This is a genomic window from Ancrocorticia populi, assembly GCF_003123745.1.
Taxonomy (GTDB): Bacteria; Actinomycetota; Actinomycetes; order Actinomycetales; family Actinomycetaceae; genus Ancrocorticia; species Ancrocorticia populi.
The window spans coordinates 285,724-343,394 of record NZ_QETB01000001.1; the positions used below are offsets into that span (position 1 = coordinate 285,724).

A 57,671-nucleotide genomic window follows, 5' to 3' on the forward strand; every position below is an offset into this window, starting at 1 on the left:
ACGCTACCGTTGTCCTTTCTGGGCCACACCGAGACTAAGGGCATCGCGATTGGCTATCTGAAGAGGTACGGAACGGTGATCTTGCAAGGATTCGTGATCTTCTTGATCATCGCAATCTACAACTTCTTCAACGTGGCCTCAGTGGATTTGTCTGGCGTGACGGGGGACAACATCATCCCGACGATCACAGGCAACATCGGACAGTTGCTCATCGCCCCACTGTTCTTCCTGTTCCTGCTGTTCAGTTCCTCGCGAATGGCGAAAGCACTGGTAGGTGAAGGGTAAAGTAATCCCCCTGAATGGCCTGTGAGGGCTGTTCAGGGGGATTACTCTGTCTGGGTTAGGCAGTAGCCTCACTAAGCTGGGCGGCGGCCTCTGAGAGGCGTGTTTCTGGCTCCCAGTGGATATCGGTTCCTTCTAAGAGAGCTGTCTCCAACGCGTCGGGATCGTAGATGTAGTTGCCGGACAGGTCGGGGGCTTTGAGCTTCTTGGAGTGGAAGGGGCGAACACCACGTAACACGTAGAGGGCCTCACTGCCGGGCAGGCTGGCGATCTCGTCGGGAGTCATCAAGTCACGTCCAAGGGTTCTGTTCTGTTTCGACATGGAGGCGTTACGGCCCTTGGATTCGCTGGTATCAAACGAAGTAATGGTCTGTTTACCCAGGAGTTTGGAGACATACTCGGTGGTGGACTTTTCTGAGCCGCCCAGGAATAGGAAACTGTCACAGTTGCCGACGATGGTCTCCCAGTCGTCTTTATAGAGGGCTTTGCCTTGGGCGAAGTTCTGCATAACGACGGAAACGGAGATCCCACGAGAGCGCATGACGGCGATTTTGCGCTCGAAGGAGGGCATTTTGCCGATGTTGGCGAACTCGTCCATGAAGCACTGGACCGGGATGTCTAGCTGGTGGGATTCGTTGTGGTCAGCGATGTAGATGTTGGTTTCAAAGAGCTGCTCGTAGAAGATTGCCACGATGAAGTTGAATGCGGCGTGGGTGTCAGGAATGACCAGGAACAAGGCGGTTTTCTCACTGCCGATGGTATCGAGAGCTACCGTATCTTCGGAAAGTAGGGTGCGCATTTGCGACATGTGCAAGGGCGCCATCCGCACGCCAAGGGAAATGATCACCGACTTCTTCGTTTCACCGGCACCTTGGGTGTAGGTGTTGTATTGGGCGGCCGCGAACCGCAGACCGTCGAGCGCGGACACGGCGGCCTGTCCCCAGCCTTCGGGTTCGGCATCGTGTTCAGCGATCAGCTCGTTCACGGATTCGAAAATCAAGTCAACCTCGGAGCGTTGCGACTCATCCTCCTCGCTGGCCTGCATCTTGCCGACAAGATCGACGACGTCGATCAAAGTACCGGACGGACCGCGCGTGAAGTACACGTAGGCGGTCAGCGCACCAAGGAGTGCCCTCTCGGCTTTCTCGAAAAAGTCCGCACTACCACCTTGCGGCTGGCGCCCGGAGGTGTTGGCCATGAAGTTCTGCACAAGGATCTGGACATCAACTTCGGCCTGATCCGGGTTGAAGTAATGGAGCGGGTTGAACCGGTCAGAACGGGCGAAGTCCACAACGTTGAGCGATTTGATCCGGTATCCCTGCTCAGTCAGGTAATCCCCGGTTTGGGAAAGCAGTTCTCCCTTCGGGTCAGTGACGGCAAAGCTCGTGTTGGCTTGAGTGAGGTTGGGAAGGACGAAGTAGCGGGATTTGCCCGACCCAGAGCCGCCGATGACCAGCGCGTTGAGATTGCGCTGGGTTTTACGCGAATCGAGGCTGAGAGCTTCCGTCTGGGTGAAAGTGAGCGTGTTGCGTGGATCTTTGTCCCGGAACGGTTTCATATCTTTGGTGGTGGCCCAGCGAGCTGACCCATGTTCTTCACCGGGCCGGGTGGGACGCTTTCCTAAGCTGTTGAAGGCCCAAATTAGCCCGATGAGCACCACGACGGCCAGACCGATCAAGAGATCGGTCTGATTGGTAGAGATATGAGTAGGGTTCTCGCTCAGGTCGAGCCAGAACCGGTCCAACATGCTGGAGAGATCATGGCCTGCGTCCATGTCCGTGCGCACTTGCCACGCGATCTTGTTTCCAGCCCAGAATCCGGCGCCTGCCAGCAGCCCGGTAAAGACGAGGCCGGCCTTTTGTCGCGTTGTTGTCATGATGTCCTCCGTGTCAGTCGTGCACTGATCAACTCGGTTAACCGAACGGTCAAATCGTGTCGATCCTGCGGCTTTCTGTTAGTCGTTTCCGGTTTAGTGTCCGTCTCTTGATCTTTTGGCTCGGATTGGTGGGTCACCTCGGTTAAGAGGTGGAGTTGGGCGTCGCCTGCGGCCACGAGAAGGCCCGGTTCGGCCAGGAGATGCACCGGGGCGTGTGGTAAACCCATGAGGTCAAAAAACCGCAGATTCCCCGCGGGCTCTAGTCGCGTAATCATCGCATCAGCAACCAATCGGGGAAATGGTTGATCGCGGTGTGGGTCAGGTCCACCCACACGGTTGTTTCCTCAAGCCCGTCTGTCTCAATGGTTTTCTCACGCAATTGCCCGAGAGCCAGAAGATGCTGGCCCCGTTTAATGTTGGAATCGGCGAGAAAGTCCGCGAGATCTCCCGTTGCTTTAACCGAGAGGAGGCCACCGGATTCCAGCGTTATCTCGGCCATGAACGCAGTGGGGGTGATCAGAGGGTCTGTCTCAAAGCGTCCTGCGAGTGCGATCGGAGTACTGCTCATCGGCTCTGACTCCGGGTCCGGCTCGGCTTCGGTGCGGCCGGTTTTGGCACGGAAGCCTTCTCGAAGGCTTTCGCTTTGATCGTGGTCATCACATCTGCCTGACTCTGCGGCTTTAAGGACTGCTTCTTATCCTGAGCGCCGATCGCGGCAAGAATGGTTGTTCCGTGAGGAGCGGCTACATGACTGGCTTCGTCGGCGCCAATCTTCTCGATCCTGCCGGTCTGGACACTGGGCGTCGCAACTTCTGGGGCTTCGGAACTTTTGACCGCAACGCGCCACTCGTTGCGGTGGGTCTGGACCCCGCCAGGAAGCGTTACCGGAACTGAACCAAGTTGTTCCAGTTCGATCCGATCACCAGGTGTGGCTCCGGCTTGTTCAATGGCCCGCTCCAGATCGACACCCCAGACAGTTTTTGTCTCACCGAGTGCATTTTCAGTGGTCACAAAATAGCTGGGACTGGCCCCTTCCTCATGCTCGTAAGGCGCCCGTCCGTGATCGACAAGTAGATCACCGGCAGGTAACTCTGGAGCTTCCTTCTGGTTGCGGTTGTCGGGGGTTGCTTGTTGTGTTTCATCTTCCGGCTTGATCTTGGCTTCAGCCTGGGTGAGGGCATGTCGAACAGTGTCCACGTCGGCGCCTTTGAAATGGACGTAGTACAGGGCGTCGGCGCCTTTCTCAACCGAGAAATCAACTCCCCGTCGTTTCAGGTCATGCTGAACCGACCTCAAAAGTTCGGTTGAGACCTGTTGGGCATGAAGGTCACCTCCGGCGCGGCGTTGCAGATTCTTGATCGTCATCTTGCCGTGCTCGCGCCTGCCTGCTGTCGTCGGGAGTTTCTTGAGACCGGCCGCGCTCAGACGCATGAGGAGCTTCAAGCCTGCGGCGGTGAGTCGGGCGACTTTCCCGGTGACCTCCATCCCTGCTTTGCTCGAGGACATGATGACCTGCTCGGTCAGTTGTTCTCCACCTGTAATACTCATCGTGTTCTCCTCTCGTGGAGTGTGCGTTCTTTGGTGATCTTGTTGTAGGCGGCTTGGAGGTTGCGGACGTGCCGGGCCTGCCGGGCCAATTCGTCTGATTTGCCCGGTCTGCCTGAATCGAGAGCTTGTTGATGGCCCACTTGAAGGCGCTGTAATTGCCCGGCCTCGTGATCGATCCGTGCCGCTAACGCGTCCACAAATGGTTGCTGGGCATCGGTATCCAAGGCGTGATAGTCGGCCATGAGATTGATGATGGTGCCTTCATCGCGCAGTGCCTCCACTTCCTTGTCGATGTGCTTGAAGTAGCGTTCCTGGGCGGCAGTTTTTCCGCGCCGCGTCGCATCGGTACGGACGGTCATGTCCCGCAAAACATCGGGGCGGGAATAGAACTGGTAAAGCTGTTGCGGCTCATACTGGCCAGCAAGGTTGCCTTTACCATCGAGCATCGTGACCGTCATGGTCTCTGGCAAAAAGACGCGCCACGTGGCGCCATGATCCGTGAGGTAATCACGTGGAATCGTGATCGTGTGGCCGCGTTTCCACGGAACCTTGACGCGTGCCCGCTCGGTATCGAGAAGTGACACGCCTTGCTTTTGGACGACGAGTTCTGTGACGGCTTGACGTCCGAGCCGGGCTTGCAGCGCCGCTTCGGTGAAGGAGGGGCCGAGGGTTTTCCCCCGGATGGACTTGCCCATGGTCTGGGGATTGAGGAACAGGACATTGTTTCCTTTCACGAAGGTGTCGATGCCCACGGCCTTGAGTGAGTCAGTCATGGCCTTCCACGAGAACGAGCCAGCTACCGCCTTGTCGATCTCGTTCATCAACATCTGCTTGGTTGAGCGACCGTCAGCCCCGGCATACAGCTCACCAAGAGACTGGCGCTTCCTTGACGGATTCTCAATGACGGATAGACCGTGCTTGCGGCACAGTTCGTCCGAGATTTCGCGGTACTCCCATACGCGACGTTTCTGGGATCGGTAACGTTTCCATGTGGTGCGATTGACGGAGGAAAAAATAATGTGGTTGTGGATGTGGTCGCGGTCCTCATGGGTGGCGATGACGTAGTCATATTCGCCTCCCGTGATGCGTTCAACGAACTCGACTCCGATGTCATGGGCAACAAACGGTTGAACTTCACCGGGTGCAAACGACTGGATAACGTGATAGGCCAGGACCTCACCTGGCCGACCATTATTGCGATGACTTTCAGCAGCATCAAGGTTGATCTGCATGTCCTCAGCAACGTTCTTGGGGTCCCACGGTGTGGCCGAGCAGTTCGTGGAAATCTGCATTCCGTTGCGGGTCTTGCCCCAATCGGAGATGTAGGCGATGGCTTTATTCAGGGTCTGTCGAATGACGTTGATCTTGATAATGGCCATCGTGGCTCCCAGAGTCGTCGCGAACGAGTTCCCGAACTTCTGTCAGAAGGCGGCGCACCGCCACCACCTGCTGATAGGTGGCCATGTGGTCAGTATTCGCCTGCTTGGCGATCTGATTCACGTTGTTCCCGATCCGGTCGATGCTGCTACGGAGGTCCGACATATTGGTTGTCGGCTCCATGATGGTGATCTGACCGTTGAGCAAAAGTTCGCGGGCGTAACGAGAAAAACTCGTCAGCCCGTATGCACGCATTCGGCGCGCGACCTGCTCCCACTCCACAGCGGAGAACCAGAGATGCTTCTGGATAGTCCGCTTCCTCCTCGCAGGTTTCCGTGTCTCCACGGGACCTCCTAAAGGGGTTTGGGTCCTCCCATACTACAGCAAACTGGTCACCCGGCGGCAGAGCCGGTGTGTACAAGTTTGCTACGCTTGCTCTCCTCCCCACCTATGGTGGTAAGCCCCCGGAAGAGGGGCGGAATTTGAAGATAATTGCGGCGCACTACCGGGCGCCCAACCAATAATTTGCCACACGCTCACGTGTGGCAAAAAACGGAGCCGTCAAGCGGCTCCGTGTGCGCAGAGCGCACGGCAGGGAGAACATAAGCGCGAACTTTCTGGAAAAAATACGGCGACTCTAACCACACAATCTATGAACAAAAAGGAATCAAAAGGATGTAGAATTCGGTACGAGAATCGTCACCATTTATTGGTGAAAGGCACTAAGTATGAGTGCAAAACGTAAGCAACGTATCTCTGACGTAGCACTTGCTGAGGAACGCGAAAGGCTTGAACTCAAGGCGCGAGGGCTGGATGAAATTGCCGGACTCTTGACGAAGGTCGATGCGGTGATAGACGAGATTTTGACAGCACGCGACCGGCTGGAAGCGGCTGGAATGTCACGTATGGAGATAGTTCGCAAACTCGACGCGGTCAACATTAACCGAAGGATTCTGCGGCTTAAACGAGAAGAGTGGGCCGCAGAAGTCGGTACCCAATCAGATAAGGAAGATTCCCTCAGTGAAGGAAAATACAATCAGGAACTATCTTCAGAAGAAGAACATGATGGCTTAGATAATGAGTCAGCATATGAATAAAAGTGTGGGGAATTTGCCGTTGGCAAATTCCCCACACTGATCTAAATACTCAAAGATTGTTGGTGAGTTGAGCGTCGTGGATCGTCACGCATGTTCAACTCTCGGTTGACCTGGCGCAGTTCACTTTTGAGCGAAGATAGTGCGTCTTTCTGTGGGAACGTTGAGTCGGGACGGAGCCGAATGGCGTCACGCTCTTCGACATTGTCGGCGCGTTTATCGTAGAGCTTCTGTGCCCGCACAGGAAGGCGATTCACAAGGTTTTCCAATTTACGAACTGTCCCAATATCGGCATGGGCCAGCTCATCAACTGAGAGAACAACAGTTTGATTCCACTCGGATCTATCCGTGCGTATATCCACGCGATACGCATAATCAACCATCTGTTTGGGAAGGAAAGCAACGGCATGTTTGTTGCCCTTGCGCCCCGGTAAGATCGCACAAGTCACCTCAACTCCGTTGATCCGGTAAGGCAGATCTAGGACGTGACCGTAGAACACTTGGGGCGCCGCCCAGCGCGGAATAGCATCAGGCTGATTCAGAGCTTTCGCTGCCGACTGGAGCATTTCAGCGGCGCCTTTGCGATCTTGTGCCGGTACCTGATTGATCGTGAAGGAGAAAGATTCGCCCCCGTCCCATGGCGCCATAACGCGGTTCACGACTTTTTCAAACTTGTCGGTTTCGCGCACTTGCTGGTCCAACTGGAGCTGGCGGCCCTCCAGATAACGTTCATTCGATAGGAAAGCTGCTTCCTGACGAGACATACGTCCAACCTGGTTGGTCAGCTCAACTTTGCGGAGCATGAGCGGGTCCCCGGTTGAGATTGCTTTGACCTCGGCATAGTCGAGTTCCTGATCAGAAATATCTTCTACCTCGCGGCCTTTGAGCTTGCCGCGCATCACTTGGTTAATGAAGCGGGATTTACGTTCAAGGGTCTGCCACATGTAAGCATCGAGGCTCTTTTCGGTCACGTATCTGAACATCGAGACCTCATGATTCTGGTTGCCTTGACGGATAATCCTTCCATCACGCTGGGTCACATCGGCTGGCCGCCACGGTGCATCGAGGTGATGCAAAGCTGTCGCGCGGGTCTGCATATTTGCCCCGGTCCCCATTTTCCCGGTCGATCCGACCAAGACGGCGATCGCGCCGGTGCGCGCCTTGACGAACATCTGAGTCTTTTCGACCGTGTTCTTAGCGTCATGGATGAACGCGATTTTCTCGGCCGGCACGCCCCGCTCCACGAGCTGGGCTTTCAGTTCGTCATAGACGTTCCAGTCTTTGTCTGTGCCTGGTGTGCCTTGATCACAGAACACAATTTGGAGAGAACCGGGCTGATCTTCGGTCTGCCCGTCCTCGTCAACATAGCGGTCATTCTTGGTTTCCCCATAAATCTGGGCGATCTTCCGGGCCGCTGCATCAACCTTGGTCTCGACAATATCTTCCACGTCCACGCCATCGAGGGCTGACTGGCGTTTCTCAGAGAACAATCTCGGGTCCATGGAGAACGTCTTAGAATCATTGGTCAGACTCAGCCAGTTATCCTCCCTCTGACTCACGGCCCGCAGGGTGATCAGATTGGCGCGATCATCCAGCCGGTCAAGAAACTGTTGCATAGGCGCCCCGTAGTCCACTTCGATCACATCGGAGCGACGTTCACCATCAGGACGTTGCCTAATCGTTGGAACCTGAAGGTCAAGGTCCTCAGCGAGCTTCACGTCCGCAAAGGTCTGCCACATCATTAGCAGCTCGGGAACGTTCTGGAACCGTGCGAAACGCTGTACCTCTGCGAGTTTGCCGGTGGGTTTGACCTCCACAGCGGAATCCTTGACCGCGAACTGGTGTGCCCACGCATCGAAAACATCCACGCCTGCATCTTCTAACAGGTCAGGGCGAAGATAGTGCGTCATCGTCCACATCTCACCCATCGAATTTGCGATAGGGGTAGCTGTGGCCAACGTTAAGCACCGTTCATTTTGTTCTCGAAGCCAGTCAATCTTCATATCCAGATCGGTGGCCCGTCCTGAACCCCGCGAGGTTAGATCGGCGGCCGTCGATGACCCGATCGCCAGATTCTTGAAATGATGAGCCTCATCAACGACCAGATAGTCCACGCCCAGTTGCTCAAACGTCAGTGCGTTCTCGTCCTGCCGCTCCCGGAGCTTGTCAAGCTTCTTATTTAGTGCCTCTTCGCGCTTACTACGCTTTCCTTCAAGCTGGCGGACGGACATAGAGTCCACAATCTCTTGGTCTTGCAGGAAATCTAAGGCTCGATCAAATTGTTCTAGCTCACGGTTCTGATAGGTCTCGGCGGTCTCAATCGAGACCGGTATCTTCTCGAACGCGGACTGCGAGGTAATGATGCAATCCCAGTCCGACGTGGTGGCCTGAGCGTAGAACTCGGCCCGTTTCTCTGCGGTCGTGATGTCGCTGGAGTCAATCGCCAAAATGTTGGCTGCCGGGTAGGCTTGCAGCCACTCATTCTCGAACTGGCCCACCAGATGATTCGGGACAACTGCCAGAGGCTTATTGACCAGTCCTAGCCGCTTTTGCTCCATCACACCGCACACCATTTCAAGGGTTTTCCCGGCGCCTACCTCGTGAAAGAGCCCGGTTGTTGGCTCGGCGATCATCCGAGCGATTGCCGCCCTCTGGTGGTCATACAGCTTGAAAGACGATGCAAGTCCTGGCAAGCGGAGCCGCTCGCCAGCGGCCACATAATCCCGGCCCACAAGGCCGTTAAAGCGCTCCTGGTACACCTTCGAGAGACGCGCGGCCCGGGAAGGGTCAGACCAGACCCACATCTGAAACTGGTTCTGAATCTCGGCTGCTTTTGCTTGGGCGGCCTCACTGGCTACCTTATCGACGACCTTGTTGCCATCAATATCCTCAATCCACACGAGCGGTGGCTGGCCTTTGAGCATTTTCCGGAAAATATCGCTGGCCCTCATCGACTCAGTTCCCCACGTCGATAACTGCCATGCTCCGAAACTCGGCGCACCGTTGAGCGTGACACTCCAATCGACCGGGCCAGACTGCTGAACCCGGATACGTGAGTCATGGAGCAGGTGATTAATGAAAGATTCGTAATCACTGGCAGGAATCCAGTTAGCGCCTACCTCAGCGGAAATATCGGCGATGGGAATATCGTCAGGGATAACGGTGCGCAACGCATCGGCACTGCCAGCCAATTCGGGGCGTTCATCCAGTACGGCTTCCACCCCTGCCAGCTTCTTGCGCACATTGCCGGAAAGGTATTCCTCGGCCGGTACCAGCGTTCCGTCAAGGTCGGTAAAGGCGAGCCGCTGGCTCATGAGCATCGCGGGAATATCATCATCGGTGCCCAGCAGATAGGCAATATATGCGTTATCAATTTGGCCGCGATGCTCCAAACAAATTGCTAAAGCGTCCTCCAGATTCTCCGCCCCGGCAGGCACATATTTAGCATAAATCTGGCGCGAGGTGAGAATATCAGCGGGCTTGGCCCGCCCGGTCTCATCGTCGTAGCGTTCAATTCCTGTCACGAACGCCGCCCGTGGATCCGATCGGAGAAGCTTGACCGCAGGTGGATATGTGACGCGGATCGTCTCAGTCTCGCTCACCTGGCCAGTCTCTTTATCCGTTGTTCGCGTCACCCGCGCGGTCTTCGTATTGCGGTTAATTGGTCCATAGGAATCCACGTAAGCCTGATACGCGTCACGGGTGGAGTCCCGTAGGGATTCCAGCCCTGGCGAATCCGTTTTCTCTGCGGACTCGGTAGCGATCAGAACCTTGGCTGAATCCATCAGCTCCAGCAGAGTGTGGACTTCCTGGACATGGGACTTCGCCACTTTCGCGCTCTCCCACGCCCCGGTTGCAGTCAGGCGCTCGGCTCCATCCTCGGTAGCTCGTAGCGAGCCGACTGGCTGTTCTAGATCAGCCAACTGAACCGGCTCTATTTCAGGAGTCTGTGGGGCATAGGGCAGATGGGTACTAGACCGTACGATGTTGCCAAGGGTGTCGTGCAGGCGGGTTGCAAGCTCCTGTCCTGCTGGCCCGGCTACCTGCAACGTGGTACTGCCATACATTCCGTGATCGACCGACATATCACCCAATACCCGTTTAGGGTAGGTCTGGAAAATAGTGTTAATCCGATGATCGATCTCGACGCCATCGCGATCCAGTAGTGGGGTTGGTGTGGAAAACTCCCAGTCAAAACGCTGCGGGTTTTCACCCTCAGCGCGTTTACGGAACACGAGCACATCGGTGACAACTTCGGTGCCTGCCGCCGCACGGTGGGCACTGGTTGGCAATCTCATTGCTGCCACCAGATCAGCCCGATCGTACATATCTCGCCGTGCGGCAGGATTTTGAGCATCCATGGTCCAAGACGACGTCACCAGAGCGACGTAGCCGCCCGGTTTAACGAGATCAAGAGACTTAATAATGAAATGGTTATGGAGCGAATGATTGCCGGGATTGTGCGCCGGATCGTACAGGCGAACATCATCAAAGGGCACATTGCCCACGGCCACATCGAACAAGGCAGGCAGTTGAGTCTTTTCAAAGCCCTCAACCCTGATCTCATCATCAGGATTAAGGTGCTGGGCGATCGCGCCGGTCGTGGGGTCTAACTCCACCCCGGTCATGGCCACACCGTCAGGGGCCTGTGAAATAAACGAGCCAGAACCACAGCCAGGCTCAAGCCCGGTTCCTGCCGTTACCCCAGCCTCTTTCAAAACACTCCAGATGGCCTCGGAATAAGCCGGGGCCGTGTAGTGAGCGTTCAGCACACTTCGCCGAGCGGCCGCGAACTCACTCTCAGTCATCAACTCCCGCAGGTCAGTGCGCATCTGGGCATAAGTAGCCTTACGCTCATCAAACACGTCGTCGAGACCGCCCCAGCCGGACCAGCCTGCCAGCACCTCGCGTTGAGCTGCCGTCGCTTGTCCACCGTTGATCTCCCGGAGCACCTGTAGCGCTGCCAGATTGCGATCTGCTCGCGACCGGACACCTGTCCTCTCTGGCAGGCGAGTTAGTGTGCGAGTCGGTACTCGCTGTTGAGAGTCTCGATCTCGTTGTTCAAACTGAACCGGTTCGTCTGTTCCTGATGCTCCTGGCACCACTGAATCATCCACTGCGGTGCTGGAAGTTCGCCCACCGGCCACTCCTGTGGCATCGCGTCGATCAGGTCCATCATCGTCTGATCCAGCCAATCGGGATCCTGTGTGGCTACCGTCCACGCCAGGTGCGCCAACGGCGCCTCGTGTGTGGTCGGCTCCACCGTCAACTCCTGAAGCGTCACGTCCGCTTTCGCGAGCTGATAATCCAGACGTCGCGGCCACAGATCGTCCGCCCCCGTGTGAAGCCGGGCCATCCGATTGAGGATTATTGTCGTTGCTGCCTCTTGTAGAAGCTCGGTGATCCTCAACGTCATGTGCCTCCCCTCCCACTGAAGGGCCGGAACCACCAGACTCGGATCGGCTTGCCACGCGTTCAGTGTTTCCTCGTCCACTGGAAGCTCGGGAAGCCACTCCTCCCACTCCAGCGGCAGACGCTCCCACTGCGGGCTGATCCCCCTGCCCCCGGGCAGATACCTGTCCATCGAGGCCGGGAACAGGTGCGTCCACTGCTGAAACACCGTCGTCAGGAGTGGGAATGCTTGCGGGTGAGCCGCTGTGAACGTCATCCAAAACTCGAAGGCGTTCTCCGCCGCGTCGTTCTGAATCATCTCGTTCAGATCGGCGAGCGCCGTTTCTCGAATCAACGTCTGCGCTTTCACGTCGTCCTGAACCTGATCGACCATCTGATTCGCTGGCGCTGCTGGCGAAGCTGGCGGTGCCAGCAACTCCGTCACGGCCCGCGTTGCCTCCGCGCGGTCCTGACCTTTCGCTGGGTCGATCCATGCGCTCGGATTCATTGCCGCTGCGGCTTTGCGGGCTAAATTCGACTCGGTCATTATCATCCTTCTTTCCTGCCATATCGGCAAACAAAGCATCGAAGTCAAAGGCTAATTGGCCTTGTGCCTGCTTGGCCCGATCCTTCTTATTGATAGCATACCCACGATCTGGCGATATATCCATATGGATACGTTCGTTATTTGCTGCGGTTTCCATTTTTGCGATTCTCGGACTTGCTTCTCGCGCCCGTTCAGTTTCGCGAGCTTGATCGTGGGCAACTCGGATTGGATTGACCCATGACGGATCCACATGTTCACGCGTGGCTTGGCTCAGCGCATCGAGGGAGGCTTCCTCAGACTCGTAGGCATGTTCGGCGCCAATTCGAGCAGCTTGTGCGAAATCAGCTTCCGTGGGTGGAAGTGCTGGGCTAGATTCCTGAGCCAGCGCCGCTGCGGCCTCTTTGATCTTGTCAGGCCGAAAACCAGACCACATATCCGAGTACAGTTCGCCGTCAATCTTGATAACTGGGGCTTGTTGGAAGCCCCAGTCTTTGACCTGTTGTAAGGCGTCAGGGTGGGATTCTAGGCTCACCTCAGTGTAGTCGGCATTCTGCTTTGCCAGGGCACGCTTCGTCGCCATGCATTGGGGGCACGCAGATTTGGTGTAGACGGTGATCATGGGCTGGTCCTTCCAGATTGAGAGCGGCAGGCACAACACTGTGTGCCTGCCGCCGTCAAGGACCTGCGTGCTTCACGGAACTGTCAGCACGCGAGGAACGAACTAGCGTCCATCGTCAGGGGAGTTTCTCGCCAAATACTCCGTCAGCGCACTCACCAACACGTTTGTGAACGTGACATCGGAACGAACCGAAAAGATGCGCGCCTCGCGATACAAATCGACTGGACAATTAAAGTGTACGTCCCGCGTAGGACTCTGACCATCATTCATACCACCATAATTCCAGACAAATGGAGAAATAACCATATGGAGGTCATTGCTAGTGGTGCTGGCCGTGCCGGGTGTGCCAGCGCTGCTGGCAACTCTCAAATGTGTCGGAGCCAACCTATAGCCTGAGAGCGAGAGGAGGAAAACCAAATGAAGAGCATCCTCTACGGCATCTGGATCGTGCTTTGGACACTCATCCAGATCATCGCCGTCATCATCTGGTGGGCACTGCGCGTCCTCTTCACCATCGTGATCGGCCTTCTACAGCTCACGCTCACAATTATGACGTTCGGAATGATCAACTGGGCAAGGAACGGGTGAAAGTGCAATGTCAAAGCTGGGCGGTGGCAATCTCTCTAGATGGTCAGTGATTTGTATCGTGAGGTGTGCGACCGTTCCGAGCTGTTTGGATCAACGATCTCCGGGTTATGGAGTTTACCAAGCAACCTTTTATTAGTGCTCCTTGCCAAAGCTATTTCAATACTCAATTTTGAAGAATCAGAGTTTCTGCGTGCTCCGCGGAACACAGCTGACAAGGTGTACGCGCCTGCCTGGTAGATCAGTCCATCTAACCCAAACACTATAATTGATCACCAAACAGCACCAAAAAACTTCTCCACAGGTGTGCTTAACGCCAGCAGGTTTCATAGCAAAGAGTCATAGTAAGTGACATGGAACTGCCTCATCCCCTGTTGAAGCCAGTCCCAGATCTCTGGAAAGCACCCATCGAGAGCTGGGAACTCCAGCTCCGCGCGTCCGGATACACCGCCCGGACTATTGAAACCCGATTGCGGCATATACGTCGAATCGCCCGCGGCCTCCGGGTCCCTGATCCGCGAGCAGTATCCTCAGACCAGCTCCTGACTTGGTGTGGGACACAGCAATGGATGGCAGAAACGCGGCATGCCCATTACACATCTCTACGTCTCTTCTTCAAACACCTGTATGGAGACGACGACAATCCAGCCAAAATACTCCCGACAGTTCGTCGAACTGGCGGTATACCTCACCCAACTCCAGAAGACGTTCTTATTCAAGCCCTCAACACCGCAGATGATCGAACTGAGCTCATTCTTCTCTTGGCGGGGCAGTGTGGTCTCCGGGCCTTCGAGATCGCAAAGGTCCATCGGAATGATCTCACCTACGACCTTCTCGGGATGTGCCTGACGGTAAGAGGCAAGGGCGGCAAAGAACGATCAATCCCAGTGGAAGATCTCTGGCTCGGCAACAGGATTCTTGCCGTTTCAAGCACGAATGGTGGATTCTTGTTTCCCGGCAGTATTGACGGTCATCTCTCGCCTCGATGGGTCTCTGTTGTCGCTTCACAAGTCCTCCCGTCACCATGGACCTTGCACACGCTCAGGCACAGGTTCGCGACACGTTCGTTCAGCAACGGCGGTAAGGACATCATCGCGGTCCAAGAAATGCTCGGCCACGCGAGCCTTGCAACGACTAGGAGGTACACAATGACCGACGACGAAGCCCACAGAACGGCGGTACGCGGTGCGCTCGTCCAAGTATAAGTGCTCATGTGTGCAATGTTAGGCGCCCTCAAATCCCCCGTTTCATCGCTTCGTCACCTAAATAGACTAGGAGAAAACAATGGTGTCTTTCGGAAACGCTTTCGGCCCAGACGAGAGTTATAGAACTTGTTCAGAATGCCAAGGTGATTGCCCTCCCGAGCCCCTTGAGGTTGACCACTACTTGTGCGTTATCTTCATTTGCCCGTTCCACGGCGCACAGACACTCGGCGATCCATTTTTCAGGTTTCGTTAAGGAGAAGTCGCTGCTCCCGCTCAAACGCCAGGTTGATTCTTAAACCGAGAATACTACAGTAGGTGTCGACGCTCGGCCATCACCACCACCCATCAATTCGTAACCACGGACCGCAACATATAATTAAGGGGCGGTGCCAGAACGAAATGGCGAAGAGCGACACTGTGCTGGTAAAGTTCTCAGGGGAGCTGTTTGTCTGACACTTTGTCAGTCGACGACTCCCTCTTTTACGCTTGAGGAGGAAGATGTCACGGTTGTCGGACCTACTCCGCGTTGTTGAAGAACTCGATCCTGAACTGCGTCACGATCTTGAAGAAGAGATTAAGCCTCTCCAACAACGGCTCCCATTTGGACTCAACTTTGAGAGGCACGCACCGGAAGCTGTCGAGCTCGCAGGCCATCCAATTCGGCGTGGCAGTAAGGTCCGGGTGTTACCTTCCCGCCGAACAAACCAGGAAAAGGATCAACGTGTTTGGCTTGTGAGAGACATCCATGATCAAACAGCCGACATCGCGATTCCGAACAGCGAACAGGATCACACGCTCCAAGTTGCTCTCAGCGACTTGGTTTTGGTTGCCGAGTTTCGTGACCGGATTTATCCGGGCCTCAGACCAGATGGTGTCATAGAAAATGGGGACAAAAAGCCGTTCCACACTGTGATTAACGGGGAGAATTTTCACGTCCTCGAACAGCTCACTTTCACGCATGAACATGCCGTAGATGTTATCTTCATTGATCCGCCATATAACTCGCGTGATCGCGACTGGAAATATAACAACGACTATGTTGATAGCGACGATCTTTACAGACACTCAAAATGGCTTGCGTTTATGGAGCGACGCTTAAAGCTTGCGCGCCGTCTACTCAAGACTGAAGACTCAGCGCTAATCGTGACTATAGACGAGAAAGAGCAGCTTCGGCTCGGATTGCTGCTTGAGCAGACATTCCCAGAAGCCAATATCCAGATGGTCACCACAATGACCAACAAAAAGGGCTCAACACGCAATGGAGCCTTTTGTCGGCGCGACGAGTATCTCTTTGTTCTCACTTTCGGTGACGCATGCGTGCGCGCGAGCGGTGACGATATGATCTCCCCGAATAATAGAGGTAAACCGAAGACGATCTGGAATAGCCTATTGAGGCGAGGCGCTGATGGATCAAGTCGGCAAGAGAGCCCTAACCTCTTCTTTCCCTTATGGATCGACCACGCAGCGGGCAAAGTAGTACAGATTGGAGATCCAATACCACTTGGCACTGATCGGAAGGCGGTTCCGCCTCCTGACCCAAGTTTAAGACCAGCATGGCCAATTCGGAGCAATGGCAGCGAAGGCCGATGGCAAGTTAGCGCAGTAAAACTGCGTGACATGCTAAACAACGGGACAGTGCGATTGGGGCGATTCAACTCGAAGACGTCTTCCTACGCTGTCAACTACCTGAAGCGGCAACAACTGGACGATCTTAGAGCTGGCGTCTTGGTTCGAACAGGTACCGACGAACAAGGTGCTGGCCAGTTCGAATACCCTCTCGGCGCGCAAGTGAGTTCCGAGCCAGGAACGATATGGGTAAGAGACTCGCACGATGCTTCAACGTATGGCACGAATCTCCTTTCAAAGTTTCTACCTCGGCGACGCTTTCCTTTCCCAAAGTCCTTATATGCAGTTGAAGATACTCTAAGGTTCTTCGTGAAGGACAAACCAAACGCACTAATACTTGACTTCTTCGCTGGTTCTGGCACCACTGCCCATGCGGTGATGCGATTGAACAAACAAGATGGCGGACGTCGGCAGTGTATCCTCGTCACCAATAATGAAGTTTCAGCAGCAGAGCAGACACAACTCCAGCAATCCGGTTTTCGTCCAGGTGACCGCGAGTGGGACCAATGGGGTATCTGCGACTACGTGACCAAGCCACGCATCCGAGCTGCTATCACGGGCCGCACACCTGAGGGCAGCAAGGTCGAAGGAAGTTACAAGTTTGTCGATGAGTTCCCCATGGAGGACGGCTTCGAAGAGAATGCCGCGTTCTTCACTCTCACATACGAATCACCATGGATGATAGGTAACGACAAGGCCTTCGCGTCAATCGCTCCGATGCTTTGGTTGCGTGCCGGAGCGATCGGCGAACGCATCGACTCACTAACTGAGGGCTTCGCTGTAACCGAGTCATATGGGGTTCTCCGAGATCTCGACATGAGCGCCGACTTTATTTCTAAGCTGCGCGAACAGGAGAACCTCCAAGTCGCGTTCATTGTTACCGATGACGAGGGCCGTTACCAGCAAGTCTCGGATGAAATCCCAGAGATAGAGACAGTTCGGTTATATGAGGAATATTTGCGCAATTGCGAGATTACGGGTGATTTCGAATGAGGTTCACTCTTAAGGATTATCAGGCAGATGCGGTGGGGGATATTCTTCGCGAGTTGACCTCCGCCCGCGATTTTTACAAAAGCGCCAGTGAACGTGTCTCCTCCGTAGCCCTTACGGCAACAACAGGTGCTGGGAAGACTGTTATGGCTGCCGCGGTAATAGAGTCTCTGTTCTGGGGTAGTGAGGATTTTGATACAGTTCCTGATCCAGGGGCAGTGGTACTTTGGTTCAGCGACGATCCAGCTCTAAATCAACAAACGCGACACCGACTTGACCAAGCATCAGACCGGCTGCGTAATCGGCTCGTAACAGTAGAACATCCCTTTCGCTACCGAAAACTACAGCCGGGCAAAGTATATTTCTTAAACACTTCGAAACTGTCAAAAAACAGTTTGCTAGTCCGAGGACACAGCAGCGAAGACACCCTGCCTGGCATCGATGCACACCCGGATACGACTCCGTTCACCTTCTGGGACACCCTCCGTAACACGATCGATGATAAGGCTCTCACTCTATATATGGTGCTTGATGAGGCTCACCGTGGCATGGGTAAGCGGCCTACTGATACGCCTACCATAGTTAGGCGCCTTATTAACGGACATCAGGGTGTTCCCCCTGTTCCAGTTGTCTGGGGAATCTCTGCGACAGTACAACGTTTTGAAGCCGCTATGAGCGAAGCAGACGTCCAATCAAATCGTGTACATCTTGCAACAGTGCAAGTCGATCCAGTTCGTATCCAAGAGTCAGGACTATTGAAGGACGACATCGTTCTCGATTTTCCCACCGAGACTGGTGATTTTAACACTGTACTGCTCCGTCGAGGTGTTCGTAAGGTAAAGGTTATGTCCGAAGCCTGGGAAGACTACGCGGAAGCACAGAATGATGAGCCAATCAGACCATTGATGGTTCTACAAGTGCCGAACAAGCCTTCGCCGACAGAGATCGCTTCGGCAATCGACGTAATTCGTGACGAATGGCCCGGACTTGATTCAAACGCGTTCGCGCACGTATTCGGCGACCACTCCCCACAGTCCTTCGGACCTTATAGAGTGCCATATATCTCCCCTGAGCGCGTTCAAGACGCCACATATATCCGCATCCTTCTCGCAAAGGATGCGATTAGCACCGGGTGGGATTGCCCCCGAGCCGAAGTTATGGTTTCCTTCCGCCCTGCTAAAGACGAAACGCACATCACCCAATTGCTCGGTCGTATGATTCGCAGTCCATTGGCGCGCCGTATCGAAGGCAATAGCTTACTCAATAGCGTCGAGTGCATCCTTCCGAAGTTCAGCAAAAATACGGCAAGTCTCGTACTCGAGAAGATTATGGGGAGTGATCAGCTCACAGTAGGTGCAACCGATCAACGCATATTGGTTGATCCCCAGCTCATGGTCACGAATCCAGCGGTCCCTCAAACAGTCTGGGACTTGTACCAATCTCTGCCATCCGAATCGTTGCCTAGAAAGCATGCTAATCCGATCAAGAGAACAACCTCGCTGGCTCATGCTCTTGCAGCAGACCGACTGCTACCCGACGCTGGGAAACTCGCACACGCAAAGCTTCATGGCGTGCTCAATGGCCTTTCTGCACAATATGCACGGGAAAGGGATACCGCTGAGCATGATGTCCTCACCGTTGCAGGCGGGACAGTTAGGGGCCACGCCCGTCACGGATTGCGCCAAGATGAATTTTGGAGTGAACAAGCTGATGACCGAGCTATTCAGGACGCTTACCGCAATGGTGCTCGGGTAATCACCCCTGATGTCGCTCGAACATACGTCGAGTACCTTGCGGCTGATGCCAACGACGAGCAGGCCTATCGCGACGCCCACATTCGGGTAGCTGCCCTAGCCCGACTACCTCAGACACGTCCTGCGCTCGATTTAGAGGCTGACCGTATTGCAGAGCAATGGTTAACAGAGTACCGCGTAGCAATTAAGGATCTTTCGGAGGCTCGACAGAGTCTGTATGCAGAGATCACCTCTATGAGTACCGAACCACAGCGAATTCCTCTAGCTCTTCCAAAAAACCGGCAGGAGGAGGTAACCCGCATGCTGGGTACATCTGAGGAAGCTCTTGAGCAGCGAATGATGCACTTGCTCGCTGATAAGCAAGGTCTGTTCCCGGTTGGAAAGCTCAACCCCGACGAACTCGAAGTTCTAGACACTGAAATGGCACGGGCTGAAGCACTCGCTTGGTACCGTAATCCGACTGCAGGCCGCGACTCACTCAGCATCGCCTTCCAAGACCGGCATGGAGATTGGCGAACGCTGAGGCCAGATTTTCTGTTCTTCAGTGGCACTCAGGCTGAGGCACGTGCGACTATCGTCGATCCGCACGGATATTGGCTACCCGACGCTTCATGGAAGCTACATGGCATGGCCCGCTTCGCAGAGGCCTATGGTGACAGTTTTCATCGAATCGAAGCTGTATCGCGAATTAATGGAACGCTTCGTGTTATCGATTTCAAGATACCTCACACCCGCGAAGGGATATTGAATGAATCTGACGCTGCGTATATGTACGACCGTTTCTCGACTACATACTGATTAAGTCGTATAGAACACGGCATTGGTAATCAAGACTTGGAATCCGTAAGGAGCCAGCGAGAGTATTTGCGCAAAGCTTCTAGCGAGCATTAAAGATAGCTCAAATCGATGCTAGCCTGACGTCAACGACTGTCCTATTGTCTGAACGGCGCTTGTTATGCTCGAATCAGGCAATACACAGGCGCAGGGCATACGGTAAACCGAATACCGAATGTTGAGCGCTCTTTCGGAAGGAGCTGGTGGTGCACGATGGCTAGTATTTCAACCTCAGAGCTCTCACGCGAACGAGCAGCACTCATCAGTCTTATTACCAGTGGGGATAAGCTACGCTGGGCCGAGTTCCGTGATCAGCTTAGTGGCGGAGAAACATTGCCCTCTGAGCTTTTAGAGAGCCAACGTAATTTCGACCCAACGATGTTTGAGCAAGGTTATGATCGAATCGAAGAGTGGCAGGCGCGTTCTAACGGTGCGTCCTTTTACTGTTACCTCGATGACGGATATCCAGATCAGCTCCGTACGGTCTGGGACTTCCCTCCTTTTGTCTTCATTAAAGGCGATGAAGATCCTTTGAAGTCAGGCAATGAGGATCTTGGGATATGCATCGTGGGGTCTAGACGGCCAAGCGCTGAGTCTGTTGCACTCACACGACAGATAACAAGTCAGTTGGTTTCGGAAGGAATTACTGCGATAGCTGGTCTTGCTGAGGGCATTGATCAAGAGGTTCACCGCACCGCGCTGAAACACGATGCACGAACAGTTGGGGTAATTGGGACGGGAATCGACCGTTACTATCCGGCCTCATCTCGTGGCATTCAAGAGCGAATGGAACAGGGCGACGGAATGGTATTGTCGCAGTTCGTCCCTGGCTCGCCACCAACGCGATACTCGTTTCCTATGCGAAACGCTACAATGTCAGCGTATGGGCAAGCTTCAATTATCGTCGAGGCGTCAGAGAAGTCTGGTACTCGGCACCAAGCTCGGCAGGCAGTGCGCCACGGCAGACCGCTTATTCTGCTCGAACAGGTTGCCAGAGGAACGACTTGGGGGCACGAGCTTACGGCGGAAGGAGCTTTAATCGATGCATATATCGCAAGAGACGCGGAAGAAGCGGTAGAGCTCGCATTTGGCGTATTTGATCGACGCACTGTTCCAGGAGTGATGGAGATCAAGAGGTGACGGCGATTAGCGCAGCGGATGTTCCGGCCTTAAAGTTGATTGCGCAGGTCTTCAACAACGCTTGCCGTGAACAAGGAATCACGTCCAACCAAAATAGCCTGTTCTCTGCAGAATATTCGTTGTGTGTCCTTTGTGGCGCGCCCACAGCTGGATACAAGTATTGCTTTAGCTGCAATAACTTTATGAGGGGCGACTACGGGACCCTCGGGCCTGACATTTGCGCACCACTGTTTTACGCAATTGAGGGCAGACAATCAGGTACAGATATATATACCTACAAGAAACCACTTGGAGGCGTGAATCGTGCACTTGAGCGAATGCAGGCTGTGACCTACTTATTCGTCAAGTACCATTTGAAGTGCCTATCGTCGGCGGTCAACTCCATGGTGACCCATGTAGTTGCAGTTCCATCTGGTAGGGGACGAGCCAACCATCCACTCAGCACTGAGCTGCTGCCGTACTTTGGAGAGAGTCTGATCCAGGTCGAAGCGCATCGGACGGTTCCGGCTCGGACTAAAGGTAGACAGTCTGTAATAGCGCCTAGCATCTTCGAGCTGCCCCAGTTCAGGAGCACTGATCATGTTGTGGTTCTTGAAGACACATGGGTTGCAGGTGCAAGTGCTTTATCACTAGCAGTTGCGGTCCGACAGCATGGCGCGGGAGTCGTTACTATTGTGCCTCTGGCTAGACTTCTCGAACCAAATTATGACCGCACCCGCTGGTGGCTGGAGCGTAACGATCCACTACCGCCCTACAATCCAGAATTTTGTCCAGTGACTCGGACATCAGAGTGTCCATAGGATAGCCGCACTTGAGTAGATCGTGTAAGTGGCGAGGATTTCACCCAGGTTGAGATCGAGAACCACATTGGGGCTCTCTCATGCTCTCTGATATGCGCACGCGCCCTCATACATGTCTGGGCTTTCAGTCTGTGGTGAAGGTTTTGGTCATGTCCTTGACAGTACCGTTTGAAACTGACCACCCTTGGTACTCATGACGAATAGTTGCAACTGGACTCATCATACAAACTGTTTCGGGACCTGACTAGCAGGTGGCCAGCCGGGAAGAATCCTCTACCTGAGCATTATGGATCGGTTTCGCCCACTCCTTCGCTCCCTAGTGGCACGCCGTGACACGCCGTGCCAAAACCCCTGCGCGAAAGTCGCAGTGCGACATAAGTCGACTGCTACGTTTAGCGCATGAACATCGGATACGCGCGGGTATCGACCAATGATCAAGACGAAACTGGGCAGATCGCAATGCTCAGGGCCGCTGGCTGTCAAAGAATCTATGTGGACCATGCGTCAGGCAAAGATCTAGTGCGCCCTGAGTGGGTGGCATGCAGGCAAAGCCTCCAGTCAGGAGACTGCCTCGTAGTGGTGCGGCTTGATCTGTGAATTTGTTCGCTACATGGCGTGGATTCTTGAACGCTGTGTGGCGTCTCGGAGTGCCTCCTCGTGAGACACGGCTCCGGTACGACGGTCAGCAGTCACGACGGAGCGTGCGTCGGGCAGGATCATGTGTTCGGTGTCGAGCTGCTCGTCCTCACGGGCAGAGCACGGCTGCGGCTACATAATCGCGGCGACTGCCAACACCACGGTGGCCAGCAGGGGGAGCGCCCCCTGCTTCAGGGCTGCGCCGCGTTTGTCTCGAGACGTCAGCCAGAGCACCGCGGCGGCGCCTGACATGCTCACGGTGCCGGCCAGGACCAGTGCCAGTCCGGCTCCGTCGGAGGCACCTGCCGTGAGAAGCACCACGCCGAAGATGACCTCGATGGCCAGGAACAAATTGTAGAAGCCCTGGTTGAATGCCATTTCTCTGGTGTTGTCAGCTTCCTTGGCTGTGAGGCCGAAGACGGCGCGGGTCCGTTCACTCGTCCAGGCCATGGATTCGAGGTAGAAGATGAGCACGTGAAGTAGAGCGGCTGTGATTGCCAGGATCGAACCTGTGATGAGCATTGCTGGTCGGCCTCTGTTTTCTTTGCCTGTGGTCTGGGTTTGGTGTCGACCGGTCAGAACCGGAGTAGGACCTTGCCGGTACGCCCGGAGGACTTGCTGGCGAGCATCGCTTCGCTGAAGTCGGAGACGTCGAAGACGCGGGCGACCGGAAGGGTGACACTACCGTCCGAGATCCGTGAGATCAGTTCGGCGAAGAGTCCGGACTTCTTCTCGGGCTCCATCTCCTGGCTGATCTTGCTGCCCCAGAATCCCCGGACGGTGATGTCTTTGAAGATCACCGGGCCGGAGGGGACCGTCATCGTCGGGCCACCCATCGCGCCGAAGCACACTAGGGTGGCGCCTTTGCCGAGCACCGAGACGAGATCTGCGGTCGACGTGCCGCCGACCGAGTCCAGACCTGTCGAGATGGGTGCGCCACCAGTGAGGTCGAGGAGCGTGTCACGCCAGGTCGGGTCCTCGGTCGACAGGACATCGGTGATGCCCTCTGACGCCAGTTGGGCGATAGCCTCGTCGCGTCGGACCAGGCCGATGACGTGGATGCCACGTGCCTTGGCGAGCTGGGCAAGGATTCTGCCGACGGCGCCGTTGGCGGAGTTCTGGATCAGCCAGTCACCCTCGTTCAGGTCTAGGAAGTCCAGCAGGCTGATGGCGCTGAAGGGCATCGATACCAGCTGTGATGCACTGTCGTCGGTCAACTGGTCGGGAACCGGGATCGCCCCTGCGGCATCGATCAGCGCGTATTCTGACCAGGTTCCGAAGGAGGTTCCGCTGACCACCCGCTGCCCGGCGACGAGGCCGGAGATGCCGGGGCCGAGAGCATCAACGGTGCCTAGGACTTCCGTGCCGGCGTGTGCGGGGAGATCGGGCACGAAGCCGTAGGTTCCCCGGATCGTCCAGATATCGTGGTTGTGGATGGGTGACAGGGTCACCCGGATCCTGACTTGCCCCTCCGAGGGCTCGGGTATGTTTTCCTCGGTGAGGTGTAGGACATCCTCGGGTTCTCCGAAGCTGTCGTGAATGAGGCTGCGCATTGGTGTCTCTTCGTGTGTGGTTGGGGGATACTGGTCCGGTTGGTGGCCGCGGGAGTGGTCAGTCGTCGACGACGGAGACCGTCGCCTGAATGTTCCCGCGGGTGGCGTTGGAGTAGGGGCAGACCTGGTGGGCGGCATCGGCGAGGGCCTGAGCCTCCTCGGTCGGCATGTCGGGAATCATGACTTCGAGGTGCACGCTGAGCTCGAATCCGCCGTTGCCGTTGGAACCGATGCCGACCCGGGCGCCCACCGTGCTGTCGGCCACGGAGACCTTCTTTGTTCGGGCGACCGTCTGGAGAGCGGAATGGAAACAGGCCGCGTAACCGGCAGCGAAGAGGAGCTCGGGGTTGGCGCCGTCGCCGCTGCCTCCCATTTCGGTGGGGATGGCGAGATCCAGGTCCAGGCGTCCGTCGGATGTTGCGACGTGTCCGTTGCGGCCGGCGCCTGTGGCTAGTGCCTCTGCGGTGTAGAGCGGGGGCATGTCAGTCCTTTCGGGTGGGGGTGTGTGATGTGGAGGCGGGGCCTTGATGGCCGATTTGCCGCAGGCTCCGGATGAGCCCGCTGGCGGTGGCGTCATCGGTGACTCCCATCGCGGCTGCGACGTCCCGGGGGATCCGGGACAGTGGTTCCCGCAGCTGCTCACCGGCTTCTGTGAGCCTGATGTTGACCACCCGCTCGTCTTCCGGGGTGCGATGCCGGCTGATGTAGCCGGCCTGCTCCAGTCGCTTCACCAGCGGGGAGAGGGTGCCAGAGTCAAGCTCCATCTCCTCACCGAGTTTGCGGACGGTCTGCGGCCCCTGGTTCCAGAGGACGTAGAGCACCAGGTACTGGGGGTACGTCAGGTTCCAGGGGTCGAGAAACTCCCGGTAGGTGCGTATGGTCTTGCGGCTTGCGGAATAGAGGGCGAAGCACAGCATGCGGTCGGTGGCTCCCATGTCGACAACTATTGCACACATTTCAATTGTGCACAATCGTTATTGTGGCAGCAGGGCCCTCGCAGTGCCATCCCCAACTTTGCAACAGCACCACGGCGTGGATTCTTGGCCGCTGCGCGCCATCATCGCCAACCGGTTGGTGGCGTCAGGGCTTTGAGCTCTTCAGTTTCCGCAGCCATTCCTGTAGGAGGTGTGTCTCGGTAGGGCCCAGGACCGCCGGATTGGAAGCGGCGAGCTCGGGGACCGCCGAGATCGTGCCGGAGCCGGCAACGCCGTCCGGCCCGCCGGTCTGGTCATAGAAGCACTCGACGAACTCTAAGGTAGCCGCTTTGAAACTGCCGCTCCGCGGTGTGCTCATCGTCCATCGCGTTGCAGGGAATGCCGTTGGTCATCAATCAAGCCCCGGGCATGTCATCATGAGGCCATGAACAGCGCGCATATGCTTCTGATCGGAGGGAGCTCCGGTGTAGGAAAATCTACCGTCGCCTTCGCCCTCCATGCCCTACTGTCAGCACACGGCGTCCATCACGCCGTCATCGAGGGCGATGTGCTCGATCTCGCGTACCCGGTACCGTGGGAGCAGTAGATGGCAGAGCGAAACCTCAGGGCCATGTGGAACAACTACGCCGCCGACGGGTATCGCCGACTGATCTACACCAACACAGTCAGTGTTCTGGAAGTAGACAAGCTAGCTCGGGCACTGGGGGAAGATGCCGAAGTAACCATCCGTGTTGCTGCAAGCATCAGACAAGACAACGGAAGAGAGGCTAGGGCGCCGCGAGCAAGGCGACAGCCTGAGCGAACATGTCGACAGGAGCGCCCGGGCGGCCCGTTTCCTCGACGCCCGATCTCCAATTGCCGTTCACCGGATCACCACCGACACCCTAGAGCCCGACGACATTGCCGAGGAGATCATCAAGATCCTTGGATGGCGACCCCTATACATCTTCCTTCATGGGATAAATATATAAACGGTGTATGTTCCTGACTCGAAGTGAAGTCGCCTCGTAAAACTAAAGGTTTACAAGACACGCACAACGAGCATCTCAAAATCCGCGGCTCCTGCGGAAACCAACACGAAAAATGTCTTACCAACCTGTCTCACCGAAAAGTGTCCCGCCTTCTTCCATGCTGGGATTTAGTGAGGCATGATGGTGGGTATGAGACTGTTGGGCTACACCCGGGTATCCACCGTCGGTCAGGATCCGACACTTCAACACGACGCCTTGGTCACCGCCGGGGTCCAGAACCGTGATGTCTTCAGCGATGTCACCTCCGGGGCGAAGAATGCGATCGAGCGTCCCGGAATGAAGAAACTTCTCGCCTATGCCCAACCCGGTGACACGGTGGTGGTGTGGCGCATCGACCGGCTGGGCCGATCCCTGCTCGACGTACTCAACACGGTGAACCTGCTGCGCGAACGAGAGGTGAAGATTAAGTCGGTCTCTGACGGCATCGACCCGGAGACGTCCTCGGGTCGGCTGATGCTCGGGATGCTGGGGACTCTGGCTGAGTACGAACGAGAACTGATCACCGAACGCGTCAACGCCGGCATCGCCGCAGCGAAAGCCCAGGGCACCCGCTTCGGCCGACCACCTGTGGATCCAGAGGTGGTCGACCGCAAGCTCGCTATCGTCGCCGAGGAGAGAGCCAAAGGCCGTAGTGCCGAAGACGCCGCGAGCATGGTCGGCTGGTCGAGGGCAACACTGTACCGGCATCTGCAGGGTGCTAAACGACGACAGTCAGCACTGCCCGCCTGATGCGGGCACAATGACCAGGTCGTGAGGTGATGGTGATGGACGAGATGCAGCGCTGGGAGATCCTTCGCCTGCACATCGAAGACGGCATCACCCTGACCGACCTGGCACGGTCCACCGGCATCAGCACCCGCACTCTATCCCGGTGGGCTGCCCGCTACCGGGCCGACGGAATCCACGGTCTGCGCACCACCACACGATCCGATGCCGGGGCACATCGCATATCCGCGGAACTGGTCGCCTACATAGAACACCTCGGGCTCACCAGGCCACGGCCATCGATGGCCGCCCTGCACCGCCTGGTGAACTCCCGAGCACAGCAACTATCGGTGAAACCACCCAGCTACGCCACGGTGCGTGGCATCATCCAAGCGCTTGACCCGGCGAGGGTGACCATCGCCGGGTCCGGCAGGCTTTCACCGGGACCTGTGGGGAAAAGTCGTCTATCGCCACATATTTAGCGACCGTGTCACGAGAAACACCGAGCCGGCGAGCGATCTCGCGTCCACTAGTTCCATCACGGTCTAACGACCTGATATCTTCAATAAGAGGCATGGGTACCGTCATAACTTTCCGTTCCTTTCAGGGCATCGACTACGAAACGACAAGCCCGAAAGAAACATATAACAAGGGAGCAAAACGACGGGCCCATGCCTCCCACACACGAAGAACACACAAGCCAGCCACCCACCACAACAAGTGGCAGGATTTCTAACTGCAACACGGCCTAAAACCAGCCAGCAACACGGCCTAAAAACCCCCTCACAACGGCCTGCCCCAACACTGCCAGATACACTCCAGCGGGGCGAATGATGTTCCAGATCGTTGGAGCCTTTGGAGAGTATGAGCGCTCTTTGATCCGTGACCGCACCCGAGAAGGGCTCGTCGCTGCTCAGTCACGTGGCGCGCGCATAGGAAGGCCGCCTGCCCTTAGCCAGGAGCAGGCGGCCACCGTGAGGCAATTGAGGAATGAGGGCCGGACAATTGCTTCTATTGCCCGTGTTTTCGGGGTTTCCCGGCGGACAATTCAGCGCGAGTTATCGTCGTATTAGTTGTTACTTCTCGGGCACCGGCTGGACGCTAGCGGTTTGGGTCCCGTTGTTATCGGAGAGGATTTGAACTACTCGGGCTTGGGTCGTATCACCACTTTTTTTGCTGATCGTGACTGTCTTTCCTTCCTCGAGGTTGGAGCCTTTGATTCCCCACGTGCCGTCGTCGAGCCTGCGGAAGCTGATAGTGCCATCATCCCCGAATTCAGTGCCGTCGTGGACGTAGGTGGCTGTGGCGAGATTCTCGTCTAGGTCAGTGATGTCGTCCACGACAACCTCCCGCGTTGAACCGTCCTTCTTTGTAACGGTGACGGATTCGCCGGGTGTGAGGTCTAGTCCTTGGATTCCGAAGGTGCCGTCATCAAGTTTCTTGAAGATAGCGAGACCAGGAACGAAATCAACATCTGGCGCCCACTCGTAGAGTGCGGTCTGGATGCCGTGTGAGTCGTCCACTATGTCTTTGACAATGACTTCTCGGTCAGCTCCACTCTTTGTGGAGACCGTGACCACTTCACCTTCGGTGAGGCCGACGCCTTGGATTCCGAAGGTGCCGTCGTCGATCTTCTTAAAGACGATGAGTCCCTCGTCCATATTGGCTGGTTGTTCCTTGTTCATCGTGCGATTCCTTTCTTGTGGGCCGTGTTCTGGATTGGGAGGTACTGACTATCAAGGGTCTGTGTATGGAGTTTCTGGAGGTTCAGATGGGCATTGTCGAGGGCTTTGATTTCCTCCCGAATCTCTGTCTTTTCACCTGGTGTAAAGGGACTGTCCTCGGCTTCAAGTTCATGAGTAAGAGTGGCTTTCTTCATTTCCACAGCGTCTGAGATAAGCCAAAGATCAGAGGAATTCAGTGGCTCAAATGTCATGACGTGTGCAAGCGTTTCTGTTGCTTCCTCAGCATCTTGCGCTCGCTCAGTTGCTTCATCACCTGTCGAAAGGCGCGCAAAATCTCGTTGTTCTTCGACAAACTCAGTCAGGGGGTTCGCGATAGGGTTATAGATCTTTGGCCTGCGAGAGGAGACCCGTTCCGGCTCCTTCTCGCGCAGTGCCGTGACAAGTTGGGTTTCTGCTTCTGCCAGTGCGTCGTTCATTTGGATCAGGGCTTTGCCCACTTTTAGATCCTTCGAATCATAGGCGTCCTGATAGAGGTGCTCACCCTTGGATTGGACTGCGACCGCGATAACGGAGACCATGTCCTCTGTGAGTGGTTCACCATTTCGAATGAGGCCGACAGCGGCATTTGCTGCCTGTATGGCCTGGTCTGCGGTGGCTACGATATCAAGGGCGTAAGGTCTGGCGGCCTTCCCCTCTTCGCGTGCCCGTTGAATCTCGCGGTACGAGTCAGATGCGTTGATTCTGCGGAGTTCGCTGTAGTCGGTGAGCGCCTCACAGACGAGACGCTCACCGTTTGCGCTGAGTCCAGGAACGCCGGACTCTTGGTTGTCCTGAATCCTGTCAACGCGATGGTCAGGATGTTTATAGAGATAGGTGAGGCTGAATTCAGAGCCTGCACTGCGGACAGCTTCGAGATCGCGCAGTGCCGCATCGAAGGTGGCTGATGTGGGGCTGAAATCATTCGGTGCCCTCCATCGCGTCGCTCGTTGAAGTTCTTCACTCCAAGCTTCGAGACTAAAACCGATCTCACGGACTTGTTCAGGGGATAGCTGGGACTGCTGATTCACCGAGTCAGTCAAGTCATTTTTTAGCTTGGCAATTTCGGGAACCCGTTCTGGCTCATTGATTGCGATTGCCACTGTCTGGGTCCGCTCGAGTGCCCGCTGGATAGTCTGATGTTGTTCTTCAGTTAAAGCCATAATCTTCTTCGCTCGTTTCAGCTAGCCCAAGGGCCCTGTTGGGATGATTCCGGGGTCTAGTGGTGGTCTCGGCTGGCCGTCGTTGGTTCGTTGTTCGCTTTCTTCCACGGCTTTCTCAAGTTGGTGGGCTGCCCACTTTGACAATGTGTTTAGGCCGCTTCCATTGGCGGCATCTGCGAGATAGGCGGCGCGGATGCGCCCGAGAAGTTCCTGGTCGAGCCGGATAGTGAATTTCTTCTGGTTGCCAGCGTTGCTGGCCGGGCGTGCGGTGCTGGCGCTGCCAGCAACTATGGGATCGTTGACGTCTGCCTTTTTGAGTGCAGGTGTGCTCATGGTGCCAACGTCAAGATTTGATGGCCTTTTTGGCTTTGGTTGTGATTTCACTAGTTCTTTCCTTCGAGGACGCGTGCAACGGACGTAAGGGCCTGATAGAGGTCACTTGTGGCACTACTCGCTGGGATAGGTGCATGGTTCGTTCGTGCGACGGAGACAATTTCTCGGTCTGGAATCGCATGGTCGAGAACGAAGGAACCGTAGATTTCGTGGAGCGCATCGACCCACGCTTTGCGGTCGGTACGGTCAGGGCGGTGGGCATTGATTGCAATCCCTGCAACCACAAGAGTTGGGTTGTAAGCATCCCGCACGGCACTGATGGTGTCCCAAATACCTGCAACGCCATCGGCGGCCTCAGAGCGCGGCGCGGTGACAATGAGGGCTTGGTCGGCCGCGACGAGAGCGTTTGTTGTGAGCATACCCAGTGAGGGTGGGCAGTCGATGAGAATGTGGTCGTAGGATTTTCTGACTGGAGCTAGGGAGCGGCGGAGGCGTGCTTCCCGGCCTATTGTGATGTCGGTTTCCCGGCTGGCGAGGGCCCGCTCGGCGGGCAAGATGTCGAGAGTGTTGTTGCCTCGCCACTCTTGGGTGGCGGGAACGATCGCTTCCTGGGCGGCGCCGGTTCCGCCGTTCGCGACGTCTGCCAGGACGTCGTTGAGGGTGAAGCTGGTTGGGGAGAGTTCTAGGCCGAAGATGCTTGTTGCATTGGCCTGTGGATCCGCATCGACGACGAGGACAGATGAGTTCTCTACTGTGGCGAGGACATGAGCGAGGTTGGTGGTTAGCGCGGTCTTGCCGACGCCACCTTTCTGATTCACGATTGCTGAAATCACTGGTGTACCTTTCGGTTAGTGGCCTGCGTGCTGGGTAAGGATCTGTTCGAGTTCACCGGAGATCATGATCTGATCGTTTATCCCGATGGGTGGGGCGAGCACGTCGCGTCCATCGACGTATTCCCTCGTCAGGGACGTGGTGACTTGCTGAAGAGTGACCGCTACCAGGGACGTTTCATATGTCCGCGTGGGATCCTTTTCGAGGTGGCGCAAGACTATTGCTAGAGCCTGGACTAGTTCGAATTCGTCTGTGAATGTGATCATCATTCAGTCCTCTCGTTGTGGTATGTCAGTAGTTCAAGAGCATCGGACTGCTGTGGCTCCGAAACTTGTGTGTAAATTGCAGTACTTTGGATAGATTCATGACGCATGAGGGTTTGAACAACACGGATGTCTGCGCCGTTGCCGAGTAGTTGAGTCCCGAAGGAATGTCGAAGCTGGTGAGCTTGAATCGTCACTCCTGCGCGGCTGAATGCTTCCCTGATATTCTGGCTAACTGACTTACCGCTGATATGCCCGCCCTTCGGTGAAGGGAACCAATAACCTCGACTAGGCAAATGCATCTCGTTAATGGCATCGCGTAGTTCGGAGTGGAGCGGGATGGCTTTGAGTTGTCCACCCTTGCTCTCGACAGTGAGTACTCCTGCCGCCGGATCGTAGTTGCTTCCGGTGATACTGGCGATTTCGGACACTCGGAGCCCTGCAACAACTGCAAGTTGAATCTGTAATCGGGTGGAAGGCCTGAGTTTCTGGGCTAGTGTGTTTTTGATGTGGATCTCGGCGATTGGCCGCGGATTATATTTAGGCCGTTTTGGGGGAATTAGCTCGAGCAAGGGATTCTCTACGCGTTGCTTTGTGACTTCGAGCCAGCGGAAGAAGGCACGCAGATGAGTGAAATAGGTCCATCGGGTGCCTGCCGTAGGTTTTGATGCTAGCCACTGTTCGATCTGGCGCGGACCAAGTAAATCCGCGTCTACATCGGAGTAAGAACTCACGGAAACAACGGCACGAATCCGTTCCTCGATTGTTCGGGCGCTAAGGGATTGACTGCGCATGGTCAACTCCCAGTCCGCGAGAAGAACAGTCAGACGGTGAGATACTGAAGGTTTTTCTGTAAACATGTATCAACTGTGATCCAACTCCCATTTTAGGTCCGAATAATCTCGCTTATTAAGACATTCCTTGCTGGGTATGAGGGTTGTAGCTGCGGGCGTTGACGTAGTTGCTGGCAAGGCTTGCGGCCAGATTTGGATGGCGCTATAGATGAGCCTCGATATAAGCCAGATGAACTCGTAATGAATAGGTCGAGAGTTCGATTCTCTCAGGTGGCTCAGAAAAGGGCTCCCTACCAACAAAAAGGTGGGGAGCCCTTGATTTTTGCAGGTGCTCCGGAATCAACGCTGTTGCGGCTCCGGTAAGTTCTCCGAAAACTGTTATGGAGCCGGGCGCCGCAGGGCAGTTCGTCTCCGATTAGCCAGCAGGAACCGGTTGCACTGCCACCAGGGAAGTAGTTCCACAAGCAACACTATGTGCGTTGCAGCACAGATTCTACTGGAGTAGAGTTTGTGGGAACGAGAGATTGGCAAGGCGGTCCAAGCCGTCGTTCCGAGCGAACATAGCTCGTATGCCGTACCTAGAGGATCTGGACAGAGCGCACAACAACGGCGAGTGGGTGCTGCCAGAGAAGGGGAGTGAGTGGCATTAGTTTTGCGCGCTACGTGTGGCAGCGGGGCCCAGCGCACCAGCTGAATATCGATACGTGGGAGTTCGCATTCTCGCCTAAGGATGATACGTCGGAGGACGGCTCGCCCTCACTAGAAGCTACCCGCCAGGTACGGTGGCACACGGTTCGGGACTTCCCGGATATGGTCCAGTGGGAATGTTATCTGGCCGGGGTTGGCGCTCCCGGACAGCCTGTTCCGGGGCATCCCTATGTGGGAACCAACTCCAAAGGCTATCGCTGGACGGCTGACGTGACCTGGTGGATGCGCACATTCATTCCAGCCGATGTACTTCATCAAACAGCTAGGTTCGCACAGCTCGTGTTTGACGGTGTTGATCACGACGTGTGGGTATGGATTGACGGACAGTTGGTGCAGGACCATCACGGCATGTTCGGCGGCCCTGTCGTGGACTGCACGGAGTGGTTGTCCAACGAACCTCCGCCGGAATCTCATCAGGGCAGCCACGAGGTTCTTCTGGCTCTAAATCCTGTTGGCTCCGGGCAAGGTAAGGAGATTCGTCCGGGAACAAAAGGGCGCTTGATCAAACCGGAAACTTTCTGCCGCTGGATCAACAACCCTGATCTTATGACGGCCGGGATTTGGCAGCCCGTTCGTCTGGTCCAGACCGGTCATCATCGCCTGGAACGTCCTCGCGTTGTTACGAGGCTGCTAGATGACGGCTCAGCGTTGGTGGAAGTGGAGGTTGAGGTTCTTCGCGCCTCAGTTCAGCCTGACCTCAATTGGGTCCAGCGGCACGGCGGGATTCCACCAAATTGGGACAACCGGTTTTTTGAGCCGCAGACTCCGCGGCTGGCGGAGGGTATCCCGGATCCAGCTGCGCCCGCGAGCCATGGACCGCTCAACGTGTTCGTTACCATTACTGGCCCAGCCGGAGAGCAGGTTGCGACGGTAACTACGGCCGTTGATCCAACACCGGGACGTGTGTGGGCAAGGGTTTCTCTTGTGATCCCTGAGCCAGAGCTGTGGTGGCCAAATGGAATGGGGCCGGACGGCTCTAACCCCGCTTTATACACGGTTTCGATTGACCTTGAGGCGATCGACCACCTAGAGGTTCGAACAGGTCTGCGTCAGATTGAATGGGAGCAGACCTCGGGCCCGCGAACAGCGGATCACTGGTTCAATTGGAAGCTACGTGTCAACGGGAGGAGCGCGGCTGGCCCTGTTCGCGGTATGAACTGGATGCCCTCAGATCTCCTGCGTCAGGACCGAACGCGTACCCGCCACTTCCTCACGCTCATGCGTGATGCTGGGGTTCAGCTGGTACGAGTGTGGGGTGGTGGGCTGCTGGAGACTGAGGATTTCTACGACGCCTGCGATGAGCTGGGCCTTCTGGTATGGCAGGATTTCCCGATTAACACCATGTATGACTGTTCGGGGATTCCGCTGGACGTCTGGGAGCAGCAGGTGACGTGGACCGCCGAGCGGCTGCGCAACCGAGCAAGCTTAGCAATATGGTGTGGTGGCAACGAGTTCGATCCCTACGCCCCGGAAAATGCCGCGGCTATCGGAATCTTGGAGCGGACGCTGCACGATCTCGATGGAACTCGCCCCTTCGTGCGATCTTGTAGCGATCCGGGGGACGTCCATCCCTATCTCGAATGTGATACGACTTGGTATCTCCCTATGTATCGCGAGGCTCCGGCGCTCTCGGAGTGGGGCGGCCACACACTGCCCACCGCCGCATCCTGTGCGGAGATCCTTCCCAAAGAAGAACGCGAGCGCCCCTTGACCTCCCTCCTCAGTCAAGAACCGGACGCCTTTGCTCACACCCATCCAGTGCTGCGTCATCACTGGTCAGAGTTTAAGCCTGATCGGATTCCCCGAATGCTCGGACGTGCGCGTATCTATGACGATCTGAGTTCACCGTTGACCTCGTTTGAGCAGGGGATCGAGGCCAACGGGCTCGGCGCCGCTGAGCTCTACCAGACAGTCATCAGTGATTTCTCCGCGGGCGACACATTCTGCCAACTTCTCATGCCGTGGGTATACAACCGCCCTTGGCCCAGCGTGGGCATGCAGGTTGTTGATCACTCAGGCCGCCCAACGCTCGGCTACTTCGCGATCCGCCGTGCGTATTGTAGCGATGCAATCGTGTTGCGTCCTGAAACTGAGGCTCTAGCCCCGGGAGAACCATTGAGGTTCAGCGTAGGTCTCGCCGCGCAGAGCACGCAACGCACTCTCGAGGTCCTCGTTTATAACGACCGGCTGAGAGAAGTGGAGCGACTCCGGCTCGATATAGCTCCTGGCCCTAAAGGCTTCGAAAGCGTGGTGACGGAGTTGCCGAGCGGTGCGGCGGATTCCGCGATCATCGTTGCAACCGATGTAGCGGACCCCGCCGTGCAGCATGTGCGAATCATCCGAGTTGCACGCACTTTGGCGGATTCCGCCGTGCTAACCGAATATAGGGCAAAGCCTCGCCCTACGAGCCATTTCATGGAAGGTTCCTTGCGCCGAGCCATAGAGGATCATTGTGCTCGGGTGGTATGGATAGCAGAGAGCGATGGGGTCAGCGAGCCACTCGGGAGACGAGTCACGCTCACTTGTGAGAACACGAGCGATGTTCCAGCTGTGTTCGTGCAGATCGAGAGCCGTGACTCAAGATGGATGGTGCTTCCGTCCGATAGCGGTTTCTGGATCCCGCCTCACCGAAAGAGGACGCTCAAGGTTCATGTGAGGCCAACCGCCGAGGTATCAACTATCGCGACAGATCGCCCAAACCCAGGCGCTGGCCCTACCGCAGCGATAACAGTGAGCGGATGGAACGCGTGAAAACCGCGCTGGTAACTGGAGGCGGAAGCGGTATCGGTTTGGCGACCACTGAGGCCCTCGAGCACGCCGGATATCGGGTACTCACTGTTGCCAGGCGCCCGGCCGCACGTGGTCAGGACCATTTTCGGGCGGATCTGGGGGAACCTGAAGCTGTCTGCGCGATCGGGGCGTGGGCGACAGAGCGGCTTGGAGAAGGGCACGAAACCACCGGGCAGCCACCAGAGCTTGATCTCTTGGTCAATAATGCTGCAAGTTCGCACAAATGCGAACTTGCTGACGTGACCCTCGATATGTTCGATCGCCTCACCGCCGTCAATATGCGTGCACCGCTATTCCTCATCCAACAGTTCTCCCCGTTGCTAGCGGGGAGCGGATCCGTTGTCACTGTCTCTTCGATTCGAGGTCAGCGCGGGTTTGCTGGCGATGTTGTGTATCAGATGGCTAAGGGAGCCCTAGAGGCCATGACCCGCGCACTCGCCGTCGAACTGGCGGATCAGGGAATTCGAGTGAATGCTGTGGCACCCGGTGCCACAGCAACTCCGATGAATCGAGAGGTTCAACGGGAACACCTCCTCGTCGGCACACATTTGGTCCGTGATAATTGTGTGTAAGAGCTTTCACATGTTCTGGCTTTGTGAGTGTAGCGGCGAAGCTTCTCGCGCTGCTTCAAGGTTCTAAAAGCTCTCAATCGGGAAACTATTTTCTGGTACTTATCCGCACGATGCCGTGTTAATGCCTCTATACTGATGCAGAAATATAACAATTTGGTAACAGTTGGATTAGGTCAATAGTCCTGTGAGTCACTATCCGATATGTTCACAGTGTCAGTGTTTATCTTGATGTCGAGATAATGCCAACCACCTGCGGCTAACCCGATTCAAGATATCTCAACCGGTCTCTGATCAATCGTCAGCAAAGGAAACCGAATGAGTACCCCAACCATCCATCCAAGTAGTTCAAAAGCAGAGGGCGAATCGGCACAGCCGGTTCCGAAGAATCGCCTTCACAAGAGAGTGTTCGGCATCATTATCGGAATAGTGCTGGCCGTAGCCGTATATTTCCTTATGCCAAATGAGCTCCCCGATTCGCTCGCGTCAATGACAGGTGACGACGGTGAGCCGATGTTCACCGCCAACGGCCTCAAAATAACCGCGGCAACCGCGATCCTCATGGGAGCTTGGTGGATCACCGAAGCAATTCCCTTGGCGGCAACGGCGCTCGTTCCGCTTGTGGTTTTCCCGCTGTCGCAAACCCAAGAATTCTCTGATACTGCCTCGCCATACGCCTCCGGAACCATCTTCCTCTTCATGGGAGGCTTCTTCTTGGCGCTTGCCATCCAGCGATGGAACCTTCATCGGCGGATCGCCCTAGTCACGGTCAAACTTGTTGGAACGCAACCCAAGCGAATCGTCCTCGGCTTTATGATTGCCACGGGATTCCTGACGATGTGGGTGTCCAACACTGCAACGGCCGTGATGATGCTTCCGATTGGCCTCTCCGTTCTCAAGCTGGTCAGTGATCAGAACGAGGGTATGAACCTGCTCAAGTCCAATTTTGGCAAATCGTTGATGCTCGGTATCGCATACTCGTCCTCGATGGCGTCAGTCTCCACGCTGATCGGTACCCCGCCAAACACGCTGCTGCGAGCCTATCTCGCGGATAACCACGACATCATCTTGGGCTTTGGCCAGTGGATGCTGTTTGCGGCACCAATGGCGTGGATATTCCTCTTCATTGGTTGGTGGCTTCTGGTCAACGTTATTTTCAAGCCCGAGATTGATGAGATCCCGGGTGGTAAGGAGCTAATCAATAACGAGCTAGACGAGATGGGTCCGATGTCTCGCGGTGAGAAGATGGTGGGTATCGTCTTCATCCTCGCCGCACTTTCGTGGGTGTTCTTACCAACTATCTTCCCCGATTCCGGGATCTCGGACGAGCTTATCGCCATGTGCATCGGCCTCGTCCTGTTCCTTCTCCCGGTTCATCCGACGAAGGGTGTCGCCCTACTCGATTGGAAGACAGCCAAAGATATCCCGTGGGACGTCCTCCTTCTGTTCGGAGGTGGCCTCTCGCTCTCGGCGGCGTTCACAAACAATGGTCTTAGCCAGTGGATTGGTGAGCTTTCCTCCGGGATCGGTGGCTTGCCAGTAGTGCTTATTGTTCTCGTTGTGGCCGCCATTATCCTCGGCCTGACGGAGATGACCTCGAACACGGCAACCGCTGCGGCCTTCCTACCCATCATGGGCGGCGTGGCCGGCGGAATCGGCGTGGACGTTACGCTACTCGTAATCCCCGTGGCGCTCGTGGCAACATTCGCCTTCATGTTGCCGGTGGCAACGCCTCCAAACGCCATCGCGTTCGGCTCGGGCTACCTAAAGATTGGCGATATGGTCAAGGCTGGCATAGTCCTCAATATCATTGGGCTGGTACTTATCACGATCAACGTGATGGTCATGGGCCCACTGGTCTTGGGCATAGCAATATAAGCCGTAAACAACAAGAAGCAGGTGCCCGCGCTAGAAATGGCGCGGGCACCTCTCTGTGGAAGTCGTGAGAGCATGGTAAGACTGCCCGAACCCTGTTCGCACGATTGCTGGTGAGTAGTAGCCTGTGATCGTGAATACCACATACGCAGTTTCGATGGGTAATTGTGGACAGCTCGTAGTTCCACAGGATCTACGGCTCAGTCAAGATTGGAAGCAGGGAGCCAACCTCCTCTTGGTTGAGATGGAGAACGAGGTGATTCTTGTGAGTCAGGAACAGGCACTCAGAGTATTGAGGGACCAACTCAAGGGGAGCAGCCTCGCTGAAGAGCTGGCAAGTGATCATCGTGCCGATGCCGAGAGGGAAGCACGTTCCTGACGGAACAAGAACCTTTAGCGGTATTAGTATTTCTGTGGACCGGGCGTGGAGACAATCGGAGCGCATCTAGGGGCTGCAGTCGCATAGGCGCCACCTATTCCGCGGCACGCAGGACGGCCAGCGTGGCGGACGTTGGTGCTAGCGCCCGGGAGGCCGCCACCGCCACGCACGTGGTGATCAAAGTGGCTAACGCAATAACTCCCACTTCAATCCATGGCCCTTCGCTCAATACCTGAGAGTTATCCACTTGGAAAATGTGCGCCCCTGCCAACAGGGAGCCAAACGTGATGGCCAAACCGGCAACCACGGCAGTCAGTGCGTGAACAACGCCCTCGCATATGTCTATGCCCGTGAGTTGGCGTTCCTGAGCGCCGGCCGCAACTAGCAGGACGCCGTCGCGCCGCCGCTGCCCGGCGCTCATTGCGATCACCGCAACGCCACCAACCCACGCGACGATCAGGGCGGGCCCGAAGAGTGCGAACATTCCCGCCGGTGTAACCCCCGAAGCTCCGAGCGCCTTCCACCCAAAGAACAAACCGGTGAGCCCGATGGCTATCGTGAAGGGAAGGACGGTCGCGCTGGAACGGCCCGATTCCGCGGCGCAAGTACGGGTGGCCACGTACCAGCTAACGGACTTGGAGCCGAGTACACCCAGCGCACGCTCGACTAAGGGAGAGACCCATGGCGTCAGCAAAATAACTAGAGCCAGCACGGCGAATCCAGATCCGGTCACAATGCTGAAGATGTCCTCCACCTCCTGAGGATTAACAACCAGCGTGGCGATGAGTCCGGCCGCTGCGCCACTGGCAAGGGCCGCACGTACGAGCCCACCTGCAATACGCCGCACCACGGAAACACTGTTATTACCCCGCATGAGCCTTGCCTCAGGTGTCCGCATAGCTCCACGAACCGCGAACCAGCCGCTCACCGCACAGGTCCCAGCAACGATGACTGCACACCATACCGCGCTCGATCCCGCCAAGGTGGGACGTGCAGTGGGAAGCATGACCTGCTCGGACTTCAGCAAGGGAAGGAGAGCTTTCGCGCACGGCACGGCAAGTACGCTTCCCACAATTCCTGCCAGCGTCCCGATCACGCACAGTTCACCCACGATAATGCCGCCGGCCGTCCGCGGCTTCATGCCGAGTGCACGCCATAGCCCGATGTCGGGGCGCCTGCCTTCGATCGCCAACCGTGTGGTGGAGCTGAGTACTGCCAGCGCGCTCAGCGCCACGAACACAATGACAGTCACAGAAACGCTCATGGCTGCATCAGCCATGTCCTGATCGTCCAAAGCTAGCGCGGCGTGCCTCCCTCCCTCAAGCAAGGCAAACTGTGAGGAAACGGCGGCGCCACACACAGTGGCCACAACAAAGGTCCATGTCCAGATCCGGGCGTTTTGTCGCAGATCGGCAAAGAGTAGACGAATCATCGGAGTGCTCCTTCACAAGATTTATCTGATGCCGCCAGTGCATCGTGGCCAGTCCGCTCGTCCAACACCGCCCGTGACACGGCTTCCGAATCTCCGCCAGCCAGTTCGCTCGCAATCCGTCCGGAATCCATCACGAGCACCCGATCGGCCCGCGCTGCTGCTTGCGCATCATGCGTGACCATCAAGACGGCGCTTCCGGAGTCGGCAGCCTCGCGCAGCCACCCGAGCACTTTGTGCCCCGAAGCAAGATCAAGAGCCGCCGTGGGCTCATCCGCAAAGATTACAGCCGGTTGCGACGCCAGCACGCGAGCCACGGCAACCCGTTGGCGTTCGCCGCCGGATAGTGCTGAGGGCCGCCGCCGAGCCTGACCCGTCAGCCCAACTCGCTCCAGTGCCTCGTCCACCGCTTCCCGTTTCAACGCCCTGTGGCGCAGCTTCCCTGGTAGCGCGACGTTCTCCCGCGCGGTCAGCGAACTGACTAAGTTGCCATCCTGGAAGATGAATCCCACGTTTGCGGCGCGGAATGTGGCGCGCTGAGACCGCCCCATAGCGCTCGTCTCCTTCCCGAGTATCTGGACGGTCCCGGAGGTTGGCTGATCCAGCCCCGCTACGCACAGCATCAGCGTGGACTTACCGGAGCCAGATGCACCCACGATCGCGGTGAATGATCCACGCGCCAAAGAGAGGCTTGCCTCGTCCACCGCCCGCACCCGTTCACGTCTGCCGGGGATCTTGAATTCTCTGGCGAGTTGCTCAACATGTACCGCTAGTTTTTCCGTCATGTCACTATTGCAGCCCCTGCGCCGTCGCGAGACACTGGCGGCCGGTACCGGCCGGCGGTGGACTTTACTCCACACTTTCCGGGTACTCGGCTACCTTGGGTTCGTTGGGGCGGGCCCGTATTGTCGGATTTGTGAAGAACGACGACGGAAACCGCGCACCACATCCGGCTGCCATTATCCTGAGTGAGCTGGCTCATGCAGTCTTTTGGCTATTCGAGCTGATCGGGATCGTGATTCTGGTTCTCATCGCACACCTGACGGTGCCGCTGTTGGCGGAAGCCGAACGGTGGGGAGTGCGGATGGTGGGTGGCCGCGCCCCAAGCGGACGAGTTGATCAACGCTTGGGTAAGTGGCTATACAGCAGGGTGACTGCTGCGGAGTTTTGGCGCAAAGATCTTCCTCTGGTCCTTTCCACTCTCCTGCTCTCAACCGTTACGTTTGCGGTAGCATTCTTTGGACTAATTGTCGGCGTCACTCTTATCGTTTCGCCGTTCATATCCCCGCCAACCGAACCTGTTCTCCTCATTGGAGAATGGGAGGTTGCGGGTACGTTCAAGGACCTGTGGTGGCTGATGCTCCTAGGCCTGACGATGCTGATTCTTGTCTTATGGATCATGTGGCTCCTTGGCAAGATCCGCCTGCGGATTGTTGGCTCCCTCAGCAGAACACTGGAAGATGAACGCGCTGCGGAGCTGGAGGGGCAGGTCAGCGGGCTGCGGCGCGGTCGGGTTACACTCGTGGATGCTTTCGAGGCGGAGCGCTCGCGGATTGAGCGGGATCTGCACGATGGGACCCAACAGGAGCTTGTGGCGCTCACCCTCAAACTTGCGCAAGCGCGCATGGTGGCCAGAGACCCAGAGGCGCGTGATCGGGTGCTCACGCTGATTGACGATGCCCAAGCCCAGGCCGAATCCTCGCTGAGCCACCTGCGCGAGGTGGTTCACGGTATTCACCCGGCGGTGCTCACGGACCTAGGGCTGCGGGCCGCCCTAGAAGATCTCTGTTCACGATCGGGCCTAGACGTTGCCATCAAAGTGCGAGGCGATCAGGAGCCCTCGCTACCCGTTGCCACCGCCGTGTATTTCGCGGTGTCCGAGGCGTTGACGAACGTGGCTAAGCACTCGGGTACGGACTCGGCCACCCTTGAAATGGAGCTGGGGGCTACGGGAGTTTTCGTCGTCGTCCAAGATCAGGGAACCGGTGGGGCAACACTGGAAGGTCAGGGACTCGCCGGAATTGTGGAGCGGCTGGCCGTCGTGGGAGGAACGGTTCGGATCGAATCTCCGGAAAGTGGCGGGACCGCGGTGCGCATATGTGCGCCGGCCGAGCCGGAGTAGCTACGGCTTTTCTGCGCGCAGCCACGTCAGGACGGCGCGGACTCGGCGGTTTTCCTCGCCGGGTGGCAGATCGAGCTTCATGAAGATGTTCGCCACGTGCTTGGAGACGGCCGTGCGGGAGAGGACGAGGCGATCGCCAATTTGGGAGTTGGAGAGGCCCTCGGCCATGAGGGAGAGCACGGCGCGCTCGCGATCGGTCAGGCGGGCCAGCGCGCGGGACGAACCGCTCATGAGGTGGGAGACAACCTCGGGATCAACCACAACTCCGCCGGCCACAACCACTTCAAGCGTGTGGAGGAAATCCTCGATGCGGCCGACGCGTTCCTTGAGGAGGTAGCCGGTGCCGCCCTCGGAATCGGCGAGGAGCTGATCCACATATGGGCCGGCTACGTAGGCGGACAGCACCACAACGGGTAGGCCGGGATACTTGCCGCGAAGATCAACGGCAGCAACCAGCCCATCGTTCGTGTTGTTGGGTGGCATCCGGATATCTGTGATTACCACGTCCGGCGAATCGGGCGTTCCCATGAGTGAGCGCACAACGGTTCGTAGCTCATCTGCATCCGACGCCGTCCCCACGATGCTGTGCCCGGCTCCCTGCAGGAGTGCCGCGAGCCCATCGCGGAGGAGGGCAACGTCATCTGCCAGCACAAGCTTCATGATCTGAACGTGCCACACTCGCGCCAAATAGTCTAGTTGCGCCGCTGCGAGCGCATCGACGGTGCCAATTCCCCGTCTAATCGTCGTATCTGCGCCCCAACATGCGCATTTGTGCGAAACTGGAGGCCCCGTTGTGGCCTAGGACACTCGGTGCTACCGTAAGTGCGGGGTCAGCAGCGCGGCTGGTCCCGCCCAACTGGAGAGCCGACGGTCAGGAGAACCCAGAATGGAGGCATTACGCTTTTACGCCCCACATGATGCCCGCTTGGAGGACATTCCTGAGCCAGCATGTGGAGAGGGCGAGATCAAGATCCGCGTGAAGAACTGTTCGGCGTGCGGTACCGATCTCAAGACATTCCGCAACGGACATCGCGAGATGACGCCCGTGACTACGATGGGGCACGAGATCGCCGGGGAGATTGTTGAGATCGGCCGGGACGTTGTTGGCAATTGGAAGGTTGGTGACCGGGTCCAGTCCATCGCAGCGGTTCCATGCGGAGATTGCTACGAATGTGCAAAGAATTGGCCCTCGTTGTGCCAGAACCAGAAGCTAATGGGTTTTTGGTACGACGGCGGATTCGCCGAATACATGATCATCCCCGCGGCAGTGCTTGACGCAGACGGGCTCAATCGCATCCCTGACGGAGTTGCGTTCGCGGAGGCGAGCGCCGCTGAACCGCTCGCATGTGCGCTCAACGCTCAGGAACAGCTAGGCATTGAGGAGGGCGACGTTGTTGTAGTGTTCGGTGCTGGCCCCATCGGTTGCATGCACGTTCGGATTGCTCGCGGTGTGTATGGTGCCGGCAAGGTCATCATGGTGAACCGCAATCCGGATCGCATGGCGATCGCGGCGGACCTCGTGAAGCCAGACGTCACCATCGATTCATCGGCGACAGATGTAGTGGCTGAGGTGATGGCACTAACCGGCGGAAGAGGAGCGGACGTGATCATTACGGCCACCCCATCGGGAAAGAATCAGGAGCAGGCGGTCGCGATGGCCGCGCGCAATGGCAGGATTTCGTTCTTCGGTGGGCTGCCGAAGGATTCGCCAACCATCACTTTGGATTCGAATCTGGTGCACTACCGCCAGCTGCATATTCATGGCGCGAACGCTTCGGCGCCAGCGCAGCATCGAAAGGCAATGGAATACATAGCCACCGGCCAGCTCCCGGTGGCCGACCTGATTACCAAGCATGTTCCGCTTGCGGAGGCGGAGGGAATCTTCGATGCTCTTGCCAGCGGGCAGGATATTAAGGTGACTGTGGAGCCTTAGGCGAATTCCATGTTGCTACATATGTGCAGTTTTGCATCGGTTTTCCTGCAGGACGTGAAGGCGCACTTAGTGTAGAAACGTCGAGAAATTGGATACAGGGAGGTAAACCAATGGTGCAGATGAATGCTGTGATGATGTACGGCGTTGGAGACATTCGGCTTGAGCAGGTGGAGAAGCCGGAGCCCGGGCCCGGCGAGGCATTGATCAAGGTGGCCGCGTGTGGCGTATGTGGCTCGGATATGGACCGGATGTACAAGAAGGGGCCGCACAAGCTCCCTCTGATTTGCGGACACGAGTTTTCTGGTGTCATCGAGGCTGTTGGCGAGGGCGTGACAAGCGTGGCCCCCGGTGATCATGTGACGGTGCCGCCGATGCTGCCCTGCTTTAAGTGCGGCCCGTGCGAGCAGGGGCACTACTCGCTATGCGAGGACTACGATTACTACGGTTCACGGCGTCACGGCGCCTACGCCGATTACGTGGCGGGCCCGGCGGATCTGCTTCTTAAGGTCCCGGACAGTCTAGACCTGAGGGCAGCGGCCATGGTGGATCCTGCCGCGATCGCTCTCCACGCGATCTTGAAGACTAAGCTGACGATCGGCTCTCGTGTTGCCGTAACGGGCGGGGGCGGACCAATCGGCCTTTTCGCGATCCAGTGGGCAAAGCTCATGGGGGCGAGCGAGGTTGTCTCGATTGACGTGTCGAAGGAAAAGGTGGCTCTGGCCCTTGAAGCTGGCGCCACGGCCGCGCCGATTGGAGCCGATGAGCTGGCCGCCGTTGTGGGTGATGGCTTCGACGTGATTATTGATACCTCCGGGGCGAAGGCCGTGCCGGATCAGGCAGTAGCTATGACGGCTCGGCACGGGCAGGTAGTTCTTATCGGAATTCCAAACGCGGATATCACGATCTCGGATAAGAGCTGGGCGCGGATGATGCGCTTGGAGACCCAGATCCTCGGCTCGTGGAACTCCTTCTCCGCTCCATTCCCAGGAACGGAGTGGACCACCACGGTGGAGAAGCTGGCTTCCGGCGATCTCAAGTGGGAATTCATGATTACCCATGAGCTTGGGTTGGACGCCGTGGCCGAGACGATCAAGAACATGAAAGAGCGGACCATCCACTCCTCGAAGGTCATCTTCATGCCGGAGAAGACGCAGCTCTGAGGCAACACTGAAGCGAGCGAGAACCAGTAGTCCGAGGTGGTGTAATGAAGCCTGACGATACCGAGCGCCGCGAAGCGGTGATGAAGGTGTGCCAGCTCTTCTATGTGCGCGGGCTGAATCATCAGCAGATCTCGGAGGAAATCGGCTTCTCGCGGTGGAAGGTGAGCCGCCTCTTAGAGGTAGGCCGCACCGAGGGATTCGTGCAGTTTCGGGTGCAAGATCCGTACTCTCGCGATGGCGAATTAGAGGCTGAGCTACTCCGGCGGTATTCGCTCGAAGAGGCCGTGGTGGTCCGCGATCGGAGGACTCTATCGCAGACCATCCGGGAGGTGTGCGCCCATGCTGCCCAGCTCATGGCGCAGATCCGGCCCACTCCCGAGGTTGTAGGCGTTTCGTGGGGCAACACCATGGCGGAGGTTGCCGCCCAGTTACCCGATGGCTGGGCTGACAGCCCTACGGTGGTTCAGCTTAATGGGGGCGTGGCCACGCTGGGACGCGTTCCGTCCGCGGCGCAGACCATCGTCAACGTTGCGAAACGCGCGAGAGGAGAAGCCCTCGTGTTGCCGTGCCCGGCAATCGTGGGGTCAGCGGAGTTGGCGTCCGCGCTTGGTCAGGACTCTTCGGTTGCCAGCGTGCTTGCGCAGGGGCGCAGGGCTAGCGTTGCCCTCTTCTCGCTGGGGGCGTTGCGTGCCGATTCGGTACTCGTGGAATCCGGGTGCCTAACCCGCGCCGATGTCACATGGCTGCGCGGCCAAGGCGGTGTTGGCGATGTGTTGGGTCATTTTATTAACGGTGTAGGGGACATTGTGGACAAAGGCTGGGAGGCCCGCACGATCGGGCTTCCCGCGGATGAGCTCAAGCAGGTAGATACGTCTATTGCCGTAGCAGTTGGCTTGCAAAAGAGCGCGATCACGCGGGCCGCCCTGATCGGTGGCTACTCGAACATCCTCATCACTAGCCAATCCACGGCCCGCGAGGTCTTGCGGGAAAGAGATCCGAGTTAGCGGAATAAGTAGTTTTACAAAGACGTAAGGAAAGAACATGGCTGAACAATTATTACTAGCGGTAGACGTGGGAACGGGTGGGGTGCGGGTAGCGCTCCTCGATCCTCACGGAAACCTTGAGGCAACGGCATCGGTTCCGGTGGAAACCGCCACGCCTCGCCCTGCATGGGCGGAGCAGAGGCCAGAGGATTGGTGGGAAGGTCTGAAGGCTGCGCTCCCCAAAGCGCTCGAGGGAATCGACACCTCGCGTATTGCGGGAATCTGCGTGGATGGAACTGCCTCCACTCTGATCGCCTGTAATCAGGATGGCGTTCCGCTGCGCCCAGCGCTCCTGTGGATGGATGTGCGAGCGGCCCAAGAGGCCGATGACCTGACGAACACCGGAGATCCCGCCCTCAAGTACGCTGGCCAAGAGACGGTTTCGGCCGAATGGGGTGTTCCCAAGCTCATGTGGCTCAGCCGCCACGAACCCGAAACCTACGCGAACGCGGAAGTGTTCGCCGATTGCGTGGACTGGATGAACTTCCGGCTTACGGGCGAATGGACCATGTCTATCTGCACGGCCACGTGCAAGTACTTCTACGATTCCAACTGGTCGGGTTGGCCAACGAACCTATACTCCCACGCAGGCATTAGCGATGCCTTGGGCAAGATCCCGTCTAGGGTACTGAAGATGGGCGAGAAAGTCGGGACCCTCGGCTCCGCCGCCGCGGCCGAACTTGGGCTGCCTACCGGTATTCCGGTAGCAATGGGCGGCATTGACGCCCACGTGGGTGCAGTTGGACTGGGCGTTGTGGTTCCAGGATCGCTCGCCCTCATTACCGGCTCTTCGCACGTCATGCTCGGGCAAACCGATCAGGCCATCTATTCGAAGGGGCTCTGGGGCGCCTACTTTGACGCTATTGTTCCCGGGCAATACACGGTAGAGGCCGGGCAGATCTCCTCCGGATCCGTCAACAACTGGTTCGCGAAGAATTTCACGTTGCAGGCGCACCTAGAAGAGTCAGCAACCGGCCGCGACATCTACCAGATCCTCGATGAGAAGGCGAAGGATGTCCCGATCGGGTCTGACGGTGTGATTGCTTTGGACCATTTCCAAGGCAACCGCTCGCCGTTCTCGAATGCATACTCCCGCGGTGCATTTACCGGACTCACGCTGAGCCACACAGAGAATCACCTGTACCGTGCGGTCCTCGAGAGTGTTTGCTTCGGTACACGCACCATCTTTGACACGATGCGCGAAAAGGGACTTGATCCCACGACCGTCATGGTTTCGGGAGGCCCAACCAAGTCTGAGTTCTGGATGCAGATGCATGCGGATGTGACTGGTGTGCCGATGTCCCTTCCCAACAACACGGAGGGTCCTCTGGTTGGCTGCGCCATCTTGGCGGCAGTGGGTGCCGGCCTCTACGAGAACATTCAGGAGGCCGCGCAGAACATGATGAGCATTGCTCATACCATCGAGCCGCGGCCAGGCGCATACGAAGAATACGATTTCTACTTCCATCGCTACCTTGAGATCTACCGCGCCCTTGAGCCAATCGCGGCCCAAACCTCGCGGCACATCGGAGCCCGGGAGTAGTAACTACCGATGACATCAACACGTGGCGCGGGCCAGCCGATAGAATAGTGGCCTGCGCCACGGTGTTGTGTGGGGAGCGCCGTCGTCGTCAAAAAACCTATCCGAGAGGAACTGAAGTGGATATCGCAGTAATTGGTTCGAATATGGTGGATCTGATCTCATACGTGGACCGCATGCCCGAACAGGGCGAAACGCTGGCGGCTCCCGATTTCCAAATGGGCTGTGGCGGCAAGGGCGCCAACCAAGCGGTTGCGGCGTCGCGGCTTGGCTCGGACGTGCTGATGGTGACGCGCGTGGGCAACGATATTTTCGCGAAGAATACGATCGATAATTTCGCGAAGAACGGCATTGACACGCGGTTTGTTCTGGAGACCGAATCGACTTCCGGCGTGGCTCCCATCTTCGTGGATAAGGATTCGAACAATTCCATCATCATCGTGCTCGGCGCGAATGAGAAGCTCTCGCCAGCCGATATTGACGCCGCCGCGGATGAAATCGCCGCCTGCAAGCTCATCGTGCTACAGCTGGAGGTGCCGCTGGAAACGGTGTACGCCGCGATCGAATTCGGCAACGCCCACGATATTCCCGTGCTGCTGAATCCAGCGCCCGCCCATCCAGACCTCGATATCGAGCGGGTCAAGAGCTGCACGTACTTCATGCCGAACGAAACTGAGCTTGCGCTGTTAACGAGCAAGCCCGTGGATACGATCGAACAGATCCGCGAGGCTGCCCAAGGGCTGGTTGATCAAGGCGTCAAGGACGTGATTGTGACGATGGGATCGCGCGGGGCCCTCTGGGTGAATTCGACTTTCACGAAGGAAATTCCGGCCGTGCGTGTGGAAGCGAAGGACACGACTGGGGCGGGGGACGCCTTCATCGGATGCTTCAGTCACTACCTCGTCAAGAGCGGCGACGTGGAGAAGGCGATGGCGATGGCCAGCAAGTATGCCGCCGATTCGGTCACCAAACTTGGGACACAGAGCTCCTACGCCACCGCGGCCGAATTCGTGGGGGCGCGTTAGCCCGTTAACCCAGATTTCGCATCAGAAATTCGTTCTGGGGACAACGACGTTTCTGACGCAAGCCCCACCGCGGCAAATCTCATGCTGAGGTGGGGCTCCGTCGTCGTTCTAAAAAAGGATTAAACCTCTTCTTGCTGGCGTACCCGCCGCGCGCAACCCGCGTAGTACCCAACGAAACTGGTGGCCATCGCAACAATCACGCCGATGTTGCCGGCCGCCCACACGCCGTCCTTGCCTCCGATGAGCCCGAGCAGGTAACCCTGCCAATCATTCCAGGAGGCATCGGAGTAGCCGTTGATAACAAGGCCCCAGCCGATCGCGCAGCTGACGGCCATCAGCACCAGTGATACCCAGTTGAAGGCACCGTAGCGTCCGGAGGAGTTGAACAGTGCGAATTCGTCGTAGCTGCGGCGGCGCAGCGCGATGTCGGCCATCATGATGCCTGCCCACGAGGCCAGTGGCACGCCCAGCGTCACGAGGAATGACTGGAATGGCCCGATGAACGTGGGGGAGAAGAACACCACGTAGATGGTTCCGGCAGTAAGGATCACGCCGTCAATGAGCGAGGCGACCGGGCGCGGGATCTTGATTCCGAGGGTCAGCAAGGTCAAGCCCGAGGAGTAGATGCCGTTGATGGCGCCGGAGAGCAGAGAAAGAATCGCGGTCAGGAGGAAGGGAATGAGGAACCACGTGGGTAGCAGCGAGGCGAGCGCACCCACCGGATCGTTTCCGATCTCCGTGGAGAGATCGGCCGAAGAGCCCGCCAGCGTCAGTCCGAACGTAATGAGAACGACCGGCCCGAGCGATCCGCCCAGTGTGTTCCAGAAGATGATTGAACTGCCCTTGGCGTCCCGCGACTGGTAGCGCGACCAGTCCGCCGCGATGTTCACCCAGCCGAGTCCCATCCCCGTCATCACCATTGTCATGCCACCGATCATGGCTGGCACGGAACCGTTCGGGATTGCCAGCAGCACGTCCCAGTCGATGCTCGGAACCACAAGGAACACGTAGATGATCGTGGTAATACCGGTGAGCCACGTGAGGACAGCCTGCATCTTCATGATGATGTGGTAGCCGGCCACGGCCCCCAGAATAATGAGGGCGGCAACTACCACGGCCGCCGCGATGTTCACCATGGTGTGATCGCTACCAACCCAACCGAGCCGCTCAAAAACGGTCGCGGTGGCAAGCACCGCGGTGATGGCCAGCGAGGTCTCCCAACCGATCGACGTCAGCCACGAAACCACGCCAGGAATCTTCGCGCCTTGCACGCCGAACGCTGATCGCGACATGACCATGGTGGGAACAGACCCGCGCTTGCCGCCCAGCGCGATCACGCCACAGATGGCGAAGGAGAGGATCACCCCAATCACGGCCACAACGGTTGCCTGCCAGAACGAGATTCCGAAGCCGAGAACCCACGCGCCGTAAGCCATTCCGAACACGGAGATATTCGAGGCGAACCACGGTAGGAAGAGGTTGCGTGGCTGGGCCGTGCGTTCAGCCTCGCTCACGATTTCAATGCCGGTGAGCTCGATACCCGAGCCGCCCTGAGTTTGTGTGCTCATCGAAGCACTCCTTCGTGGTGGTGTTAGACGTGACCTTAGGATACTGCCAGTTCTCCCCAAAGGGGCACGTGTGCACGCCCATGATACGGAATAGCGCCTCACCCGCTACTATCTAGGCAGCACGATTCGCGAGTTTCAAGGAGGTCCGTGATGGATTTTGGGCCCGATGTTTCCACTTATGAGGGCAAGCGAGTGGGGCTATTCGGTGACTACTTCTATCCGCTCCATCGCGGCCACCTCACCCAGATTGATGAGGCCGCCACGCGCGTTGACGTGTTGTTTGTGGCCGTTTTTGCGAACGATCCCCACGAGCAGTCACTGATCGCAGGAACCGAGTTCGCCCAGTTGAGCCCCCGGCTCCGCGAACGATGGCTCTCCGAGCTTTTCGCCGCACGCCCGAATATTCGGGTGCTCACCGCTCCTGTTGGCTCCGATCACACGGCGAGCTTCCACGAACTGGCGCTCCGCTGTCACCACATCGACGAGGTGTTCGTCCAAGACGATGAAACTGCAGCCGAGATGGAGACCGCCCTGCCCGGTACCGCACGCGTCACGCTGCCTCCCAATACCCCGGACGCCGCTACGATCCGCCGCGAAGGCACCAGTGCTCACTGGGAAGCCCTGCCCCGGCCGGTCCAGCTTCATTACACGAAACGGGTCGCGTTTTGCGGCTGGGAAAGCTCCGGAAAGTCTTTCACCGCCGAACACATCGCCCGCGTGCTCGCCACCACCTGTGTCCCCGAGTACGGCCGCGAATACTACGAGCAATTGGGTGGCTACGAGGACATCGCCGAAAGTCAGGACGCCTTGAACACCGCTTCCGGCCAGCTCCATTCCCTTGAGCGGGCTGTAGGTAACCGGATTCTGTGCGTGGATACGGACTTGATATATACCCAGTTTTATCATCTGAAGGATTTTGGGTGGATGCATCCCGCGCTTGACGCCCTGGTCCGAGCGAACGCCGAGAAAATCGACGAGTGGATTTTTCTAGAGCCCCGGAACCCTCTCGCTGATGACGGCTCCAGATTTAGGTATAACGACGACGAACGCCAATCCACCTCTAACTCCCTCCAAGAAGTGTACCGGCATTATGGGGTTAACCTGCATGTTGTCGATGAGGCGGATGACGCGAAGCGCTTGCAGGTATGCGAGGAGTTGGTGCGCTCCTTCATGTGAGGGCACGTCGTCGTCGGAAAAACTCCTCAACCACATTTTTCACGCAAACCCGGGTTTTGGATTAGCGGAAGGGTCCAAGGTTTGAAATTGGCATCCCACGTACTGGGATAACTCGTATTATCTGGTTACGCGCCCAAGCGCGGGGGAGGGGACAACACACACGCCTCCCATGAATGGAAGGGATGTACCCGTGAAGAGGACACGTTCTTTGGCAGCGACGCTCGCCTGCGCAGCTCTCGTGCTGACCGCATGCGGATCGTCTGACGATGCCGACACAAGCAATGGCTCAAGCGATGAGTCTTACAACATCGCGGTGACACAGATTGTCACGCACGATTCACTCGATCAGTCGATCGAGGGATTCAAGCAGGCACTCGAAGATGAGGGCCTCGATGTCACATACGACGATCAGAACGCCAACAATGACCAGACGGTTGTTGCTTCGATCTCAGGGACGATCGCCTCGAGCGATACCGATCTGGCACTCGGTGTGGGCACGCCAATGGCTCAGGGACTAGCGCAGTCCATCGCGGACAAGCCGATCCTGTTCACTGCGGTGACCGATCCGGTGGACGCCGGGCTGGTGGATTCCCTTGAGGCACCTGGAGCAAACGTCACTGGAACAACCGATGCGAACCCTGTTGTTGAACAGCTGGAACTCATCAAGCAGATCGTCCCAGATGTGGAGACCGTGGGGGTTATCTACAACTCTGGTGAGGCCAACTCCGCCGTGCAGGTGCAGTGGCTGAAGGACGCTGCTGCCGATCAGGACATTGAGGTAAAGGAAGCGACGCTCTCCAACACCTCCGAGGTGCAGCAGGCTGCCAATTCGCTCGATGTGGATGCCATTTACGTCCCCACCGATAACACCGTGATTTCCGCCTTCGATTCCGTGATCCAGGTGGGCGAATCCAAGTCGATTCCTGTGTTCCCGGCCGAGGGCGATTCTGTTGCCAAGGGCGGGCTTGCCACCTACGGTCTTAACTACTTCGATCTGGGCTACCAGACGGGCGAGATGGCCATCGAGATCCTCGTTAACGGCGCCGATCCTGCCAGCATGGCGGTAGAGACCCAGAAAGAGCCCGTCATTTACCTGAACCTTGGCGCAGCTGAACGCATGGGCGTTGAGCTGCCTCAAGAGGTTATTGACCAGGCCGACGAAGCCAACATCACCGAATAGCTAGGGTTTGACGGATGTCCACAAAGGCCTCCGTCAAAACGCCGCCCTGGCCCAGCACTTAGGACCACACATGATAACTGCCGTTGAACTGGGATTGCTCTACGCCATCATGGCGCTAGGCGTCTATCTGACGTTCCGCATTCTCGAATTTGCGGATCTAACGGTTGACGGCAGTTTTACTACGGGAGCCGCAGTTGCCGCCATTTCCATAGTGAATGGCGTGAATCCCTTCCTTGCAACTGCTGCAGCCTTCGTTGCTGGGCTCGGGGCTGGTGTGATCACCGGTATTCTGCACACCAAGGCGAATATCGATGGGCTACTGGCCGGTATTCTCACGCAGATTGGCCTGTATTCGGTCAACCTGCGGATCATGGGGGCGGCCAACGTTTCACTGCTGCGTAATGACACCTTGTTTTCGGGACTGCGTGCGGACGGTAACCTAGGCGGCGGATCTTGGCTTGGCACCGCCTACTTGGCGCCCGTGGCACTCGTAGTTCTCCTCCTCATGATTTGGTTCCTCAACACCAATCTTGGGTTGGCGATGCGAGCCACCGGCGATAACTCCGAAATGATCCGCTCCTTCGGAGTGTCAACCGACGCCCAGAAGATTCTCGGGCTATCACTCTCCAACGGGCTCGTTGCGCTCTCGGGTGCACTCGTGGCCCAATATCAGGGATTTGCTGATGTTTCGATGGGAATCGGCATCATCGTTGCGGGCCTCGCTTCGGTCATCATTGGTCAGGCGATCTTCGGGCGCCTGACTATCGTGCGTGCCGCTACCGCGGCGGTATTTGGCGCGGTGCTCTACCGCGTTGTTATTCAGCTCGCCCTCATGGCGGGGCTGAACCCGAACGATATGAAGCTGATCTCCGCAATCCTTGTGGTGATCGCACTCGTGGTTCCCCAGATGAAGATCGTGAAGAAAGTGCCTCATCGCTTCACACCCGCCTGGCGGACGGGAAAGTCCGAGGTAGTCCCCGCCGAAGGGGTAGAGCCCGCCGAAGGAGAGGAAGCCTGATGCTCGAACTAACTGGTATCACCAAGACCTTCTTCCCCGGAACGGTCAATGAGCGCAAGGCACTCGTCAACGTTGATCTCAACCTGCGCGAGGGCGATTTCGTCACCGTGATCGGCTCCAATGGCGCCGGCAAGTCCACCCTCCTCAACGTCGTGTCCGGTTCGATCCGTAGTGATAGCGGAACCGTTGTGATCGGCGGCAAGAACGTCACAAAGCTAACCGATTACCAGCGCGCCGCCTATATTGGCAGGGTCTTCCAGAACCCCTCGGCAGGCACCGCGCCGCACATGACCATCGAGGAGAACCTTGCGATGGCCAAGAAGCGCGGCAAGCGCCGCGGGCTCGGATGGTCCGTGAAGAAGTCATTGCGGCAGGAGTTTCGGGACGATCTGGCAACTCTGGAGCAGGGCCTGGAGGACCGGCTCGATGATTGGGTCGGTCTACTTTCGGGCGGCCAGCGCCAGTCCCTTTCCCTCCTCATGGCCACCTTCACCAACCCGCAGATCCTCCTACTGGACGAGCACACGGCCGCCCTCGATCCCCAGCGCGCCGCCTCGGTCACGAAGATCACCGCGGAACTGGTGGAAGCTCAAGGGCTAACCACCCTCATGGTCACCCACAATATGGAGCAGGCCCTCGCCATGGGCAATCGCCTCATCATGATGCATCAAGGCGAAATCATCCTCGACGTTGATGGTATTGAGAAGGCATCGATGACAGTGCCCGATCTCCTCGCCGAGTTCGAGAAGCACCGTGGGGCCGAACTGAGCGATAAGGATCTGCTTCAGTAGCGCGGCAGCGGCGTCGCGTTCGTTGTCTCGTCGTCGTCTTGTCGTAGTCTCGTCGTCGGTAAAAATACCCGTTCTCATAGGACCAACTTCAGTGGCACGGGACCCGGCGGGCGTGGGAGAATAGGGGCCATGACTTACACCCTCGTACTGCTCCGCCACGGCGAGAGCGAATGGAACGCGAAGAACCTCTTCACGGGCTGGGTTGATGTGCCGCTCTCCGAAAAGGGCCGCGCGGAAGCCTCCCACGGAGGTGAGCTTCTCAAGGAAGCTGGCGTGCTACCCGACAAGCTGTACACCTCGATGCTGCGCCGCGCGATCATGACGGCCAACCTCTCGCTGGACGCGGCCGATCGCCACTGGATCCCAGTGGAGCGCAACTGGCGCCTGAACGAGCGCCATTACGGCGCCCTGCAAGGTCTCAACAAGAAGGAGACCCGCGACAAGTACGGCGAAGAGCAGTTCATGGCATGGCGCCGCTCCTATGATGTGCCGCCGCCCGCCATCGAGGCTGGCTCCGAGTACTCGCAGGATACCGATCCCCGCTACGCAGGCGAGCCCATCCCCATGACCGAGTGCCTCAAGGATGTTCTTGAGCGCCTGATGCCCTACTGGAACGACGTGATTGTTCCGGACATCAAGACTGGCAAGACGATTATGATTGCCGCACACGGTAACTCCCTGCGCGCGATCGTCAAGTACCTTGATGACATTTCCGATGATGAAATCGCCGGCGTCAACATCCCTACCGGAATTCCGCTCGTCTACGAGCTGGACGAGGAAACCTTGAAGCCCATCAAGAAGGGTGGCAAGTACCTCGATCCCGAGGCTGAGGCGAAGATCGCCGCCGTTGCCAACCAGGGCAAGTAGGCTGCGAAGCTAGAAAAGCGAAGAAAGGGGAGGCGGGACTTGGTGTCCTGCCTCCCCTTCGTACGTGTTCATGCGTATTGGGCGTATTGGCCCGGTCGAGATTCGGATTTGGGCTCGCGGCTCGGGATGGGGATTAGGATTTGGGGTCAAGGTTGAGACCCTAGATCATGTTGGGTGTCAGGCGGTGGCTCGGGTTTTGTGACGGTGACGTTTCGGGTGTGACGGTGACACTCCGGGTGTGACGGTGAGGTCTACGCCCGGTTCTAGAGGTCGCTGTCAGCACTGAAAGGGCACTCTCACGGGTTGAGGGAGGCATGCTACCCGAGCATCTCCTCCTCGGTTCCGGGCACGGACTCGTGTTCAGTGTTGAGCCCGGTTACGAGGAACACCATGCGCCGGGCAACGGAGACTGCGTGGTCCCCGTATCGCTCCAAGAAGCGCCCGAGCAGCACAACGTCTACCACTTCCTGGCGGGTGAGCGGGTGGTTCTCATCAAGGACAATCTCGAAGGAGCGGCGATGGAAGTTATCCAGAATCTCATCGTTCTCCTCGATTTCTCGGGCCAAACTGAGGTCCTGAGTCTCGACTAGCTTTGCCACCATCTTCCCCACAGAAGCGGCCTCATCGGCCATGGAGATGAGGAGTTCGTAGGTGGGGCCCTCGGCGGCGGTTTGCGGGAACCGTCCTCGGGCAATGTAGGCGACGTGCCGGGCCAGATCCCCCATGCGCTCTAGGGTTGCCGCAAGGCGCATTGCGGACACGACGGTGCGAAGATCGCCGGCTACAGGAGCCTGCCTAGCCAGCAGCGATACCGCCATCTCGTCAACGTTCTGCTCGAGGAAATCGATCTGATGATCGGCGTCAATCACGGATTCGGCTAGAGCAAGGTTGGCGTCTTTCAGTGAGGCCGCCGCGCGTTCCATCGCGGTTGCTGCCTGTTTGGCGAGCATGGCGAGGGTGTCCTCTAGGAGGGACATCTCCTTGCGGAATTCGTGACGCATGGGGCTCCTTAACCTCGGTGGGCACAAAGTGAAGGCGGATGTGCCCAAGCTGCTCTCCTACGTTAACCCAAGCAGGTGAACGGGCGCTTTGACTTCGGTGAACACTCGGAAAAGTTTGGCTTCTACGAGTGGGAGCGCGCGCTCGGGACCGTAAACTGGGTTCATGCCTAATGGAGTGATTCTGTTACTTGCGGCCGGGCTCGGCTTGCTCGTGGGCGCATGGGCCACCGCCGCATTCTTCAATTATGAGCGAAAGCGTGAGCGCGACGTTGTTCTTCCGCCCCTGACCGATGATCAGGTAACAGCCAGCCCGATTCTGGATTCGCTTCCGCAGGATTACATCATCATTGAGAAAAGTGGCAAGGTTTCGAGGGCATCCACACGGGCTTATTCTTACGGGATTGTGAACGATGACGAAGTTATCCGCGCCGAATTCACCCGCCTCATCAACGCTGCTCATTCCGACGGGCTCATCCATGGCCAAGAGATCCGGATGAAGCGTTCCACGCTCACTGAGGATGTGGAATCCCGATTGATTGTACGGTCGGCACCGATGAACGGAGGGCGTGTGCTGGTGCTGTTCGAGGACAGCACAACGAGGTTGAGGCTTGAAGAGGCCAGGAGGGATTTCACGGCAAATGTGTCGCATGAGCTGAAGAGCCCTATTGGGTCCATTTCTCTTCTGTCGGAAACGATCGCTGATAGCGCGGATGATCCGGACGCTGTCCGGCACTTTTCTAGCCAGCTCATGACGGAATCGCGCAGGCTTGGGGTGCTGGTTCAAGAGTTGATCCAGCTGTCTCGGCTTCAAGAGGGGGATGCGTTCCGCACCTCAGAGCTAGTGAGCATCGATGATGTTGTTGCAGAGGCTATGGACCGCGTGTCTGTGGAGGCAGATACGAGGGACGTGACGTTGGTGACCGGAGGAACCCAAGGCTTATATGTATATGGGGATCAGGCGATGCTCACCACTGCTGTACGTAATCTCATCGATAACGCGGTGCGCTACTCGCATCTTCATGGACGTGTTTCAATGGGGATTTCCACGCATGACGGGCTGGTTTCGATCGCTGTAGTTGATCAGGGAGAAGGCATTGCCCCTGATCAGAAGGATCGAGTATTCGAACGCTTCTATCGGGGAGATAAGGCACGCTCGCGCGAGACGGGCGGAAGCGGGCTAGGCTTATCCATTGTGAAGCATGTGGTTGCGGATCATGGTGGGCGGATGAGTTTGTGGAGCACGCCAGGGCAGGGATCAACCTTTACCATCTTGTTGCCCGAGGCAAATCGTCCGCAAGCCGAGGCTCTCGAACAAGAAGCCGTCACTGAGGAACCTGAGACCAACGAGTAAGGATAGACGAATGGCCAAGATTCTTGTGGTGGATGACGAGTTGGTTTTTCGTGACACCTTGGCATTTAATCTCAATCGAGACGGATACGAAGTTATCACAGCTGCTGACGGACTGGCTGCGGTGGAGATAGCATTAGCATCCCATCCGGATCTGGTGTTACTTGACCTCATGCTCCCTGGCATCTCTGGGATCGAGGTGTGCAAGCAGGTCCGTGCATACTCCAATGTCCCGATCATTATGGTGACGGCCAAGGACGATGAAATCGATAAGGTTGTTGGCCTTGAGGTTGGGGCAGACGATTACTTGACGAAGCCGTATTCATACCGGGAACTTGTTGCGCGGATTCGGGCGGTCCTGCGGCGATCCTCCGCCGATCAGGCGGAGGAAGAGGCGGGCGATACTCTGAGCGTTGGTCACATCGTAATGAATACGGGAGCGCACGAAGTGAGCGTGGATGGCCAAGATGTCCAGATGCCGTTGCGTGAGTTCGAGCTACTTGAGCTTTTCATGAA

Annotated in this window: 52 protein-coding genes and 2 pseudogenes (2 of these 54 only partly in view); 31 read left to right on the plus strand and 23 right to left on the minus strand. The window is 57.2% G+C overall.

Annotated elements, in window-relative coordinates; translation table 11 throughout:
- Window positions 1-285, plus strand: partial view of a VirB6/TrbL-like conjugal transfer protein, CD1112 family gene (locus DD236_RS01345; RefSeq protein WP_109092581.1) — the 3' portion only. Its footprint begins 546 nt before the window's first position; only the last 285 of its 831 coding nucleotides appear in the window; the start codon falls outside the window, past its left edge; it ends in the stop codon at window positions 283-285.
- Between the two features lie 55 nt (window positions 286-340).
- On the opposite strand, the gene DD236_RS01350 is transcribed toward DD236_RS01345, so the two are convergent.
- The 5 genes from DD236_RS01350 to DD236_RS01375 form a co-directional block, all read right to left on the minus strand.
- Window positions 341-2,158: a VirD4-like conjugal transfer protein, CD1115 family gene (locus DD236_RS01350; RefSeq protein ID WP_109092582.1), complete on the minus strand. Its 1,818-nt coding sequence runs from the start codon at window positions 2,156-2,158 to the stop codon at window positions 341-343.
- A gap of 271 nt (window positions 2,159-2,429) precedes the next feature.
- On the minus strand, window positions 2,430-2,726 hold the full coding sequence (locus tag DD236_RS01360; protein WP_109092584.1) for a hypothetical protein: 297 nt from the start codon (window positions 2,724-2,726) through the stop codon (window positions 2,430-2,432).
- The gene (locus DD236_RS01365; protein WP_109092585.1) at window positions 2,723-3,706 is read right to left on the minus strand and encodes a PcfB family protein; all 984 of its coding nucleotides are present in this window, start codon (window positions 3,704-3,706) and stop codon (window positions 2,723-2,725) included. The genes DD236_RS01360 and DD236_RS01365 overlap by 4 nt, the downstream gene beginning before the upstream one ends.
- The gene (locus DD236_RS01370) at window positions 3,703-5,085 is read right to left on the minus strand and encodes a relaxase/mobilization nuclease domain-containing protein (protein WP_109092586.1); all 1,383 of its coding nucleotides are present in this window, start codon (window positions 5,083-5,085) and stop codon (window positions 3,703-3,705) included. Before DD236_RS01370 ends, DD236_RS01365 begins: the two co-directional genes overlap by 4 nt.
- A complete protein-coding gene (locus DD236_RS01375) occupies window positions 5,042-5,428 on the minus strand; it encodes a plasmid mobilization protein (protein ID WP_109092587.1) in 387 nt (128 codons plus the stop codon). The genes DD236_RS01370 and DD236_RS01375 overlap by 44 nt, the downstream gene beginning before the upstream one ends.
- A 383-nt stretch (window positions 5,429-5,811) precedes the next feature.
- Here DD236_RS01375 and DD236_RS01380 point away from each other — a divergent pair, with 383 nt between their 5' ends.
- Window positions 5,812-6,180: a hypothetical protein gene (locus DD236_RS01380; RefSeq protein ID WP_109092588.1), complete on the plus strand. Its 369-nt coding sequence runs from the start codon at window positions 5,812-5,814 to the stop codon at window positions 6,178-6,180.
- A gap of 41 nt (window positions 6,181-6,221) precedes the next feature.
- On the opposite strand, the gene DD236_RS01385 is transcribed toward DD236_RS01380, so the two are convergent.
- The 3 genes and pseudogenes from DD236_RS01385 to DD236_RS12260 form a co-directional block, all read right to left on the minus strand.
- Window positions 6,222-11,129 carry an SNF2-related protein gene (locus DD236_RS01385; protein WP_243409922.1) on the minus strand — a complete coding sequence of 1,636 codons (4,908 nt, stop codon included), beginning with the start codon at window positions 11,127-11,129 and terminating at the stop codon, window positions 6,222-6,224.
- 62 nt (window positions 11,130-11,191) lie between these two features.
- Window positions 11,192-12,115, minus strand: a complete 924-nt coding sequence (locus DD236_RS12255; RefSeq protein WP_243409981.1) for a hypothetical protein — start codon at window positions 12,113-12,115, stop codon at window positions 11,192-11,194.
- 454 nt (window positions 12,116-12,569) lie between these two features.
- Window positions 12,570-12,734 (minus strand): annotated as a pseudogene (locus DD236_RS12260) (glutaredoxin family protein); the annotation flags it as partial.
- A gap of 417 nt (window positions 12,735-13,151) precedes the next feature.
- Between DD236_RS12260 and DD236_RS12010 the strand changes: the two are divergent.
- From DD236_RS12010 to DD236_RS01410, 6 genes are all read left to right on the plus strand, one after another.
- On the plus strand, window positions 13,152-13,322 hold the full coding sequence (locus DD236_RS12010; RefSeq protein ID WP_165819790.1) for a hypothetical protein: 171 nt from the start codon (window positions 13,152-13,154) through the stop codon (window positions 13,320-13,322).
- A 566-nt stretch (window positions 13,323-13,888) separates the two neighbouring features.
- The gene (locus tag DD236_RS01390) at window positions 13,889-14,524 is read left to right on the plus strand and encodes a tyrosine-type recombinase/integrase (protein ID WP_165819791.1); all 636 of its coding nucleotides are present in this window, start codon (window positions 13,889-13,891) and stop codon (window positions 14,522-14,524) included.
- Window positions 14,525-15,022: 498 nt separating this feature from the next.
- On the plus strand, window positions 15,023-17,143 hold the full coding sequence (locus tag DD236_RS01395; protein WP_109092591.1) for a DNA methyltransferase: 2,121 nt from the start codon (window positions 15,023-15,025) through the stop codon (window positions 17,141-17,143).
- Entirely contained in the window at window positions 17,140-19,692 is a 2,553-nt protein-coding gene (locus DD236_RS01400; protein ID WP_109092592.1) for a DEAD/DEAH box helicase, read from the plus strand. Before DD236_RS01395 ends, DD236_RS01400 begins: the two co-directional genes overlap by 4 nt.
- Before the next feature lie 249 nt (window positions 19,693-19,941).
- Window positions 19,942-20,868 carry a DNA-processing protein DprA gene (locus DD236_RS01405; protein WP_109092593.1) on the plus strand — a complete coding sequence of 309 codons (927 nt, stop codon included), beginning with the start codon at window positions 19,942-19,944 and terminating at the stop codon, window positions 20,866-20,868.
- Window positions 20,869-22,067: 1,199 nt separating this feature from the next.
- Window positions 22,068-22,265 (plus strand): recombinase family protein, encoded by a 198-nt coding sequence (locus DD236_RS01410; RefSeq protein WP_109092594.1) that lies wholly within the window; start codon window positions 22,068-22,070, stop codon window positions 22,263-22,265.
- Between the two features lie 171 nt (window positions 22,266-22,436).
- Here the strand turns inward: DD236_RS01410 and DD236_RS01415 are convergent, their stop codons facing one another.
- Genes DD236_RS01415 through DD236_RS01430 form a run of 4 tightly spaced genes read right to left on the minus strand, consistent with a single transcriptional unit; the run spans window position 22,437 to window position 24,792 of the window.
- Window positions 22,437-22,826: a DUF1304 domain-containing protein gene (locus tag DD236_RS01415; RefSeq protein ID WP_010121571.1), complete on the minus strand. Its 390-nt coding sequence runs from the start codon at window positions 22,824-22,826 to the stop codon at window positions 22,437-22,439.
- Between the two features lie 53 nt (window positions 22,827-22,879).
- A complete protein-coding gene (locus DD236_RS01420; RefSeq protein ID WP_109092595.1) occupies window positions 22,880-23,857 on the minus strand; it encodes a zinc-binding dehydrogenase in 978 nt (325 codons plus the stop codon).
- 58 nt (window positions 23,858-23,915) lie between these two features.
- Window positions 23,916-24,338, minus strand: coding sequence for an organic hydroperoxide resistance protein (locus DD236_RS01425; protein ID WP_109092596.1), 423 nt, complete (start codon window positions 24,336-24,338; stop codon window positions 23,916-23,918).
- Between the two features lies 1 nt (window position 24,339).
- Complete coding sequence (locus tag DD236_RS01430) at window positions 24,340-24,792, minus strand: MarR family winged helix-turn-helix transcriptional regulator (RefSeq protein WP_109093247.1); 453 nt, start codon at window positions 24,790-24,792, stop codon at window positions 24,340-24,342.
- A gap of 424 nt (window positions 24,793-25,216) precedes the next feature.
- Between DD236_RS01430 and DD236_RS12130 the strand changes: the two genes are divergently transcribed.
- From DD236_RS12130 to DD236_RS12410, 6 genes and pseudogenes are all read left to right on the plus strand, one after another.
- The gene (locus tag DD236_RS12130) at window positions 25,217-25,378 is read left to right on the plus strand and encodes a nucleotide-binding protein (RefSeq protein WP_207785646.1); all 162 of its coding nucleotides are present in this window, start codon (window positions 25,217-25,219) and stop codon (window positions 25,376-25,378) included.
- A gap of 142 nt (window positions 25,379-25,520) precedes the next feature.
- Window positions 25,521-25,763: a hypothetical protein gene (locus DD236_RS12135; protein ID WP_207785647.1), complete on the plus strand. Its 243-nt coding sequence runs from the start codon at window positions 25,521-25,523 to the stop codon at window positions 25,761-25,763.
- A gap of 189 nt (window positions 25,764-25,952) precedes the next feature.
- On the plus strand, window positions 25,953-26,552 hold the full coding sequence (locus DD236_RS01445) for a recombinase family protein (RefSeq protein WP_038573372.1): 600 nt from the start codon (window positions 25,953-25,955) through the stop codon (window positions 26,550-26,552).
- A 35-nt stretch (window positions 26,553-26,587) separates the two neighbouring features.
- Window positions 26,588-27,010 carry a helix-turn-helix domain-containing protein gene (locus DD236_RS01450; RefSeq protein WP_165819792.1) on the plus strand — a complete coding sequence of 141 codons (423 nt, stop codon included), beginning with the start codon at window positions 26,588-26,590 and terminating at the stop codon, window positions 27,008-27,010.
- Window positions 27,011-27,346: 336 nt separating this feature from the next.
- A pseudogene (locus DD236_RS12405) lies at window positions 27,347-27,445 on the plus strand (recombinase family protein); the annotation flags it as partial.
- A gap of 15 nt (window positions 27,446-27,460) precedes the next feature.
- Window positions 27,461-27,601, plus strand: coding sequence for a helix-turn-helix domain-containing protein (locus tag DD236_RS12410; RefSeq protein ID WP_423716452.1), 141 nt, complete (start codon window positions 27,461-27,463; stop codon window positions 27,599-27,601).
- Window positions 27,602-27,604: 3 nt separating this feature from the next.
- Here DD236_RS12410 and DD236_RS01465 read toward each other — a convergent pair whose 3' ends face one another.
- From DD236_RS01465 to DD236_RS01490, 6 genes are all read right to left on the minus strand, one after another.
- Window positions 27,605-28,213 (minus strand): hypothetical protein, encoded by a 609-nt coding sequence (locus DD236_RS01465; RefSeq protein ID WP_109092601.1) that lies wholly within the window; start codon window positions 28,211-28,213, stop codon window positions 27,605-27,607.
- Window positions 28,210-29,352 carry a hypothetical protein gene (locus DD236_RS01470; protein ID WP_133246029.1) on the minus strand — a complete coding sequence of 381 codons (1,143 nt, stop codon included), beginning with the start codon at window positions 29,350-29,352 and terminating at the stop codon, window positions 28,210-28,212. The genes DD236_RS01465 and DD236_RS01470 overlap by 4 nt, the downstream gene beginning before the upstream one ends.
- A gap of 81 nt (window positions 29,353-29,433) precedes the next feature.
- Window positions 29,434-29,745, minus strand: a complete 312-nt coding sequence (locus DD236_RS01475) for a hypothetical protein (protein WP_133246030.1) — start codon at window positions 29,743-29,745, stop codon at window positions 29,434-29,436.
- 50 nt (window positions 29,746-29,795) lie between these two features.
- Window positions 29,796-30,578 (minus strand): ParA family protein, encoded by a 783-nt coding sequence (locus DD236_RS01480; RefSeq protein ID WP_109092604.1) that lies wholly within the window; start codon window positions 30,576-30,578, stop codon window positions 29,796-29,798.
- A 15-nt stretch (window positions 30,579-30,593) separates the two neighbouring features.
- Window positions 30,594-30,845, minus strand: a complete 252-nt coding sequence (locus tag DD236_RS01485) for a hypothetical protein (protein WP_109092605.1) — start codon at window positions 30,843-30,845, stop codon at window positions 30,594-30,596.
- Window positions 30,842-31,699, minus strand: coding sequence for a tyrosine-type recombinase/integrase (locus tag DD236_RS01490; protein WP_109092606.1), 858 nt, complete (start codon window positions 31,697-31,699; stop codon window positions 30,842-30,844). The genes DD236_RS01485 and DD236_RS01490 overlap by 4 nt, the downstream gene beginning before the upstream one ends.
- A gap of 570 nt (window positions 31,700-32,269) precedes the next feature.
- Between DD236_RS01490 and DD236_RS01495 the strand changes: the two genes are divergently transcribed.
- The 4 genes from DD236_RS01495 to DD236_RS01510 all read left to right on the plus strand — a co-directional run bounded on the left by DD236_RS01495 (window position 32,270) and on the right by DD236_RS01510 (window position 37,954).
- Window positions 32,270-35,092, plus strand: coding sequence for a glycoside hydrolase family 2 protein (locus tag DD236_RS01495; RefSeq protein WP_109092607.1), 2,823 nt, complete (start codon window positions 32,270-32,272; stop codon window positions 35,090-35,092).
- Complete coding sequence (locus tag DD236_RS01500) at window positions 35,080-35,703, plus strand: SDR family NAD(P)-dependent oxidoreductase (RefSeq protein ID WP_109092608.1); 624 nt, start codon at window positions 35,080-35,082, stop codon at window positions 35,701-35,703. Before DD236_RS01495 ends, DD236_RS01500 begins: the two co-directional genes overlap by 13 nt.
- Before the next feature lie 315 nt (window positions 35,704-36,018).
- Complete coding sequence (locus DD236_RS01505; protein WP_109092609.1) at window positions 36,019-37,578, plus strand: SLC13 family permease; 1,560 nt, start codon at window positions 36,019-36,021, stop codon at window positions 37,576-37,578.
- 130 nt (window positions 37,579-37,708) lie between these two features.
- On the plus strand, window positions 37,709-37,954 hold the full coding sequence (locus DD236_RS01510) for an AbrB/MazE/SpoVT family DNA-binding domain-containing protein (RefSeq protein WP_133246031.1): 246 nt from the start codon (window positions 37,709-37,711) through the stop codon (window positions 37,952-37,954).
- A gap of 94 nt (window positions 37,955-38,048) precedes the next feature.
- Here the strand turns inward: DD236_RS01510 and DD236_RS01515 are convergent, their stop codons facing one another.
- Entirely contained in the window at window positions 38,049-39,386 is a 1,338-nt protein-coding gene (locus DD236_RS01515) for an FtsX-like permease family protein (protein ID WP_109092611.1), read from the minus strand.
- Window positions 39,383-40,168 (minus strand): ABC transporter ATP-binding protein, encoded by a 786-nt coding sequence (locus DD236_RS01520; protein ID WP_207785648.1) that lies wholly within the window; start codon window positions 40,166-40,168, stop codon window positions 39,383-39,385. The genes DD236_RS01515 and DD236_RS01520 overlap by 4 nt, the downstream gene beginning before the upstream one ends.
- A 131-nt stretch (window positions 40,169-40,299) precedes the next feature.
- Here DD236_RS01520 and DD236_RS01525 point away from each other — a divergent pair, with 131 nt between their 5' ends.
- Window positions 40,300-41,505, plus strand: coding sequence for a sensor histidine kinase (locus DD236_RS01525; protein ID WP_133246032.1), 1,206 nt, complete (start codon window positions 40,300-40,302; stop codon window positions 41,503-41,505).
- Here DD236_RS01525 and DD236_RS01530 read toward each other — a convergent pair whose 3' ends face one another.
- A complete protein-coding gene (locus DD236_RS01530) occupies window positions 41,506-42,165 on the minus strand; it encodes a response regulator transcription factor (RefSeq protein ID WP_109093249.1) in 660 nt (219 codons plus the stop codon). It abuts the gene before it with no gap.
- Between the two features lie 226 nt (window positions 42,166-42,391).
- Between DD236_RS01530 and DD236_RS01535 the strand changes: the two genes are divergently transcribed.
- The 5 genes from DD236_RS01535 to rbsK all read left to right on the plus strand — a co-directional run bounded on the left by DD236_RS01535 (window position 42,392) and on the right by rbsK (window position 48,206).
- Window positions 42,392-43,438: a zinc-dependent dehydrogenase gene (locus DD236_RS01535; RefSeq protein ID WP_109092613.1), complete on the plus strand. Its 1,047-nt coding sequence runs from the start codon at window positions 42,392-42,394 to the stop codon at window positions 43,436-43,438.
- 110 nt (window positions 43,439-43,548) lie between these two features.
- A complete protein-coding gene (locus DD236_RS01540; RefSeq protein ID WP_109092614.1) occupies window positions 43,549-44,598 on the plus strand; it encodes a galactitol-1-phosphate 5-dehydrogenase in 1,050 nt (349 codons plus the stop codon).
- A gap of 44 nt (window positions 44,599-44,642) precedes the next feature.
- The gene (locus DD236_RS01545) at window positions 44,643-45,602 is read left to right on the plus strand and encodes a sugar-binding transcriptional regulator (protein WP_109092615.1); all 960 of its coding nucleotides are present in this window, start codon (window positions 44,643-44,645) and stop codon (window positions 45,600-45,602) included.
- A 37-nt stretch (window positions 45,603-45,639) separates the two neighbouring features.
- The gene (locus tag DD236_RS01550) at window positions 45,640-47,184 is read left to right on the plus strand and encodes an FGGY-family carbohydrate kinase (protein WP_109092616.1); all 1,545 of its coding nucleotides are present in this window, start codon (window positions 45,640-45,642) and stop codon (window positions 47,182-47,184) included.
- A gap of 116 nt (window positions 47,185-47,300) precedes the next feature.
- Window positions 47,301-48,206, plus strand: coding sequence for a ribokinase (gene rbsK, locus DD236_RS01555; protein WP_109092617.1), 906 nt, complete (start codon window positions 47,301-47,303; stop codon window positions 48,204-48,206).
- A 119-nt stretch (window positions 48,207-48,325) separates the two neighbouring features.
- Here rbsK and DD236_RS01560 read toward each other — a convergent pair whose 3' ends face one another.
- The gene (locus tag DD236_RS01560; RefSeq protein WP_109092618.1) at window positions 48,326-49,774 is read right to left on the minus strand and encodes a purine-cytosine permease family protein; all 1,449 of its coding nucleotides are present in this window, start codon (window positions 49,772-49,774) and stop codon (window positions 48,326-48,328) included.
- A 150-nt stretch (window positions 49,775-49,924) separates the two neighbouring features.
- Between DD236_RS01560 and DD236_RS01565 the strand changes: the two genes are divergently transcribed.
- The 5 genes from DD236_RS01565 (at window position 49,925) to DD236_RS01585 (ending at window position 54,806) form a co-directional block, all read left to right on the plus strand.
- Complete coding sequence (locus tag DD236_RS01565; protein ID WP_109092619.1) at window positions 49,925-50,950, plus strand: AAA family ATPase; 1,026 nt, start codon at window positions 49,925-49,927, stop codon at window positions 50,948-50,950.
- Between the two features lie 190 nt (window positions 50,951-51,140).
- Window positions 51,141-52,130, plus strand: coding sequence for an ABC transporter substrate-binding protein (locus DD236_RS01570; protein WP_109092620.1), 990 nt, complete (start codon window positions 51,141-51,143; stop codon window positions 52,128-52,130).
- Window positions 52,131-52,200: 70 nt separating this feature from the next.
- Window positions 52,201-53,148 carry an ABC transporter permease gene (locus DD236_RS01575; RefSeq protein WP_109092621.1) on the plus strand — a complete coding sequence of 316 codons (948 nt, stop codon included), beginning with the start codon at window positions 52,201-52,203 and terminating at the stop codon, window positions 53,146-53,148.
- Window positions 53,148-53,939: an ABC transporter ATP-binding protein gene (locus DD236_RS01580; protein ID WP_109092622.1), complete on the plus strand. Its 792-nt coding sequence runs from the start codon at window positions 53,148-53,150 to the stop codon at window positions 53,937-53,939. Before DD236_RS01575 ends, DD236_RS01580 begins: the two co-directional genes overlap by 1 nt.
- A gap of 129 nt (window positions 53,940-54,068) precedes the next feature.
- Window positions 54,069-54,806 (plus strand): phosphoglyceromutase, encoded by a 738-nt coding sequence (locus tag DD236_RS01585; protein ID WP_109092623.1) that lies wholly within the window; start codon window positions 54,069-54,071, stop codon window positions 54,804-54,806.
- 317 nt (window positions 54,807-55,123) lie between these two features.
- On the opposite strand, the gene phoU is transcribed toward DD236_RS01585, so the two are convergent.
- Window positions 55,124-55,807 carry a phosphate signaling complex protein PhoU gene (gene phoU / locus DD236_RS01590; RefSeq protein WP_109092624.1) on the minus strand — a complete coding sequence of 228 codons (684 nt, stop codon included), beginning with the start codon at window positions 55,805-55,807 and terminating at the stop codon, window positions 55,124-55,126.
- A gap of 163 nt (window positions 55,808-55,970) precedes the next feature.
- Here phoU and DD236_RS01595 point away from each other — a divergent pair, with 163 nt between their 5' ends.
- Window positions 55,971-57,158 carry a sensor histidine kinase gene (locus DD236_RS01595; RefSeq protein WP_109092625.1) on the plus strand — a complete coding sequence of 396 codons (1,188 nt, stop codon included), beginning with the start codon at window positions 55,971-55,973 and terminating at the stop codon, window positions 57,156-57,158.
- Between the two features lie 10 nt (window positions 57,159-57,168).
- Window positions 57,169-57,671 carry the 5' portion of a response regulator transcription factor gene (locus tag DD236_RS01600; protein WP_109092626.1) on the plus strand. 193 nt of this gene lie beyond the right edge of the window, so 503 of the gene's 696 nt are visible here — the first part of the coding sequence; it begins with the start codon at window positions 57,169-57,171; its stop codon lies off the right edge, out of view.

Bases quoted from the DNA above. Each gene is read 5' to 3' on its own strand.
- DD236_RS01575 (WP_109092621.1), top strand. From the start codon at position 52,201: ATGATAACTGCCGTTGAACTGGGATTGCTCTACGCCATCATGGCGCTA.
- DD236_RS01430 (WP_109093247.1), bottom strand. From the start codon at position 24,792: ATGGGAGCCACCGACCGCATGCTGTGCTTCGCCCTCTATTCCGCAAGC.
- DD236_RS01565 (WP_109092619.1), top strand. From the start codon at position 49,925: ATGGATTTTGGGCCCGATGTTTCCACTTATGAGGGCAAGCGAGTGGGG.
- DD236_RS01390 (WP_165819791.1), top strand. From the start codon at position 13,889: ATGGCAGAAACGCGGCATGCCCATTACACATCTCTACGTCTCTTCTTC.
- DD236_RS12010 (WP_165819790.1), top strand. From the start codon at position 13,152: ATGAAGAGCATCCTCTACGGCATCTGGATCGTGCTTTGGACACTCATC.
- DD236_RS01405 (WP_109092593.1), top strand. From the start codon at position 19,942: ATGGCTAGTATTTCAACCTCAGAGCTCTCACGCGAACGAGCAGCACTC.
- DD236_RS01410 (WP_109092594.1), top strand. From the start codon at position 22,068: ATGAACATCGGATACGCGCGGGTATCGACCAATGATCAAGACGAAACT.
- DD236_RS12255 (WP_243409981.1), bottom strand. From the start codon at position 12,115: ATGACCGAGTCGAATTTAGCCCGCAAAGCCGCAGCGGCAATGAATCCG.
- DD236_RS01505 (WP_109092609.1), top strand. From the start codon at position 36,019: ATGAGTACCCCAACCATCCATCCAAGTAGTTCAAAAGCAGAGGGCGAA.
- DD236_RS01585 (WP_109092623.1), top strand. From the start codon at position 54,069: ATGACTTACACCCTCGTACTGCTCCGCCACGGCGAGAGCGAATGGAAC.
- DD236_RS01515 (WP_109092611.1), bottom strand. From the start codon at position 39,386: ATGATTCGTCTACTCTTTGCCGATCTGCGACAAAACGCCCGGATCTGG.
- phoU (WP_109092624.1), bottom strand. From the start codon at position 55,807: ATGCGTCACGAATTCCGCAAGGAGATGTCCCTCCTAGAGGACACCCTC.
- DD236_RS01580 (WP_109092622.1), top strand. From the start codon at position 53,148: ATGCTCGAACTAACTGGTATCACCAAGACCTTCTTCCCCGGAACGGTC.
- DD236_RS01370 (WP_109092586.1), bottom strand. From the start codon at position 5,085: ATGGCCATTATCAAGATCAACGTCATTCGACAGACCCTGAATAAAGCC.
- DD236_RS01490 (WP_109092606.1), bottom strand. From the start codon at position 31,699: ATGTTTACAGAAAAACCTTCAGTATCTCACCGTCTGACTGTTCTTCTC.
- DD236_RS01425 (WP_109092596.1), bottom strand. From the start codon at position 24,338: ATGCCCCCGCTCTACACCGCAGAGGCACTAGCCACAGGCGCCGGCCGC.
- DD236_RS01550 (WP_109092616.1), top strand. From the start codon at position 45,640: ATGGCTGAACAATTATTACTAGCGGTAGACGTGGGAACGGGTGGGGTG.
- DD236_RS01540 (WP_109092614.1), top strand. From the start codon at position 43,549: ATGGTGCAGATGAATGCTGTGATGATGTACGGCGTTGGAGACATTCGG.
- DD236_RS01595 (WP_109092625.1), top strand. From the start codon at position 55,971: ATGCCTAATGGAGTGATTCTGTTACTTGCGGCCGGGCTCGGCTTGCTC.
- DD236_RS01395 (WP_109092591.1), top strand. From the start codon at position 15,023: ATGTCACGGTTGTCGGACCTACTCCGCGTTGTTGAAGAACTCGATCCT.
- DD236_RS01400 (WP_109092592.1), top strand. From the start codon at position 17,140: ATGAGGTTCACTCTTAAGGATTATCAGGCAGATGCGGTGGGGGATATT.
- DD236_RS01545 (WP_109092615.1), top strand. From the start codon at position 44,643: ATGAAGCCTGACGATACCGAGCGCCGCGAAGCGGTGATGAAGGTGTGC.
- DD236_RS01365 (WP_109092585.1), bottom strand. From the start codon at position 3,706: ATGAGTATTACAGGTGGAGAACAACTGACCGAGCAGGTCATCATGTCC.
- DD236_RS01520 (WP_207785648.1), bottom strand. From the start codon at position 40,168: ATGACGGAAAAACTAGCGGTACATGTTGAGCAACTCGCCAGAGAATTC.
- DD236_RS01415 (WP_010121571.1), bottom strand. From the start codon at position 22,826: ATGCTCATCACAGGTTCGATCCTGGCAATCACAGCCGCTCTACTTCAC.
- DD236_RS01445 (WP_038573372.1), top strand. From the start codon at position 25,953: ATGAGACTGTTGGGCTACACCCGGGTATCCACCGTCGGTCAGGATCCG.
- DD236_RS01560 (WP_109092618.1), bottom strand. From the start codon at position 49,774: ATGAGCACACAAACTCAGGGCGGCTCGGGTATCGAGCTCACCGGCATT.
- DD236_RS01450 (WP_165819792.1), top strand. From the start codon at position 26,588: ATGGACGAGATGCAGCGCTGGGAGATCCTTCGCCTGCACATCGAAGAC.
- DD236_RS01475 (WP_133246030.1), bottom strand. From the start codon at position 29,745: ATGAGCACACCTGCACTCAAAAAGGCAGACGTCAACGATCCCATAGTT.
- DD236_RS01530 (WP_109093249.1), bottom strand. From the start codon at position 42,165: ATGAAGCTTGTGCTGGCAGATGACGTTGCCCTCCTCCGCGATGGGCTC.
- DD236_RS12130 (WP_207785646.1), top strand. From the start codon at position 25,217: ATGAACAGCGCGCATATGCTTCTGATCGGAGGGAGCTCCGGTGTAGGA.
- DD236_RS01535 (WP_109092613.1), top strand. From the start codon at position 42,392: ATGGAGGCATTACGCTTTTACGCCCCACATGATGCCCGCTTGGAGGAC.
- DD236_RS01380 (WP_109092588.1), top strand. From the start codon at position 5,812: ATGAGTGCAAAACGTAAGCAACGTATCTCTGACGTAGCACTTGCTGAG.
- DD236_RS01360 (WP_109092584.1), bottom strand. From the start codon at position 2,726: ATGAGCAGTACTCCGATCGCACTCGCAGGACGCTTTGAGACAGACCCT.
- DD236_RS01485 (WP_109092605.1), bottom strand. From the start codon at position 30,845: ATGATGATCACATTCACAGACGAATTCGAACTAGTCCAGGCTCTAGCA.
- DD236_RS01500 (WP_109092608.1), top strand. From the start codon at position 35,080: ATGGAACGCGTGAAAACCGCGCTGGTAACTGGAGGCGGAAGCGGTATC.
- DD236_RS01350 (WP_109092582.1), bottom strand. From the start codon at position 2,158: ATGACAACAACGCGACAAAAGGCCGGCCTCGTCTTTACCGGGCTGCTG.
- DD236_RS01420 (WP_109092595.1), bottom strand. From the start codon at position 23,857: ATGCGCAGCCTCATTCACGACAGCTTCGGAGAACCCGAGGATGTCCTA.
- DD236_RS01465 (WP_109092601.1), bottom strand. From the start codon at position 28,213: ATGAACAAGGAACAACCAGCCAATATGGACGAGGGACTCATCGTCTTT.